Here is a 57,671-nt window from a genome sequence, read left to right on the forward strand (position 1 = left end):
ACACGGAGGTCGCCGATTGCGACGTCAGCAGGCAATAGGCGGCAAGCAATCCGGCACCTCCTGCCGCGCCCATCCACAGCCCCTTCTCCCCGAGCACAAACACGGCCGCGAAGGCGAAATAGATGCCGAGCGAGGCGTAGAAGCCCAACTGGTTCTTCGACGCGAATGCACCAACGAAGCTGTAGGTGCCGTCCAGCGGATCGTAATGATAGGTACCGAAGAGCAGCGAATAGAGGAGCACGATTGCGGCGCCCGCAATCATGCCGCGCGTCAGCGTGCGGATGTCGATCGTGCGCATTGCGATGAGCGCACAGACGACATGGCTCAGATACTGTATTCCGGTGCGCAGCGACAAGGACGGGGCCGCCGACCAGAAGATCGTAATGCAGGCGAAGATGGTGAAGGCGAATATCCATAGATAGCTGGCGTAGTTGCCGAGAACCTTGCGGTAGTCCACGAGGACGAGCGGCAGCCACAGGCCATAATAGGCGAGGATAGAAACCTGTCCGAAGCGCGCCGAATAGGCGAAGACGAAGAGCGACAAGGCCAGGGCGAAGATGCCGTAGACTTCATTCGCTCCAGGTCTGACAAGGCTCGCCTTGGATATCCTCATGCCTGCCTCACCGCATCGCCAGTGCAGTATTCACCTTGATGACATCGCCGGGCAGCACGGGTGTGTTCTCGTCGGCGGCGATCTCGGTCGGCTTGCCGTCCTTGTCGCGAATGATCGAATAGGTAATCTCGGCGGCCTGTTCTTCGAGCTGGGCCGCATCCGCCGACTGCAGCAGCGCCTCGGTCATGAGATCCCGACTGGTGCCGAGCTTCAACGTCAGCGTATCCAGCTCGGCTTCGGTGTTCTGCAGTTCCTGAGCAAGCTGAGCATCCCAGTCGTTGCGGAGGTTCGTTTCGTCCTGCGCCGCCTTGCTTGCATCCTGCTTTGCCTTGAGGGATGCGGTGTCGATGTCCAGCAGCGACGCCTGAACGTCCGCGACCCGCTGCTCGAGGGACAGTTTGCGCTGGCTCAGCGCCAGCCCTTTTTCGGCAAGGCTGTCGACCTTGTCGCGATCCTCCGTGGCAAGCTCGAGCTGGCGGGCCTGCGTTTCGGCTTTCTTTGCGAGTGCTTCAATCTCGCTCTGGAGAAGAGATCTCAGATCGGCGAGCGCATCGAGCTGACGCTTCTGGCGCTTGTCACGCGATTCCATAAGCGCAGTCTCGCTGTCGAGCAGCTTTTCGGCGTCCGGGACGTTCTTGAGCTCCTCGGGCATGGGGATTGTGTCGCGCTTGCCGATTTCGGCAAGCAGTCGCGCGCGGCGAATGAGCAGACGGCTGCGTTCCGCAACCTGCACCGCGGATTCCCCGCTGGCATTGATGTAGTCGCGCGCGAATCGCTGGCCGTTATCCGCCCGCCGAAGCCCTCCCCCGAGACTGACGGCCTTCAATACCGTCAAATTGGGAGCATAGGGGTATTCTCCGGGCGTCTGCACCTCGCCGGAGAGATAGACCGGACGATATTGCGCCATCTCCACCGACGCGGAGGGGCGATCCCTGAGACCGAAAAGCTTCTGCATCTTGACGCCGATCTCTTCGGCGACCTCCGACGTCGTCTTGCCGGAGGCAGGCAAATCGCCGACGAAGGGCAGGGAAAGACTGCCGGATGGACCCACCGTATAGTCGCCGCTGACGGCCGACCAGTCGCGGACCGCCCCTTCGGCGGTTTGCCACTCGGCCACGCGAACCCGGAGCTTGTCCATGACGCCGAGCCGGTACTCATCGGCCCGCGCCAGCGACGCCCCTGAGGCTGCGAGTGCAGCAAGGAGCGCCAGGCGGGTAAAACAGGAAACCGTACGGGAACCAGCGGATTTCCCTGATCGTCTATTCGATTGCATTTTTGGATATTTCCGTTGCTCGACGTTGCCCGTTCCGGGCCGGCGCCAAGATTTCAGTAGCTGCCGCGGGAGAGGCAGACGGCAGGGATCGTCTTGAAAACAATGACAAGGTCGGCGAAAAGCGACCAGTTCTGGACATATTGCGTGTCGAAAGCGACGCGCGTGGCGTAGGAGACGTCGTTGCGGCCGCTGATCTGCCAGAGCCCCGTCAGGCCGGGACGCGATTGCAGATAAAAGACGGCTGCCGAATCATAGAGTTCGAGTTCGTCTTCGACCACCGGACGGGGGCCGACGACGCTCATTTCACCGCGAATGATGTTGAGGAGCTGCGGCAACTCGTCGAGGCTGAGCTTACGCAGGACTGCCCCGACAACGGTCACGCGCGGATCGTTCTGAAGCTTGCGGGTCGCACGCCATTCTTCATAGGCGTCGGGGTTGATCCTGAAAAACTCTTCGAGGACCTCGTCGCCCTTTTCCATCATCGTACGGAATTTCAGGCACTTGAAGGATTGGCCATTGTGACCGATTCGGCGATGCCCATAAAACACACTGCCGCCGTCCGAGAACTTGACGAGGGCCATGATGAGCAAAAAGAGCGGGCTGAAGAGAAGGAGGGCCACGGAGGCGGCAAGAATGTCGAAACTGCGTTTTGCCATACCTCCGATCGGTCGGACTGCCCCGGTTTCTTCGGGGATAAAAAACGGCGAACTGGCCGAGCGAGTCGCGGACTTCATAGAGGTGACTCCATTTACGTTGGCGATTGTCGGTCCCGTGGGACGCGGGCTCATCTAACGTGAGTGTATGGTCAGAATTTGTTTTTTGAAGGCGGAATGATGGCAGCTCTGCGCCGCCCGTCCCGCAGACGGTTCAAGGTGGCGAAAGTCGCGAAATATTACGAAGAGTTAATTTCGGAGAGCGCAAATCAGGGATTAGGATAGTTCTCCGCTGCATCGCAAACCGGAAACATCGTCGCGGGCTAGTTATTTCGGATTATAAAGTATTGTTAATAGACGCATCATTCTGCACTGACGGACAGCGGACCCGCTGGTGCACGAAATTGACGCGCGGCAACTTTCCCTCACTTTTTTTGCATCGCAACATTTTATTGCGGCGCACAGTTGCTGAGGCTACCCGCTCAAACACGTGTAACAAAAGTTGATCGGGAAAAAAGGCCGGCCACACGCCCCAAGAGGCAGCACCCAAGGCAGCTTTCCGAAAGGCCGGGCAATTTTAGGGGAACGACGGCCGCGTTCCGCGCGCATCCATCTCACGCGGCAAACTGCCCCGGAGATGGGGAACTTATCCGCGATCACACCCGTTTGAATTGTGCGAAATGGAGCCGATGCTTAAAGGCGGCGGAAAGATTTCCGATGTATGCTCGACTGCAACAAAGTAGCGTTTCCCGGTTGAAGAGAAAAGCGGGCGCTAATATAGTGGCCAGGCAGGAGGAGAGGGCAACAACTCTTATGAGGTTCCCAATCGCAGACCCGAGGGTAGATTAGCGCCATGTTCGCACCGCGTGTTTTTCTGAGCATGATCGGCGCTTTGGCGGCTTTTGCCGTTGCAACTTATTACCTCAATGGATCGCTCGCCTCGACGGCGATCCAGACCCTGATCTGCGCGGTCCTCATTCAAGTCGGCTACTTCGTCGCCGTTCTTTTCCTCGTATGGAAAGAGGCGCGCGAGCGCCGCAGGCTTTCTTCGCAAAAGCAGTTCGTGACGGCCGAGGCCGCCAACGATGAGAAGCAACCGGCGAAGGTCTCGCTGCGCAGACTGAACCGGCCTCATCATCTCAATTCCTGAACCGCTGACGCTGCTCTCCTTCGCACTTGCAAAAAATTTTTCGCCTGACGCGTTTGCGACATGATCGCACGGCATGGTTCCGGTAACTTCGCGCCCTTGAGGCGCGACAGCCGATAACTCGCTGGAGGCCTCACATGACCGCAGCCGCGCCGACGGACGTCTGCATCATCATTGCCGCGAAGAATGCCGCCGACACCATAGCGCGCGCGGTCGCTTCGGCGCTTGCCGAACCGGAGGCGGCAGAAGTCGTCGTCATCGATGACGGCTCGACCGATGACAGCGCTTCGGTGGCACGCGCTGCGGATGACGGAACGGGGCGGCTGAATGTCGTTCGCTTCGAAGAAAACCGCGGCCCCGCGGCCGCGCGCAATCATGCGATCGCGATCTCGCATTCTCCGCTTATCGGCGTGCTCGACGCGGATGATTTCTTCTTTCCGGGACGCCTGGGCCAATTGCTTTCGCAGGACGGCTGGGACTTCATTGCGGACAACATCGCGTTCATCGATGCCGCGCAGGCGGCAACCGCGCATGGCAGGATCGACCGATTCGCCCCTACCCCCCGACTCATCGATCTCGTCGGCTTCGTCGAAGGAAACATCTCGCGACGCGGCGTGCGGCGCGGCGAAATAGGCTTTCTGAAGCCGCTGATGCGGCGCGCCTTCCTCGACCAGCATGGCCTGCGCTACAACGAGACGCTGCGCCTCGGCGAAGATTACGATCTCTACGCTCGCGCGCTCGCCAATGGCGCACGCTACAAGATCATCCACAGTTGCGGCTATGCCGCCGTCGTCCGCGGCAACTCGCTGAGCGGCAGTCACCGGACGATCGACCTCAAGCGTCTCTATGAGGCAGATCGTGCAATTCTCGCAGGGAGCCGACTGAGCAGCGACGCTGAAGCGGCGGTCCGCCGGCACGAGCGCCACATTCGCGACCGCTACGAACTACGGCATTTTCTCGATCTCAAGAACCAGCAGGGCTTTGGTCGTGCATTCGGCTACGCCCTGACCCACCCGGCGGCACTGCCGGCGATCATCGGCGGAATCCTTGCGGACAAGACCCAACGTTTTCGTCCGTCCGGTTCGCCGGCGCCCGTCGCTCTCGGTGGCAAGGGCGACGTGCGCTATCTGCTCGAGACTCTTGCCGTGGATCAGCCTCAAAAATAGTCCCGGCGTATGCCGTCGAGCACCGCGCGGAAACGCTCCTTGCGCTCTGCCAGCGCACTGTCCTTGCTCAATTGCGGCGCCGCCCGGCTTGCCTGCCACAGCGCCAGCGTCGCGGGCGCGGCGAGCGCTCGCTTGGCGGCAGCGCGCAATGAAGTCTGGCGTGGTTCACGCTCGGCGACCGCCAGGTCTCCGTCGATCTGTCGGCGGTTCGGGTCCTCCGGCTGCGGTTCCTTCGCCTGGAAATCCATGCCCCAGAAACGGGCACCCTTGATCATGGCCTCCGCCCGCGTCGACACCGGCACCCGCCGGGGGCGGTAGGTGACGCCGAGGGTCTGGGCCCAGTCGTTCCACTTGAAGCTGTTGATGCTGTGCGACGTGCTGACCGCGGTCCAGGGAACGCGGAACGCGTCGGCCAGGATGGCGCCGTGCATGGATTCGGCGACGATAAGCTCCGACTGGCCGATCTTTCGGATGACGTCCTTGGCCTCGCCACGCGGGTCGATATAGTTGAGCCCGACCGCGTCGCAGATCGTGGGCCACAATCCGGCGATCGCCGATTCCCAGTGGGGTACGAAGCTCCGCTTATATATCTTTCGAAGGTCCTGAAACTCCGGAAGGTCGGCGACCATCACCGCAGGATCGATGATACCGAGCTCGGGAGCCACGCCGACCTTCGCAGCCGTCAGCGGGCCGCGGACCGAGCGGATATCCCACTCCTTAGGGTCGCTCATGTCGGGAAGCGTGCCGTAGCCGAAACCGCTGCCGATGACGAGCTTATGCGTAGCCTCGGGCAGCAGAGCGCGGTTCAAGACCGTTCCGACCCCCACGAGCAGCGTCTCGGGGTGGACCTCGCGAAAACCGGGCAGCAGGAAATCCCAAAGCCACAGGTTGAGGTCGTCACCGAAATTTCCGTGCTGGGATTCCCAATAATACGGCTTCATGACCGTCTCCGTTTGCATTGTGAGGCGACCTGACATGCGCCGCGGCGATTGTCGTCGCTTGATTTCGGGTGTTGTCAGCGCAAGCAGCGCGTGCCCGATCGGGCCGAGGGAGGTTAGCGGGATAGCTTTCCAACCGCCAACTCGGCGGCGCTGCCGATCAATCGCGGGTCTCGCCAGAGCCAGCGGGCAAGAAGATCGAACTGCGGCAGTTTCCTACGCTTTATCCGGCGTGCCTGGCTCCATAGCGCCTGCCGCCGCGCGGTATGCTTGTAGGATCGGATCGCCTCCATCGCCTTCGGCCGGTTACGATATCGGCCTTCGAGCGTGTCGAGTGCAACCCAGGTATTGAACTGCTGCTTCAGGAACTGAGGCGAGTCGTTATCGATCGAATGAAAGATGTTGAGCCCTTCGCCACGCACCGCGCCCGCTGCATCGCAAAGCACCACGCGCTTGGATGCGAGCACGCAGTCGCAGAAGAAGAGCACATCCTCGGCCGCAAGCTTGAGCGTGGCCTCGAAACGCACCTTTTCGAAGAGCTTGCGCCCGATCACCATGCAGGACATGTGGAGAAAGCTCCAGTTCTTCAGCATGACGTCCTGAAGTTCGGGGAGCTCGACGACGAGCGGGTTTTCCGAGAGGCGCGTGACCGTCTCGCTCTTTTCGAGATCCGCGACCCCGAAATGATAGTAGAAGGCGTCGCCGCCCGTGATTGAGGCCCAATAGCAATCGGCGTCGAAACGCGTCATGCTTTGATAGGCGTTCAGGAGATGATCCGGAGTCCAGACGTCGTCGGAATCGAGGAAAGCGACGAAGTCGCTGTCGGCGGGAACATTATCGAGACCGGTATTGCGCGCGCCACCCGGCCCGCCGTTAGGCTGGCGGATGACGGTGATGCGCTCCCTTTCTTCCTGGGCGAGCCCGGCAAGCTCGTCCGCTATCGGATAGGGGGATTCGTCGTCGATCACGAGAACGTGGAAATCCTCGAGCGTCTGAGCAAAAACGGATGCCAGCGCGCGCCGGAGAATTCCGGGTTCCTTCTGGTAGTACGGAATGACAACTGTGAGCTTCGCCATCTTTTCGCCCCTGCGGTTTCTCTAAAAGAGTCTGCGTGGTCTCCTCCCACCGGGTCGCGGCCGTATATCTAGAGTTTGTCCTTTGCATTCCTCCTTCAAAGGACTTTCACGGAATCCTCGCCAATGACCCCAACCGTTAACGCAAAAACCGTAACGCGCAACGTCGGCTGGAGCGTTCTTTCCAAGACAGGGACATTCGGGCTTAAATTTGTCACGGTGCCGATTCTGGCCCGCATTCTGTCTCCCGAGGAATTCGGCGCCGTCGCGGTTGCGCTCACCGTGGTGCAGTTCCTCGCCATGATCGGCGGCGCCGGCCTCACCTCCGCACTCGTCATCCAGCAGGATGAGGAGATGGAAACCGTGCACTCGGTTTTCTGGGCAAACCTCGCCATCGCGCTCGTGATGGCGCTCGGACTGTTCGTTTTAGCCGAGCCCCTGGCCACGCTGCTCGGCGCGCCGGAGGCTGCCTACCTGCTAAGGATCATGAGTCTGCTGATCCCGCTGCAGCTCGGCGGCGACGTCGCCTATTCGCTGCTTGTCCGGAGGATGAATTTTCGCAAGGACGCCGTCTGGAGCATGATCTCCGAATCGCTCGGTGCCGTTGTTGCCGTTCTTCTGGCGCTGCTCGGTTTCGGCATATGGTCGCTGCTCGCTCAGCTTTTCGTCTCCGCGCTGGTGCGCCTGTCCGGGCTTTATGCCGTTTCCCGTTACGCACCGCGCTTCGTATTCTCGCTGCAACGCGTTCTGGCGCTCAGCCGCTTCAGTTTCGGCATGATGGGCTCGGAGATCGCGAACTTCATCACCTTCCAATCCCCGATGGTCGTCATATCCCGCTATCTCGGGCTGTCCGACGCAGGCGCCTATTCGGCGGCGAACCGCTTCGCGAGCATCCCGAACCAGGTCGTCCTCTCTGCCGTCATGGGGGTGCTATTCCCCACCTTCGGCCAGATGATGCATGATGGTGAGCGGCGTTCACAGGCGCTGATGCTCAGCACTCAGGTGACCACCATCCTGCTGGCGCCGATGATGTTCGGCCTCTGGGCACTTGCCGAGCCGGCTATGCTCGTCCTTTTCGGGAGCCAGTGGGCCTATGCCTGGCCGGTCCTCGGACTTCTCGCACTATCGAAAGGCATTCTCACCCCCTGCAGCACATTCATCCCCTATCTGAAGGGGGTCGGCCAGGGAGCCGTCCTGTTCTGGTGGGCGCTGATTCGCGCGGTTGCGACAACAGGCGCGGTCGCCTACGGTGCCATCGACGGCTCGCTGGTCGAGGCGATGATCTGGCTTTGCATCGTCAATGCCGTAACGCTTGTCGGATACTCCTGGGTGGTGTTCCGTGCCGACAGCACGCCCTTCCTCAAGGGTTTGTTCATATCCAGCCGGCCGATGATCGCGGCGCTGCTGATGGCGCTCGTCGTCCGTTTCCTGCTCGAGCATTTCGGCGCACATGTGCCGAACGCCGTCTTGCAATTGATCGCCGGAACGGCCATCGGCAGCGTGATCTACACGGTTCTGATCCTTCTGACGGAGCGATCGCTGTTGCGGAGGCTCCTGGACATGGCGCGGGCACGAAAGCCGAGGGCCGCTCCCGCGGGGGCCGCCGAATAGTCAGACGCGCCCGACCGTGGAAGAAAAAGGACGCGGCAATCTGCCCTTTTGTTGCCGCCGGGGCGCGGTCGCGGGAACGGTTTGCGGCACGCCGCGTTACAGTTCGACGGCAACAACATGGATGTTCGAGATGAAAGGCATTATCCTTTGGTTGATGGGCGTTCCCCTCATCGTCATTATCCTGCTCTATATGTTCGTCTTTTGACCCCGCGGCATCGCGATCATTCCGTCTGACGAGCAAACCTCGCGCGACTACACGCGCTCAGTCACGCCGATATGCACGCCGCGGTGGCATTCACCCATAGTTTTGAAGGATGTGAATGGCACCCACCTGGGTTAGCCTGTTCGGGTGTTTGGGCTGAACGGGGATGGGGTATGACCCGCATCAAAAGCGCTGTAGCTGCCGGCGGCAGGCGAGCGCCGCACTCGGCACGACTGGGCTCTGCCAGCACGCGGACGATCGGCGCCGTTCTGGCGACGCTTCTCATGACCCATGACGCCGGGGCCGCAGAGCCGATCATCGGTCAAGCCTCGGTGATCGACGGCGATACTATTGAAATCGCGGGCGAACGCATCCAACTTAACAGTGTGGACGCGCCGGAAGAGTGGCAGGTCTGCCTCGATGAAAGAGGAGCAGATTATCGGTGCGGCAAGGAATCGGCCTCGGCCCTGGATGCATTCTTGTCGGCATCCCGTCCGACTCGCTGCGAATTTGCCGGCCGCGATCGTTATGGCCGCTTCGTCGGAACGTGTTTCCGGGCCGATGGCAAGGACGTGAACCGCTGGCTGATCGAGTCCGGCAATGCAGTCGATCGCGACACGGACAACAAAGGCCTCTATGCATCGGCGCAGCAAACTGCCAAATCGAACGGTGCTGGAATCTGGCGCGCGCAGCCCGAGCATGCCTGCGCGGCGCGCGTCGGCCGGGTGAACCGAAAGCCGAGTTGTTGAAGGCTGCAAACGAGAGCCAATGATCTTAGAATTCTGGATCCTGTGCGCCATTGTTACCGCCGTAGTCGCGGCGGTCAGAGGCGGTCATAGTCTGCTCTGGCTGCTGATCGGCTGTCTTCTCGGGCCGATCGGTATTCTGGCGGCGATCTTCGTGCCCTCGCTCAAATCGAGGGACCCCTCGGTTGCGGCGAAACGCCAGAGCGAGATCGACGAGCTGGCGAAGCCGCTTCGCGAAGGCGACACCAAGACCGTCTCCGCAAAGCCAAAGGATCGCTGAATCACGATAATTTTAGGTCGCTATCGGAGGACTGCAATCTCTCCTCCGCCCTTCATCTCTCTCTCTCTCTCTCTCTCTCTCTCTCTCTCTCTCTCTCTCTCTCTCTCTCTCTCTCTCTCTCTCTCTCTCAGGCCAAGACATGGTCTGACTTGGTCCCTGTGACGAGCACAGGGTGAGGAAATCAAACAAGCCGGCGGGTATCCCGAATCTCAACAGGCCTCAGCCCCCAATATGCGCCCCAACCTTGCCGCATTTCGCCCGGAGCTTGCCTCAATCGCGGTCCATCCTCCAAGAAAACGCGCCCAACTTTGAAAATTCACAGTTGCGTCGTTCAACCGGCGATTGCCCCAAAATATTGCGGGGCGCAATTTCTGCAACATGCCGCGAAACCGGGATTTTTCAGGAAAGCGGACCCCTTCCCGCGGCCGTCGGTTTTTGCGGGAGCTCGCGGTTTAGGTGCAATGCAGCATGATTCTGTTCGCTTTTCTGCTGCAACGCCATATTTTTTCTTCGGGAGTGCCCTAGTTTCTCTTCCTGCGGGCTGAGGTCTGCTCTGTTGAAACGGCTGCCGCGAGGCGCTGCCCGATAGGGAGTGACTGAAATCGTGAGTATGGACGCGAATGTCTCGGCGCGCATCAACCTGATGCGTATTCTGCTGATCTCCGGCATCGTATTCGTGCACGTCCCGTACAATCCGCAGTGGAGTCCCTTTCTGGGCAACTACGGCATGTTGGACTGGCTTCGCGTCTTTCTCGGCGAAAGCCTGTTCCGGATCGGTGTGCCCTGCCTCAGCGCGATCTCCGGCTATCTTCTCTTTCGCAGAGGCCTTGCCGATTTCGACTATTGGAAGACGCTGAAGACCAAGGCGCGGACCGTTCTCCTGCCGTTCCTTATCTGGAGCGGCTCCTTCTTTGTGGTCGTCTACGCCATTCAGCGCCACGGCCTCGGCTTCGGCTATCTGCCCGACACGATCAATGCGACCCCGCGCCAGTGGCTGAGCATGGCCTTCGCGGTCGAGGCAACGCCCGTCAACCTGCCCCTGTATTTCCTGCGCGACCTCATGCTCTGTATCCTGCTGTCGCCGCTTCTGGCTTTGCTGGTGAGCCGTTATCCGCGCGTAACGCTCCTTGCACTGCTCGCCTATGCGATTCTGCCGCTGCCAAACGGAATCTTTCTCAAGAAGTCGATCCTGTTCGGCTTCTCGGCTGGAATCTATGCGAGCCTGCATGGCGTGAACATCAAAATGCTCGATCGCTTCGCGGCACCGATCGCGGCCGGGTTCCTCGCGATCGCAGTCGTGATCGCCGTCGGCCTCTATTACACCGGCCCGGATTTCCCGCTTTGGCTCGACATGGCACTTCGCCTGACGTCGATTGCGGGCATCATCGGCTCCTGGGCGATCTCGGAGCTGCTCGTGCGCACGCGCTTCGGTGAAAAATTGGGTCGCGGGAGCGGACTGAGCTTCTGGATCTTCTGCGGCCACTATCCGCTGCTCGTGTTGTTCTGGATGATCTGGAACCGCACCGGGCTCAGCTATTATCCGCTCTTTTATTTCACCGCGCCGTTCATCGCCATTGCGATCCTCGTCGCGTCCCACAATCTCGTACGGCGCTTGGCGCCGGACCTGCTCGCAGTGCTTACCGGCAGCCGAACAGGTGCGAAACGAATGGCCACGCAGCCGCCGCAAGGCGCGCAGGCAGGCTATTCGCCCCAGCAAAGGTAACGACAATGACAATCGATCGCTACAGACGCTTTGCCCGTCTCGCTTTCATCGCAACGCTCCCTCTCGCCGGCCTCGCGACCGCGGCGGCCGCGCAGGAAGGCGCCAACGGCAAGTCCTTCAAGGACGATTTCGACACCCTCGACACCCGCGTCTGGTTCGTCTCGGACGGATGGAACAATGGCGGGCATCAGAATTGCACCTGGTCGAAGAAGCAGGTGAAGACCGTCGATGGCATTCTGGAGCTGACCTTCGAGGAGAAGAAGGTAAAGGAGCGCAACTTCGCCTGCGGCGAAATCCAGACGCGCAAGCGCTTCGGCTACGGCACCTACGAGGCGCGGATAAAGGCGGCCGACGGTTCCGGCCTGAACTCGGCCTTCTTCACCTATATCGGCCCCGCCGACAAGAAACCGCATGACGAGATCGATTTCGAGGTTCTCGGAAAGAACACCGCGAAGGTCCAGATCAACCAGTATGTATCGGCAAAGGGCGGCAACGAATTTCTCGCCGACGTTCCGGGCGGCGCCAACCAGGGTTTCAACGATTACGCATTCGTCTGGGAAAAGAACCGCATCCGGTACTACGTCAACGGCGAACTGGTTCACGAAGTGACCGATCCGGCGAAGATCCCGGTAAACGCCCAGAAGATCTTCTTCAGCCTCTGGGGTACGGACACGCTCACCGACTGGATGGGCACCTTCTCCTACAAGGAGCCGACAAAGCTCCAGGTCGATCGAGTCGCCTTCACGGCTGCCGGCGACGAATGCCAGTTCGCCGAGTCGGTCGCCTGCCAGCTGGAGCGGGCGCAATCCGAGTGAATGGCCGGTAACTGAGTAATTTATCCATTTTGTTGCAGTGCACAAAGAATTGAACTAAGCTCAGCCCCGGGCTGGGCAGGAAAACGGACGTTTTCATGCTGCAGATACTCTATCTGGCACAGGATCTTGCCGATCCCGCAGTGCGCCGGAGAACCCTGACGCTCGTCGCGGGCGGCGCACGCGTGACGCTCGCCGGCTTCCGCCGCGGCGACAATCCGCTGGCGGCCATCGACGGCGTCGAGCCGATCGAACTCGGAACCACCGCCGACGGCCGTTTCGCCCAGCGAATCGGTGCCGTCGCCCGCGCGTGTCTGTCGCTGCAACGCCAGCTCGGCCATGTCCGCAAGCCCGATGTCATCATCGCCCGCAATCTGGAGATGCTTGCCGTGGCGAGGAGAGCGGTCGCGTTCTTCGGCGGCACGGTTCCCATCGTCTACGAATGCCTCGATATCCACCGCCTCATGCTGCGCAAGGATATCGTCGGGCGGATGCTGCGCGCGGCCGAAAGCCAACTCGGCAAGGATGCGCGCCTGTTGATCACCAGTTCCCCCGCTTTCATCGAGCACTATTTCCGGCCCCTTTCCGGCATCGGCGCTCCGCCGATGCTTCTGGAAAACAAGGTGCTCGAAATCGACGGCACGGTCGAGCGGCGTACGGCCTCACCGGCCGAGAGCCCGCCGCCCGGCGCACCCTGGAAGATCGGTTGGTTCGGAGCGCTTCGCTGCCGCAGATCGCTCGCCCTTCTCGCCGAATTCTCGCGCAAGATGGAGGGCCGCTTCGAGATCGTCCTGCGCGGCAGGCCCGCCTATTCCGAATTCGACGATTTCGACGGCTTCGTTCGCGACGAGCCCTTCATGCGGTTCGAAGGCGCCTATCGCAATCCTGAAGACCTGGCGGAAATATATGGCGAGGTCCACTTCACCTGGGCGATCGACTACTTCGAGGAGGGGCAGAATTCTGCCTGGCTGCTGCCGAACAGGCTTTACGAAGGCTGCCGCCACGGCCGAATCCCGATCGCCATGAAGGGGACGGAGACCGCTCGTTTCCTGTCCGTGCGGAGCATCGGCCTCGTTCTCGAGGGAGCCGACGTCGAGAGCCTCGCCACGGTTCTCGGTCCGCTGACGCCAAATTGCTATGCCGACGCCGCGGAGCGTATCAGCCGCTGCAATCCGGGATCCTGGGTGTTCGACCGGACGGATTGCGAAGCTCTGGTGCGGCAGCTGGCAACGCTCACGCTGCAGGCGCCGCAGACCGTTCCCGTAGTCGCGATGGCAGGTTCCAGCCACAAAGAAGGTGGATTTCTATGAGCTCAGATGAATTGACGTCCACGTCGAGCCTTATCGTCATACCCTGTCTCAACGAGGCCTCGCATATCGAGGCGCTGATCGAAAAGCTGCGCCCGTCACTCACACCGTTGAACGCGCGGGTCGTCATTGCCGACGGCGGCAGCACGGACGGAACACGGGAGATCGCCCGGCGCCTTGCCACTGAGGATCCACGGGTGCTCTTCCTCGACAATCCGAAGCGCATACAAAGCGCGGCGGTCAATCGTGCCGTCGCCGAACTCGGCGCCGGCAGCGACTACCTGATCCGCATCGACGCCCACGGCACCTATCCGGACGATTATTGCGAGCGGCTTGTCGAGGATGCCTTGGCGACCGGCGCGGACTCGGTCGTGGTCGCCATGCAGACCGTCGGTTTCAGCACCTTCCAGAAGGCAACGGCCTTCGCGCAGAACTCCAAGCTCGGCAATGGCGGTTCGAAGCACCGCACCGGTGCCGTCGGTCACTGGGCCGAGCACGGTCACCATGCATTGATGCGCATCGAAGCCTTCAAGGCTGTCGGGGGCTATGACGAGAGCTTCAGCCACAACGAGGACGCCGAACTCGACTATCGCCTCGGAAAGGCCGGCTACCGGATCTGGATGACCGACAAGACGAGCATGGTCTACTATCCGCGTGCCAAGCTTGTCCCGCTGTTCTGGCAATATTTCGGCTACGGCCGGGGCCGGGCAAAGAACTTCCTCAAGCATCGCGCAATGCCGGGGCTCAGGCAGATGCTGCCGCTTGCGGTGGCACCCATCGCTTTCGGCGCGCTTCTCGCGATCGTCAACTGGATGGCCGTGGTGCCAGTCGGGGTTTGGGCTGCCGCATGCCTCGGCTATGGCGTCTGGATGGCGCTCGGCCAGCGTAATCCTTATGGACCGCTCGCCGCCGTTGCAGCCATGGTCATGCACCTTGCCTGGTCCGCCGGGTTCTGGCGGGAACTCCTCGACTTCCGCCGCAGGGTGGCCTGATGCCGAACGAAACTCTTCACATCGACATCGGCGTCTGCACCTACCGCCGGCCGGAGCTTGCCGAAACGCTTCGCTCGCTGGCTGCGATGAACGTGCCGGAGCGCGCCAGGTTGCGCGTGATCGTGGCCGACAACGACGCGGAACCGAGCGCCAGGGCTCTGGTCGAAGGACTTCGGCCGGAGATGCCGTTCGACATCCTCTACGTTCACTGCCCTCACTCGAATATCTCGATCGCCCGCAATTGCTGCCTCGACAACAGCACCGGCGACTTCCTCGCCTTCCTGGATGACGACGAGACCGTTTCCGGCGACTGGTTGACCCGCCTTCTGGAAACGGCGCGCACCACGGGAGCCGCCGCCGTGCTCGGCCCGGTCAGGGCGCACTACGGGCCTACGGCCCCCGGCTGGATGCGCAGCGGCGATTTCCACTCGACGCTGCCGGTCTGGGTAAAGGGAGAGATCCGGACCGGATACACCTGCAATGCGCTGCTCAGGCGCGATGCGGCTTCGCTCCTTGGCCGGCGCTTCAAGCTTTCACTCGGCAAGAGCGGCGGCGAGGACACGGATTTCTTCACCGGGATGCACTGCGCCGGCGGAATGATCGCCTTTTCGCCGGAAGCCTGGGTGCATGAGCCGGTACCGGAAAACAGGGCCTCTCTTGCCTGGCTTGCGAAGCGTCGTTTCCGCTCCGGACAGACCCATGGACGCCTTCTCGCCGAGAAAGCCAATGGCTTGCGCCAGGCCTGGAATGTCTCCCTTGCCGGGGCAAAGTCCGGCTTTTGCGCAACCGCCGCGGTCCTCTGCTTTCCTTCGGCCGCAAGGCGGAACCGATTTGCGCTACGCGCCGTACTGCATGCCGGCGTCATCAGCGGCCTGCTGGGGCTTAAGGAAATCGAACAATATGGAGCCCGCGAGGTGACCTCGGCATGAACCCTCCGGCGATCGACAGGGTCCCCGACGTCACATTCGTCGTGGCCGCCTATAATTCCGCGGATACGATCGTGCGCGCGATCGAAAGCGCGCTGGCGCAGGAAGGCGTGACCGTCGAGGTCGTCGTCGTCGACGATTGCTCGGCAGATGCGACGCCCGCGCTCGCTGCGGCGATCCCGGATCCCCGGGTCCGCCTGATCGCCCTTGATCGCAACCGCGGTCCGGGCGGCGCACGCAATGCCGGCATCGGGGCGGCGCGCGGCCGGTGGATCGCGGTTCTCGATTCGGACGATACAGTCCGGCCGGACCGGCTCAGGCGGATGATCGAGCGAGCGGACGCGGCCGGGGCGCAGATCGCCGTCGACAATCTCGACGTCGTCTCGCTGGACGGACGCAGTCTCAGGATGTTCTCCGAAGCCGAACTCGCCCGGCTGCCGCAGCTCACGCTTCCCACCTTCATCGAGTCCAACGTGCTCTTTCGATCCGAGCACAATTTCGGCTACATGAAACCGATCTTCGAGCGCCGCTTCCTGGAAAACCAGCAGCTTCGCTTCGACGAGACGCTGCGCATCGGCGAGGACTACATCCTGCTGGCATCGGCCCTTGCCTGTGGCGGGCGCTGCGCGGTCGAGCCGTCCGCCGGCTACATCTATCATATCCGCGAGGGTTCCATCTCGCGTGTGTTGAGGCTCGATCACATAGACGCGATGATCGCCGCCGACGAGGCGTTCCTGCGCCGCTACGCGCTCGACGGCCTTGCGCAGAAAATGCAGCACAGGCGCATGCGCGGCTTCCGCGAAGCTCGCTCGTTCCTGGTCCTCGTCGATCAGTTGAAAAAGAGATCGTTGGCCGGCGCGCTCAAGACCGCGCTGGCCGACCCGCTTGCGCTCCGGCATCTCAGCATGCCGATCGCTGCCCGATTGCGCCGCCTTGCCGCGCGTTTCGTGCATCCCTCCTCCCATTCGGCCCCCCGTGCCGCCCCCGTGACGGCGGCGGCTGAAAGATCCCCGCTGGGCAACGACCCCCACACAAGCAAAGGATGATAAAATGGACCGTGTCAGGACCGTCAGAAAAGCAGTAATCCCAGTTGCCGGAAACGGAACGAGGTTCCTTCCGGCGACGAAGGCAGTGCCCAAGGAGATGTTGACGATCGTCGACCGGCCAGTCGTTCAGTATGCCGTGGACGAGGCCCGCCAGGCCGGCATCGAGCATATCGTCTTCGTCACCAGCCGGAACAAGCAGGTGATCGAGGACCATTTCGACGACGCGCCGGAGCTCATCTCGTCACTTTCACGTTCCGGCAAAAGCGCGCAGATTTCCGAACTCGAGGCCATGTTGCCGGCAGCCGGCTCGGTCAGCTTTACCCGTCAGCAGGCCCCCCTCGGCCTCGGGCACGCGGTATGGTGTGCGCGTGACCTGATCGGCGACGAGCCCTTCGCGCTTCTGCTGCCGGACATGGTCTCCTTCGGCGCGCGCGGTTGCGTGGCCGGTCTCATGGACCTCTATCACGAGGTTGGCGGCAACGTCGTCGGCGTCGAGCAATGCGCCCCCGAGGAAGCATCGAAATACGGCATCGTCGGCAAGGGCGAGACGGTCCGGCACGGTTTCTCCGTGACCGAGATGGTCGAAAAGCCCGCCGCCGGAAAGGCGCCGTCCAACTACTATCTCAACGGCCGCTACATCCTTCAGCCGGAAATCTTCTCGATTCTGGCCCATCAAACGCGCGGCGCCGGCAATGAGATACAGTTGACCGATGGCATGCTGACGCTTTCGCAATCCCAGTCCTTCCACGCGCATCCCTATGAGGGCCGCACCTTCGACTGCGGTTCGAAGCAGGGCTTCATCGAAGCCAATGTCGCCTTCGCCCTTGCTCGTGCGGACATCGGCGATATCGTTTTCGAATCCGTCCGCGACATGGTTCTGTCTCACGAAAGCCGCATCCGGGCGGCATAAGCGGCGGCTTCCGGCAGTCCTGCGGGACTGCCGGAACAAGGACCGGAGAAGAAGATGAACAGAACGGCCCCCATGAAACAAAGAAGCGTTCCATTGAGCAGCATCATGCCCAGCGAAGAACAGTCAGACGGCTTTATCGACCTTGACCGGCTTGTCGCCGCAGTCTTTCGTCGTGCCCGGCTTGTGGCCGCATTCGTCGTGCTCTTCATTGCGCTGGGGGCCGCTTATCTCCTGTTTGCCACGCCCTATTACACGTCGATGACGCAGATCCTTCTCGACGAAAACCTGTCCAAATACGCCGAGGAAGAGCCTACCCCGGTAAACAGCCAGATGCTCGATACCCAGATTGCGAGCGCGGTCGAGATCCTGAAGTCCGGCGAACTCGCGCTGCGCGTCGTAGACAAGCTCAAGCTTTCGGAAAACGATACCATCCTCAATCCGCCGCGCTCGCCGGTCGACATGGTCAAGGAATGGCTGAAGACGGCAACCGGGCTGTTTTCGGGCGGGCCGGATGTCACGGAGGAGGCTGCGCGCAACGGACGGCGGCAGAAGGCGGCCGCGATCATACAGCAATCGCTCGCGGTCGAGCGTGTCTCGCGCAGCTCGGTCGTGGCCGTTGCCTTTCGCTCGAGCGACCCCTTGCTCGCGGCGACCATCGCGCGCGGCTATGCAAGTGCCTATTTGACCGATCAGTTGAACGCCAATTTCGAGGCGACCGAGCGCGCATCCGTCTGGCTGCAGGAACGGCTTACGGACCTCCAGCAGCGCTCGCAGGCCGCCGCGCTCGAAGTCGCGCATTTCAGGGCCGAGAACGGTCTGACGGCTGCGCGGGGCGAGTTGATGTCCGAGCAGCAGATGGCCGACCTCAACAGCCAGCTCATCGTCGCCCAGGCCGATACGGCAAGTGCGTCGGCCCGTTACGACCAATACAAGTCGATCGTCGACCAGGGACCGGAGAACGCGGTCAAGAACGCCACCATTTCCTCCAAGGAGGGTGACAATTCGGTGATCCGTGACCTGAGGACGCGCTATCTCACCGTCGGCAAGCGCGAGCGGGAAGTCTCGGACAATTTCGGCGCCGACCACCCGCAGGCGGTATCGCTCCGCGCCGAGCAGGAGGATGTCGCGCGGCAGATCTACCAGGAACTGCAGCAACTCACCGCAAGCTACAAGAACGAATACGAGGTCGCTCAGTCGCGCGAGGAATCGCTCAGGAAGAGCATCCAAGGCATTGCCGGCAAGACCTCCGACGCCAGCGAGCAACTCGTGCAATTAAGGGAGCTCGAACAGAAGGCAGCGGCTCTGAAGACGCTCTACGAGTCCTATCTCGGGCGCTACGAACAGGCGACGCAGCAGCAATCCTTCCCGATCGCCAAGGCTCGCGTCATCTCCGAGGCCGGCGTGCCCGTGTCGCCGTCGAGCCCCAAGAAAACCATGACTCTCGCGCTCTCGGCCGTGCTCGGCATGATGGTCGGCGGCGCGTACGCGGCCTTCCTCGAATTCCGCGAACGGACTTTCCGCCTGGAGGGCGACATACGCTCGATCCTCGGCCATCGCTCGCTCGGCTACGTTCCGCTGCTCGGAACGCGCATGAAAAAGAAGGCACAACTGGTCCATGCGCATTTCGGTTCGGTGAAAAGACACGACGAAGCGGTGGACGATACGATGCCGTTCCAACGACTTTCACGTATCGTCGTCGACGCGCCGCGTTCGACCTTCGCGGAGACCTTCCGCAACGCCAAGCTTGCCTGCGACCAGATGCTGGCCGGCAGCGAAAGCCGCGTGATCGCCATTGCATCGGCCCTTCCGGACGAGGGAAAATCGATCATTGCCGCGAACTTCGCCGCACTACTGGCGGCGAGCGGCAAGCGCACCCTGCTCATCGATGCCGATATACGCAAGCCGGGACTGACGCAGATGATCACGCCCGCCCCGCGCACCGGGCTCGTCGAAACGCTGACCGGAGAAGCCACCTGGCCCGCCGGAATCAAGGTGGACCAGCGCACCAAGCTCGCAATCCTTCCGGCCGGCGGCGCCTCGCATCAGCGGCATCAGAGCAACGAACTGCTCGCCTCGCCGGCCATGGCGAACCTTATCGAGAACGCCCGCAACGCCTTCGATTATGTCGTCGTCGATCTTGCCGCACTCGCCCCTGTCGTCGACGCGAAGGCCTTCGCGCCGCTGGCCGACGGCATTCTCTTCGTGGTCGAATGGGGAAGGACGCCTTCGCGGCTCGTACGCGATCTGCTCCACTCGGAACCGTTGATCAATTCGAAGGTGCTGGGCGTCATCCTCAACAAGACGGATATGAACGAACTCGGCAAATACAGCGACTTCGACGGGGCGGAGAAATATCGCCATCGCTACGGCAAATATTACGTCGAGAATACGATCACGGAAAACACCGCCGCTTGAGGCGACCGCGGCCGCGCCACTTGTGTGCGCGGCCTTTCGCCGTCAGACCCTGCGGCGATCGACGATCCAAGCGGCTGCCATTAACGCAATGACCGCCGTAAGGGCAATCAGTGCCAGCGCGTAGAAGAGCGAATATTCTACCAGCGACGGCAGGATCGAAAGAGCACGCCGCGCCCTGCTTGGCGACCGCCGCCAATCCGGCAGGTCGTCACGGTTGAAAGCCTCCAGCCGGCGGGTAAGAAAGTGCATATCGCGAAAACCGATTGCCAATCGAAGCCATGGAGCGGTCATGCTGCTGAACAACCGTGGCGATAGCGAGGCACTTCAGCGCCCCGAGCCGTCACTCGGCAGTCAATCCTTCCACCACCGGTGGAAGTGATGAACCGGACCGCGCCCCTGACCTATCTCCAGGCGGTCGGCTGCTGAGATTGCGGCATGCAGATACGCCTTGGCTGCGCTCACCGCTTCGATCAGCGGCACGCCTTTCGCAAGGCCGGCGGCAATGGCTGCCGAAAGCGTGCAGCCGGTGCCGTGGTCGTTGCGCGTCTCGATCCGCCCGGCGGGAAGGCGGACAAGAGTGTCGCCGTCGAAGAAGAGGTCTGTGGCCTCCTGGCCCTTCAGGTGCCCGCCCTTGACCAGAACCGCATGTGCGCCCGTCCGCATGATCGCTTCCGCCTGGCGCGCCATCTCCGCCTCGTCCCCGGCGATTGCGCGCCCGGTCATGAGCGCGGCCTCGGCAAGATTGGGCGTGACGACGAGCGCCAGCGGCAACAGTTCTTCGATGAGCGCGGCAACGGCATCCGGACGAAGCAGCGCATCGCCGGAGGTCGCCACCATGACGGGATCCACGACGGCCCGTTTCCCGAACCGGCGCAATCCATCGGCAATGGCGGCGATCGTTTCCCGACGCGAGACCATGCCGATCTTGACGGCCTTCACGTCGAGGTCGGAGAAGACGGCGTCCATCTGCGCCGACACGATTTCAGCGGAAACATCCTCGACGGCCGTCACACCCCTGGTGTTCTGGGCCGTGATCGCAGTGATGACGCTGGCGCCGTAAACGCCGAGCGCTGAAAACGTCTTGAGGTCCGCCTGAATACCGGCGCCGCCGCCCGAGTCCGAGCCGGCGATGCTGAGCGCAATCGCCGTCATGCGCAGTCCTCCTTCGCACGAGCGCAGATGATGATTGCGAGTAGTACGGCAATGGACGTCATCGATCGATCTCCAGACGAAACATCACGGAGATCCAGGAAAAGGCGATGAAAAGGCGAACTTGCCGCTGGCGGCCATCTTTCCGTTCCTACGCCGGCATGACCCGGATCAGGTTCAAGGGTCCGGCTCAACGCCATCTCAGCACCGTCTGGTGCTCCCCTCGGAATGCGCTATCTATGCGGCTGTAGCAGAGCGATGTCAACGCGCCCGCGCAAAGGCTTGTAAGACCTATCTTTTAGGCCAGCCGGCAAAAATATACCCGCAGATTGGCAAGCTATGATGCAGTCATTCCTTCTGCCGCCGTCAATCGCTCGTTTCCTCCTCGAAAACGGCGGCGATTGCGTTATTCTTAGCGGAATTTCGTCGTACAGGAGGGAACACGCCATGAGTCTGCGCATCAACGATACCGCCCCTGATTTCACCGCCGAGACAACGCAGGGCACGATCAATTTCCATGAATGGATCGGCGACGGCTGGGCTGTCCTCTTCTCCCATCCGAAGAACTTCACCCCCGTCTGCACGACGGAACTCGGCGCCATGGCAGGGATCGAGCCGGAGTTCCGCAAGCGCGGCGTCAAGATCATAGGCATCTCGGTCGATCCGGTCGAGAGCCACTCCAAGTGGAAGAACGACATCAAGGTCGCGACCGGCTTCGAGGTCGACTACCCGCTGATCGGCGACCGCGATCTGAAGGTGGCAAAGCTTTACGACATGCTGCCGGCCGGCGCCGGAGAGACGTCCGAGGGCCGCACCCCGGCTGACAATGCCACGGTGCGCTCGGTCTACGTCATCGGGCCCGACAAGAAGATCAAGCTGATCCTCACCTATCCGATGACCACCGGCCGCAACTTCAACGAGATACTGCGCGCCATCGACTCGATCCAGCTCACTGCCAAGCATCAGGTGGCAACGCCCGCCAACTGGCAGCAGGGCGAGGACGTCATCATCACGGCCGCCGTCTCCAACGAGGACGCCGTGCAGCGTTTCGGCTCTTTCGACACCGTGCTTCCCTATCTCCGGAAGACGAAGCAGCCAACGGCATAGCAAAACCCGCTGGCCAACAGTCAGTCGTAAGGGCGCGTCAATTCATCAAGGGTTGACGCGCCCTACCGCTTCTTCCTAATATTCTTGTTTAATACCCACAGGGCAGAACCATCCTGCCTCAATCCGCTTTGGCGGTGGAGATGATCTCCGCCAGAACCCCGTGCAGGGCGTCGCGATAGCCGTTGCGTGCCGAGGGGCCGCTTTCATCCGACGTCATGACCACCGTCAGGTTCAGGGACGGCACTATGTAGAGCATCTGGCCGCCATAGCCCCAAGCGTAATACACATCCTCGTCGCCGATCCGGCGCGTGAACCAGCCATATCCATAGCCGTCGCCGGTAAAACGGGAGGCGGTGCGCGGCCGCCAGGAAAGCTCGACCCAATCGGCCGGGACGACCTGCCGTCCGTCCGCGGTGCGGCCGCGATTGCGATAGAGCTCGCCGAAGGCAAGCAGCGACCGCGCGCTCATCGCCATCTGGTTGCCGCCGAGATAGATGCCCTGGGGATCCCGCTCCCAGGCACCGATCCGGAAACCCTCGACCGGATCGAGCCATTCGCGCGCAAGCGCCAGTGTCGGCTTGCCGCCGACCTTGGTCAGTATTGCCGAGAGCAGATGGGTCGAGGCGGTCGAATAAAGCATCCGCCCTCCGGGCTCGTCGTCGAATGGCTGTGCCAGTGCGAAACGAACCCAATTGCGGCTAGACACCCAGCGGCCGTAGTTCGGTCCGGACATCCGCCCCAATCCCGCCTGCATCGAAAGCAGGTTGCCGATGGTGATGTCGTTGATCCGGGGGTCGGCCTGCGACGGGAGGTCTTCCTTCAGGAGCGGGGCGATCTTCTGCTCCGGGCCGTCGAGCAGACCCTTGTCGATCGCGATGCCCACAAGTGCGGACACGATCGACTTCGACGCCGACTTGATGTTGGTCGACTCCGAGGGCGTGTGGCCGCGATAACCCTTCTCGGCGATCGTCTCACCGTCCCTGGCAACGACCACAGTCTTCAGCGGTTTCAACTCCTCCCTGGTCTCCAGTCTCGTCAGCAAGGTGGTGACGGACTGATCCTGCGCGGCTGCCGCCGAGTGGAAACCGAGAAGTGCAAGGAGCGTAATAACGAGCATAGTCATGCGTTCGACCTAGGGCGAACGGCACGACAAGTCATCAAGTGCATTCCAAGCTCACGACGATGTGACCTCGCCGAAAGGTCGGCTACATCGATGTTCCGGGGTTCATTCCCTCCAGATCGCAACATCGACGGGTTTTAGCGTGCGGCCTCCCACGTAGAACTCGGCCGAGGCGCCCGCGGGAACCTCCGCGGGGATCCGGCCGAAATTGAAGGCGAAACGGAGATTGCCACGGCGCGTCACGCGAAGATCGCCGAGGTCGGGCAGGCTTTCCAACCCAGCCCAGCCGAGCGCGTCGCCGATCACCTTGTCGAGCAATGCGCCGTTGGCCGCAACCGCCAGGTAGCGTGCCTTGTCGCTGCCGACGAGCGCCGGCGCGCCGTTACGATACTCCCCGTCGAAGCTTGCGATGACAGTTTCGCTCGTCCTGACCGTCTCGCGCCAACCGCCCGCCTCATAGGCCTCGTTGCCATAGAGAACAGTCTCGCTGTGAAACTCCGGCAGCGACTCGACCCGCGAGACGCTGATATCGATGAGCTTCGCCAGCGGTCCTGGTGGTAGTCCCTCGGGGATGTGCATGTCCCTCGTCTTGCTGCCGCTGCGCGCGCCGAAGACCACCTTGGCATCCGCTCGCGTGAGCCGCTCGACGAAGGCCTCCTCGGCGATCACGAGATCCGGGGCAAGGATCAGCTTGTATCCGGCGATATCGGAGTGCTGTCCTATGAAATCCACATCGACGCCGAGGCGGGCCACCGTCGAATACCAGTCGAGCGCAACCGCCGAAGCGGAATAGCTCCGCCCCTGCGGCAAGACGCGTGTGGCCCAGCGCGATTCGTAGTCGAGAACAATCGCGACCTGCGCCTTGCCACGCACCTCTCCCTCGGGCAGGCGCTTCATTTCAGCGACGACTTCGGCGACTTCAAGATAGCCCTGGTCCGCCTCGCTGTTTGGAAGAAGGAGGCCCGCGTGAAACTGTTCCTGCGCGAAAGGCGCCTGCCGCCAGCGGAAATAGGAGACCATGTCGACCCCATGGGCATAGGCGAGCCACGTCCAGAGCCGCACCATGCCGTCGGCGGGGGACTGGTTGTGCGCCGCCCAGTTCACCGGCCCCGGCTGCTGCTCCATGACCCAGACGCGGCCGCGGCCGACGGCGCGGTAGAGATCGTGGTTGAAGGCCGGCTGGTCGGGATCCCCGACCCGGAGATAATGCTCCTTGTCCTTCGCTGCGAGCCGTCCGTTAAGCAGGCCGCCCATCGGATAGACGTCCCAGGAGGCGATGTCGATGTCCTCGCCCACCCTGTAATGATCGAAATCGGTGTTCTGCGACATGAAGTTGTGCGTCACCGGTCGCCCGGGCGAAAGCGCCCGGATGATGTCGACCTGCGCCTTGTTGAAGCTCTTCACCTGATCGGAAGAGAAGCGGATGAAATCCACCCCGTGGGTGGGGCTCGGCTCCTCCACGAGATTGTTCGGCAGGTCGATTTCCTCGAAGCTATCGTAGCGCATCGACCAAAATGAGGTGCCCCAGGCGCGGTTCAGCTCATCGATCGAGCCGTAGCGTTCGGCCAGCCACAAGCGGAACGCCCCGACCGCCTCGGCGGAATAGCTGTAGATCGTGTCGTGGTCGCCATATTCATTGTCCGTCTGCCAGGCATGGACATAGATGTGTTCGCCATAGCGGCGCGCCATCGCCTCGGTGATGCGCGCCGCCTCGGAGCGGTAACGCCGACTCGAGAAGCAATAGTGGCGTCGCGCGCCGAATTTGCGCACCGCTCCGGTCGCGTCCACCGGCAGAATCTCGGGATAGCGGTTCACGAGCCATTTCGGCGGGGCCGCCGTCGGCGTGCCGAGGATGACCTTGAGGCCGGCCTTGCCCAGAACATCGATCGCCTCGTCCAGCCATTCCCAATGAAATTCGCCCGACCGCGGCTCTATTTTCGCCCAGGCGAACTCACCGATGCGAACCCAGGAGAGGCCGAGCTCGACCATTCGCCGGGCGTCCTCCGCCCATTTCCCGCGCGGCCATTGTTCCGGGTAGTAGCACACGCCGAGCTCAAGCCTGCCAGGCGTCCGTGCGTCGGAGTTGAAGTGATTGGGGCTAGTCAGCGGCATGTGCAAGGTAAAGTCCTTTGTCGTATTTCGATTGTCGGCGGAGAAACCGTCGCGACAATTGCGATCCGGTCTGGCTGATGTAAACGTTTATATTGCGCGCCGGAGCGTTGCGGCATCTTGGCCGGTCATCGTTCCGGCCTCAGCCGGTCGTCCGAGCGCTCGATGAGATCCGGCATCAGGAGCGTCTGCAGGGCATCGGGCGGCTCTCCCTCCATCCGCCGCAGGATGAACTTGCCGAGCAGCGCGCTCGGCTCGCCGATCGGCAGGTAGTAGCTCGTGATCGGCGGCGCGAAATACTGGCTGACGTTCAGGTCGTCGGTCGCATTGATGACCGCGTCACGCCCATGCACCAGCCCGCGCGCGTGGAAGCCGGAAAAGGCCCCGAGCGCGGTGGCTTCGTTGGCACAGATATAGGCGGTGGGCGGATCGGCAAGCGCAGACATGGTCACCACATTTTCCCGGCCGAATGCGGGCGTCAGCCGACCATGAGCGACGAGGGCGGGATCGTAGGGCAGGCCTGCCTTTTCGAGCGCTTTGCGGTAGCTTTCCAGACGGACGACGCCATAGGCGAACTGCTCTTTCGGATTGAGCAGCGCGATCCGCCTGTGGCCGCGCTCGATCAACCGCGCCACGGACAGGCGGATCATCTGCTCGTTGTCGGCATCGACATAGGCATGCGGCGCATTGTGGATGCTCATGCCGTAGGTCACGAAGGGGAACTCCGCTTCCTGCATCAAGCGGATCCGCGGATCGTCGGCGCGCGTGCCCGAGATGATGATGCCGTCCGCCTTCTTCATCGAAACGATCTGACTGATCGTTTCCTGGCTTTCCTCGAAGTCGCGCACGGCGTAGAGCGAGACGCGATAGGGGCTTTCTTCCAGCGCCCAGGAAATACCGCTGAGGAGTTGCGCATATTCCACGCCCTCCCATTCGTTTTCCTTCGGGCCCGGCGCCGTCATGATGGCGGCAACCTGATAGGTCTTGCCGGTGCGCAGCTGCACGCCATGAAGATTGAGCTCGTAGCCCACGCGCTCGGCCGCATCGAGCACGACGGCCCTGGTCTCCGGGCGAACCTGCGGAGAATGCTTCAGGGCCTTGGAGACCGTCGCAATCGACAGTCCCGTTTCCCGCGCTATCGTCTTTATGGTCGGTCGCTGCATGACGGCTTCAACTCTTCACCGGTTTTTCGTCGCGGAGGGATTGCGCCAGCAGCAGATAGACTGCGGACGTCCAGGCGAATGCCCGGTCCCGAAGGCCCCTGCCCGAGCGCGCGTCGAAGTTTTCGGCCATACCGTGTGCGTTGGCAAGTGCACAGAACTTCTGCGCGATTTCCCGCGCCAATGCACCCTCGCCCTGGCGGCGCAGTCCATCCCACAGGAGATAGGTCGTCGGCGCCCAGATGGGTCCGCGCCAGTAACCATCGTCCTCGTAAAAGGGACTCCGGGGGCTCTCCGTCGCCGGGCCCCAATCGGTGATGAACGCACCTTCGACCAGCCGGGCGACGAGCTGGCGGCACATTGCTGCCGGCAAGCGGGAGCCCAGCAGCAGCGGCATGAACTGGATCAGGCTCTCGCCCGGAAGAATTCGTTCGGGATCGGCGGCAAGACGCGCGGCAAAAGTCTCGCCGGTCCAGAGCATGTCGACGAGGAGCGCTTGAAGTTCGTCGGCGATACGCAACCATCGGGCTGCTTTTCCCGGATCATCCTCCAGCAGGTTGGCAAGCGCCTCGCAGGCCAGGATGAGGAAGACCGGAAGGTCGGGTGACAGAACCGGGCCGCCTTCGGCAAAGAAGCTCGCATTATCCCAGCCGCTGTCATTGCCGTGGAAGTAGCTCGGCAACACATTGTCGCCGGCGCGGCCGTGGGTCAGCCAGTAGGAGACCTGCCTGCCGATCGCATCGCGCAGATAGGCTCGGCGTTCCGGCGTCAGGAAGGCGGGATTTTCGCGCGCCATGCAGGAGACGGCCCAGCCGTGAACGGGGGGCTTGGTGAAGGCGAAGAGCGCTTCGCGGTCGTTGACGTAGTCCGGCAGCAGGCCGGAAGCGTCCTGATGGTCGAAGATCGCTGCGAACTGGCCGAAGGCGAGCTCTTCGTCGAAGGCGGCGACGCCGAGTGCCGAGAAGGCATTGTCCCAGCTCCAGATGTTGATCATGCCGTTTTTCGACATGTAGATCGCCGGCCGCGTCAGCACGCCTTCGGCCGGCACGGTGTTCGCCCAAAGGAGATAGGCCGCGAGCCGTTGCGCTTCCTCCTGTCCGGGGACACCCGCCGGGATCGATCGATACCAGGCGCCGAACTCGGCTGTAACGGCTGCATGTGCCTCCTCGAAGCTGCCGGGTCCTTCCGGCGGCGGGAGGGCGCGAAAGAAATCGACATTGCCCTCGAATGTCCCCTCGCCCGAGAGCGTAAAGGAGACATCGGTGGACCGGTCCCTGTCCCACTTGCCGGAAACGGCGAGTTCACCAAGACGGCCCCGCGGAATGAATTTCATGTTCTCACCCGCTGCAACGAGGCACCATTCGCCGCCGGGCGTGCGGTAGACATAGTCGTAGCGCGATCCTTCGACATGGAAACGCACGCCGGCATTTTCGCCGCGAATGTGCAACCGCTCGCCGTCTCCAATGACGAAGCGGACGATGCCTTCGCCGGTCCGCGCCACAAGCTGATCCGGCGACAGTTGGAAGCGCGTCGCCGCCGGCCGGCCTTCCCCGTCCAGGAACTCGACACGACACAACCGTCCGAGCGAAGGACGCTCGTCGCCGCCGCTGACGCGTCTGAGGTAAAGCGCACGCTCGCCGTCACGACCGGGAACACGCATCGTCGACAGCGTCAGGAAGCGCCCCTTTCGGCTGAAGGGAACATGGTCGATATCGAACAGCATTGCCTATCCCTTCACCGAAGAGCCGACGGCTCCATCCATGATATAGCGCTGCGCCAGGAAGAAGAGGGCGAGCGGCGGCAGGCAGAGGATGACGGTGATCGCTGCGATCGAGGTGACGTCGATCTCATGCAGGCCCTTGAACATCGAAAGCCCGAGGGTGAGCGTGTACTTCGACTGATCGTTGAGGAAGATCAAGGGCCCCAGATAGTCGTTCCACGCATTCATGAAATGGAAGGTACCGACCAGCACCAGGGCCGGCAGCATCAGAGGCAGATGGATGCGCCAGTAGATGTCGAAGCTGTTCGCTCCGTCCATGCGGGCTGCTTCGTCGATCTCCATCGGTATCGTCATGATGTATTGGCGAAGCAGGAAAACGAAGAAGGCGTCGGCGAAATAGGCGGGCACGATCAGGGGTTTGAGCGTGTTGATCCAGCCCAGCATGTTGAACTCCATGTAGAGCGGAATCATCTTCACGTCCCAGGGTATCATCATGGTCGCGAGCAGCAGCACGAACAGGGCGTCGCGTCCAGGAAACCGGAAGCGGGCGAAGCCGAAGGCGACGAGCGAACTCGAAAGAAGCTGGCCGATCGTCGAAAGGACGACGACGATCAGCGAGTTCGAGAGATAGGTGCCGAAGGGCTGCTTGTTCCAGGCGGCTACAAAATTCTCCCAGTGCCACTCGGACGGCCAAAGGACCGGTGGGAACCGATATAGCTCCGCCGTGCTTTTGACCGCCGTCATGAAGGTCCAGTAGAACGGCGCGATGAACAGGGCCGACAGCAGGATCAGCGTCGCATAGAGGACGGTCTTACGCATCGCGGTCTCCATCGGCCGGCCGGACCTCGCCCTCGTAATAGACCCATGCGGCGGACCAGCGCATGACGACGAGGCTGAGCGTCAGCACGATGACGAACATCACCCAGGAGCCCGCGGCGGCATAGCCCATGTCGAAATATTTGAAGGCGTTGTCGTAGATGTACATGGCAAAGAAATAGGTGGAGCCGAGAGGGCCGCCCTTCGTCAGCAGAAGCGCTATCGTCAGCTGTTGGAATGCGGAGATGATCGAGGTGATGAAGGTGAAGATCAGCATCGGCCCGAGCATCGGCAGCGTGATGAACACCATCTGCGCCCAACCCGGAACCCCCGAGACGGTCGCGGCCTCGTAGAGCTCTTTCGGAATGGCCTTGAGACCGGTGAGAAGGATCAGCATCGTACCGCCGAGGCCCCAGAGGCTTGCGACGATGATGGCGACCAGCGCCAGGCTGGGATCGCCGAGCCAGTTCGGTCCATCGATGCCGACGAGCGAGAGCATGAAGTTCAACAGTCCGTATTCCCTGCTGTAGATCCAGCTCCAGATCGTCACAAGCGCAACGCCCGAGATCACGCTCGGCAAATAGAACACCGTGCGAAAGAAGCCGCTGGCGAAAGTCGCATGGTGCAGCAACAGCGCCAGCAGGAACGACATGACGATGTTGAACGGCACGTAGATCGCCGCGAACTTCACCGTGATCCAGAGGCTTTCCCGGAATTGCGGGTCCTCCATGAACATCGAGCGGTAGTTGTCGAGTCCGACGAAGGTGCGCTCGCCGACGACGGGCCAGTCGAAAAAGCTCATCGTCAGCGAGAAGCAGAGTGGGCCGAGGGTGAAGAAGAGGAACCCCAGTATCCATGGGGAGATGAACAGGAAGGGCGCAAGATGCCGCCCGGCATTCGCTCGTCTGCGCCGAACGACCTCCGCCTTCGGTCCCGTATGGGCAGCCATGTCCATCCCCCGCACTCCTTACTTCAGCAGGCGCTTGGAGCGCTTGACTGCATCGTCGAGATGGGCCTTGGCATTGCCCTGGTCGATCATCGTCGCCTCGATGGCGCGCGCCAGATTGTCCTGAATCTTGCCCCAGTTGGCGTTCTTCAGATAGGCGTGCCTTTCGGTGTTGGAGGTGGCGAGAATATCGAAGAAGGGCTTGTACACAGGCTCCTTCGTCATCCCTTTCGCCTCGGCCACGCTCTTGCGCACCGGCAGGTCGTTGACGCGCATCGCGACCGAGTCGGGCGAGGAGAAGAACTTCACGAATTCCCAGGCGAGGTCGGGATGGGCGGCGTCCTTGGCGATGGAGATCGCCGAAACGCCGAGTGCCGAATGGGCGGGACGGTCGCCGAATGTCGGCAGCGGCGCGACGCCATAGCTGAAGCCGGCGGCATCGATATCTGCCTTGTCCCACATGGCGCTCTGGAACATGGCGATCTTGCCGCCCTGGAACAGCGTGTCACCCCCCGTTTCGTCCCCGAGGTGCAGCGTCACGGCTTCCTCTTTCCTGGCCATGTCGGCGAACATGCCGAGCACGGCGGCGGCCACGTCGCTATTCATGTAGCCATCGATCTCCTTGCCGTCGTCAGAGATGTATTTCGTGCCGTTCGACCAGAGGAACTGCTCGAAATCATAGGGGTCCGGCTTGGCGTCGACGGCGAACCCGTAGACCTTGCCGGCCTCGTCGCGGAACTTGGCTGCCTTTGCGCGCAGATCGTCCCAGGTCCAGCCCTCCTTCGGCTCTTCGACACCCGCCTTTGCGAACATTTCCTTGTTGTAGAAGACCACCTGGGTGGTGAATCCCGAGGGCATGCCGTAGGTCTTGCCCTCGATACGCGTCGTGTTCATCAGGCCTTCCGGAAAATCGTCCGGCTTGATCTCGGCCGAATCGCGCGCGATCAGCTCATCGAGCGGCATCAGCGACGTGTAGTATTGCGGGAAGTTCCACATATACATGACATCGGGCGGATTGCCCGCTCCGAAGGCGGCGACGAGCTTCTGGTCGTAGCCCTCGGCATAGGGCTCGACCTGAACCTTCACGCCGGGGTGCTTCTCTTCGAATTTTTTGGCGATCGCCTGCTGGATGGCAAGGCTCTCGCCCGTGTCCCAGGTCGCGAAACGCAAGACCTCCTCTGCGCGCGCAGTCGCCGCGCCGGCAACCGACAGTGCCAAAAGCGCTCCGATGATCGTCGTTTTCATATCAGGCATGTCTCTCCTCCAAAACCGGCGCACGCGCGCCCCTTGCCTTCTCGTTATCGATAAGTGCCTTCGTCTCCGGATCGAGCCGCCTCGCGATCGCCGTGCCTTCGGCATCGAACAGATGGCAGTGCTCGGGGGGAAGGCGGAGATGAACCTGATCTCGGCTCGCGACCGGATGGGTGCCGCGCACCACGGCGGTCAGATCACCACCGCCCTCGACACGGATATGAACGTGACTTTCCGTGCCGAGCCGCTCGACGAGCCTCACCGTGCCGGCGAGATGCGCCTCCTCCGGCGAAGTCAATTCGAGCTTGTCGGGGCGAATTCCGAGGGTGACCGGACGATCCCGGTTGAGCGGCTCGGACGAACAGGTATCGAGCGTCACCGGCCGCGATAAGCCGCCTCCGGCAAGCGTCACGCGGGTCGCAACCTGCTCCGCGACACCCACCGGCAGGAAGTTCATCCGCGGTGAACCGATGAAGCCGGCGACGAAGAGATTTGCCGGACGATAGAACAGTTCGAGCGGCGTGCCGAACTGGCTGACGCGTCCCTTGTCGAGCACCACGACCCGATCGGAGAGGGTCATGGCCTCCACCTGATCATGCGTCACATAGATCATCGTCACGCCGAGGCGTTCGTGCAGCGCCGCCAGTTCGACGCGCATCGTCACTCTTAAACCGGCATCGAGATTGGAGAGCGGCTCGTCTAGCAGGAAGAGCTTCGGCTCGCGCACGATCGCCCTGCCGATCGCCACACGCTGACGCTGGCCGCCGGAAAGCTGGCGGGGCTTGCGGTCCAGGAGCTCCGTGATCCTCAGAATTTCGGCCGCATTGTTGACACGCCGGTCGATCTCGTTTCGCTTCATGCCGTTCAGCGCAAGGCCGAAGGAAAGGTTCTTGCGCACTTTCATGTGCGGATAGAGCGCGTAATTCTGGAAGACCATGGCGATGTCGCGCCTGGCGGACGGCAAATCGGTGATGTCGCGGTCGCCGAGTCGGATCGATCCCCCGTCGAGATTTTCAAGTCCGGCGATCGAGCGCAGGAGCGTGCTCTTGCCGCAGCCGGACGGCCCCAGAAAGCAGACGAACTCGCCGTCGGCGATCTCGAGATCGATGCCCTTCAAAATTTCATGGGTGCCGAAGGACTTGCGAAGATTGTCGATGCGGATTGTGGCCAAGCTCCCCTCCCGGCAGGCGGCTGATCAACCGCTTGCTCATCAGCATGTTAAACGTTTTTATGAGGAATAAAAACGTTTAACTTCGTTGTAAAGAGGAAATTTCCATCAGGCGGCCTTTACCTGCGCCAGCACCGCGTCGAGGGCCTCGAGGAAACGGTCGCAATCGTCTGCGCTGAAGGGCGCAGGCGGCTTGATTTTCAGCACGTTGTGCTGCGGTCCCTCGCTCGACAGCAGGATGCGGTGCCTCTCCTTCATTTCGGTAATGACGAAGTCGAGCTCCGCTGCGGCCGGCTCAAGGGTGTCGCGATCACGCACGAGCTCGATTCCGTTGAAGAGACCGTAACCGCGCACGTCGCCGATGATGGTATGGCGGCTGGCGAGTTCGCGCGCTCCATCCATCAGGCGGTTTCCGACGACCGCACAATGGTGCATGAGGCGCTCATCGCGGATGATGTCGAGCACGGCGAGGCCGATCTCGGCCGATACCGGGTTTCCGCCGAACGTGTTGAAATATTCCATTCCATTTGCAAAGGCCGCGGCAATCGCCTCGGTGGTCACCACCGCCGCCATCGGGTGGCCGTTGCCGATCGGCTTGCCCATGGTGACTATGTCGGGCACGACTCCTTGCGTTTCATGCGCCCACATATGACTGCCGACACGGCCGAACCCCACCTGGACCTCGTCAGCGAGGCACAACCCACCGGCCGCACGTACATGCGCATAGGCCCCTCTGAGATAGCCTTCCGGGAGCACCAGTTGACCGCCCGTGCCGAGGATGCCCTCGCTGAAGAAGAGCGCGGGTTTGCGCCCTTCCGCCGCCAGAGCATCGATCTGACGCTTCACGTCCTCGGCATATTTGCGCCCCGCGTCTGTATCGCCATAGCGATAGCGTCCACGATAGAGGTCCGGGATTTCGGCGACCCGCACATGCGCCGGCCGCCCTTCCCCGCCCTTGCCCGCGAATTTATAGGGACTGACATCGATCAGGCTTGTCAGATGGCCGTGATAGGCGTGATCGACGGTAATGACGTCGCGGTTGCCGGTATAGGCGCGCGCTAGCCGGATCGCGAGATCGTTGGCCTCGCTGCCGGAATTGACGAAGAAGCAGACGTTCAGCGGATCAGGGAAGAGCGCCGCAAGCCGGCGCGAATATTCCACCAGACTGTCATGCAGATAGCGCGAATTGGTATTGAGCCGCGCTATCTGCATCTGAGCCGCCTTGACGACGCGCGGATGGCAATGGCCGACGTGGCAGACATTGTTGACCATGTCGAGCCAGCGCGTGCCCTCGTCATCGATCAGGTAGGCGCCCTCGCCGGCAACGATCTTGAGAGGCGCCGAGCCGTAGGCGATGCTTAGGGAGCGACCGATGCGGCGCTGGCGTTCGCGCACCAGGAACGCCTTGTCGCGCTCGACGATCACCGACGCCGGAACGGAAAGGCCGAGCACGACGCTCGGATCGGGGCTGATCTCTCGCCAGACCTGCCACTGCTCTTTGACGCCGACGCCGTGCATGCGGCCCTCGAGGCCGAGATGATCGGTGACGATCTGGAAATGCAGATGCGGAACCCACCCGCCGTTTTCGGCGCGATTCCCCATGGCCGCGAAAGCTTCGCCCCTGGCGACCGGCTGGCCGATCGACAGCCGTGAGGCGCTTTCACGGGAGAGATGTCCGTAGAGCGTCCAGAACGCGTCGCCCTCGCCCGTCCTATGTTCGAGCAGAATGGTCGGTCCGAAACCGTAAGGGACCGCGTCGTCATGGTAAAATGCGACCTTGCCGGCGAAGGGTGCATGCACCGGCTCGTTGGCGGGAGCGAAGAGATCGATGCCAAGGTGAATCGTGCGGCGCAGGCTTGCAGTCGCCTGGTAAGCGTCACCCTTGTAGACCGCTCTGTCCTCTCCGTAGAGGCCAAGGCCGAAATCCGCCCCCTCCGCATGAATATGTGCTTCGATGCGCGCTTGCGCCACGTCCTTGTCGAGACCTGCCCAGGTCCCGGAGCTGTTCGCGGAAAAATCGAAGACGGCTGGCTTCGGTCTTGCGATGCGCGGCTTGATGACGCCCGAAAAATCATGAGCATTGCTCTCCAGCCACCGCACCACCCGCGCGGCCTTCGGGATCGGTGCAAAACCGCAGGCGTCGCGAAGGCGGGCGATGGCGAACGGCCGGTTCTCTTGCTCGAGGCGTCTCAGTTCCCGCCAGACGTCCTCCTGGCTGACGAGCAGATAGGTGTTTTCGGGGTTGTCGCGGATCTGCCTCGCCGCCATGCACATGCTGACGGCATAGCGGGTGCGCACGAGATCGAAGATCAGCTCGGCCTCCGTTTCGCCGAGCGGATTGACGCCGTGATAGCCGCCAGCCAGCCGCGCGATGGCGCCGATCGGATCCGGCGAACCGATCAGCGCATAGGCGGAAGCGACCGCCACTTCCACCACGCGATTGCTCTCGACCATATCGCCGAAGTCGAGCAGTCCGCTGACGCAGCCGTCGGCGCCGACGAGGACGTTATAGTCATTGGCATCATTATGGATGACCTGCCGGGGGCAAGCCTTAAGGCGCGGCAGCACCGTGGAGACGAAGTGCTCGAGGATCGCGCGAACCGCTCGCCGCTTCTCCATACCCTCGATCAGATCGACATTGGTGAGGTGCATCTCCGCCCGGGCTATATCCCAGGCGTACTCTCTCCTGGTCCCGGGATGAGAGAAACCGGCGAGGCTGCGGTCGAGCTTGCCGAGCAGCGCCCCAAGGGTCTCGACGCTGTTGCTCGAGCGGTTGGCGGCTCGTGCCCAGGTTTCCCCGGGCAGCCACGTCAGAAGACGTGCGACGCGCTCTCCATTGAATTCGACGCGGGTGAACGAGGCGCCGGAGCGGCTCGGCAGGGCCTTCGCGACAGGCAGTTCCGTCGCCTCGCGCGCGAGATGGTCGAGAACCGCGATCTGCATGTCGAGCTCCTCGGGCGCGCCGAGGGCATGCAGCTTCAGCAGGAACGCGCGACCGTCGCTCGCCTGAATGCGGAAATTGAGATCGTGCTCGCCGGGCAGCGCCAGGATTTTTCCCGCGATGCCGTATTCGGCGGCAAGCAGGGCCTCGATCGCTGCTATTCCCTGCACGTTCTTGATCTCGCTCGTCGTCATCGTTCCACTCGCTTCACCACGATACCGTTCTGCCGTCGAAGGCCCGGAAGCTGCCGCTCTCGGCGAGCCCGGTCCTGCCTACGATCGCCTTCAGGCCTGCGGCACTCTCCGCAACCGGCACACTCGCCTGAGGGCCGCCCATATCGGTTCTGACCCAGCCGGGGTGGAGCGACAGCACGGTGACACCGTGCGGGCGCAGATCCTGGGCGAGCTTGACCGTTGCCATGTTCAGCGCCGCTTTCGAACAACGATAGGCATAGTCTCCTTCGTCGTCGTCGAGCGTGCCCTCGGCAAGCGATCCTGCGCGGCTGCTGATATTGGCGACGATGCGATCGCCGCCAGCCAGGAGATTGCGGAGCAGCGCCCGCACGATCAGGATCGGCGCCAGGGCATTGACGCGCATCACCTCCAGGAAATCCTCGGGCTCCACGGTCGACAGTCCGCCTGTATCGCCGCGGATTGCGGCATTGTTGATGAGGACATCGATCGGCCGCTCGCCGAGGCTTTCGGCAAGCGCCGCCATCGAGCTGGCGTCCGTGACGTCGAGTATCCGACGTTCGATGCCGGTTTCCCCATTCCCCGCCGAAGGTTGACGGCCGCAGGCGATCACCCGCCAGCCGGCGGCTGCATATTGCCGTCCAAGTTCCTGACCAAGGCCCCGCGATGCGCCGGTGATCAGCACCGTGCGCGCACCCTCTTCCCCTCTCCTATCGATGCTTGATGTCATATTTCCGCTCGATCATGTTGATGAGGCTCGCCGCCGCGAGCGTCAGGAAGATGTAGAAGATGGCTGCCGAGTTATAGGGCGCAAAGGGCAGGAAACTCGCCGACTGGAACTCGCGCATGCGCTGGGTGATGTCGCGGATCGACAGAATCGACAGGAGCGACGTGTCCTTGAGGATCGCGATCAGCTCGTTGCCGAGCGGTGGAATGATGATCCGGAACGCCTGCGGCAGGACCACCAGCCGCGCCGTCTGCCACCGGTTGAGCCCGATGCTGCGCGCCGCTTCGATCTGGCCGATCGGGATCGCATTGATGCCGGAGCGGAAGATTTCCGCCAGATAGGCGGAATAGGCGAGCGCCATAGCGACGATGCCGCGCATCAGGTTCGGCGGATCGAGCACGCCTTGTGTCGCATCCTTCAGCGCCCCGCTTAAGGGCAGGCCGACATAGAGTACGATCACCAGCATCGGAATGCCGCGGATCGTGTCGACGACGAACTCCGAGCCGATCGCCAGGGGATGACGGCGGTGCAGATAGCCGCCGAAGGTGAGCAGACCGAGGATGATTGCCAGGACGGCGAAAGTGATGCCTGCGGCCCGGTCGCGATCGTTCAAGGCCGCCGTTTCCCAAAGGAGCGGCAAGCCCCCGGGTACGGCTGCCGACGGCAGAAGCGCCGCCGTCACCTCGTTCTTTTCCATCGCCGCGACTGCCTCCGCCGGGCCAAGGAAGGTTCGCACCGCCGCCTCTTCACCGGGCGCGCCCGGATATTGGCCGAAACGGACCGCGCCTATGAGGCCGGACGGCGTGTTGCTGACGATCGCGACCGTGCCGTCGAGCCGCCCCGCAAGCACATAGGCCGTGCGAGGCTGCAACAGGAACCAGGCGGCGACGAGCGTCAGGCCGAGGGTCGCGAGCGCGAAGATGATGCTGGTGCGCGCCGTATAATGCAACTGAAGCAATCCGACCCAGATGAGGCCGATGATCGCGGCGAGAAGATAGGCGGCAATGGCTGCGCGAACCGTCGTCGCCACGCCGGCGGCAAAGGCGATATGCGCAAAGAAGAGGATGAACAGGAGCCCCCCACTGCTGACGAGGCCGATGCTTAACGCTCCCAAGCGGCGCATGATGCTTTCCGGCGTGGATGCCTTGCCGGCACCGAAGAAAAGCATGAAGCCGAGCAGTGTCAGCGCGAAATAGGCCGGAAAAAGCACGGCCTCGATGCCGCGCAGGGTCATGTCCGCGGCGTCCGTGAGTTGCCGAGGGCTAAGCCCCTTCACAACGAGATCGGACGTGAAGGGATCGACGGCATTGGCGACGACCGACGCAAGGTAGGGGTGAACGGCGTCGCTCAGAAGCACGGAGGCCGCCGCAGCGAGATTGAGTACGGCGGCAGCGAGCGCCAGCCGCGGCCGCGGCGCCTTGGCTCGGGAAAAGACGAGAACGGCGACACCCGAGCCAAAGGCGACGAGCAGAGCAAGGAAACCCGGTACGAAGGCGGACGAGCCGTTCTCGACTCCGAGAATGGCTCTCAGCGAACGTTGGTAGTCTCCGGAGGAGGCGAAAAGATAGATGATGAACGGCAGCGCTGTCAGAATGATCAGATTGCTGGGCCGCACGCTTCTCAGGAACGACATTCATCCCTCCCGGGGATCCTGCGCAGAAATTCGGCCCCGGAGCGCAGACCGCTCCGGGGGTGCTCGGATGAGGTTACTTCACGCCCCAGTATTTGTTGACGAGCTGATCCAGCGTGCCGTCGTCGCGGATCATCTTCAGACCTTCGTTGAAGGCGGCGACATTGGCATCGCCCTTGCGGAAGACGAGGCCGAGCGGATCGGATTCGAGATCCCGGATCGCCACCACGAGTTCGCCGACGAACTCGCGTTCGTAAGCGGCAGCATTGGCCCCGTTGATGACGACGCCATCGACATCTTTGTTCTTGAGCGCGATGATCGCGGCGCTGAAGCTGTCATAGGCGACGACGTTTTCTTTGCCGACCACCCCCTCGGCGACCTGCGCATCCGTGGTGTTGGCCTGGGCGGAGAGCTTCTTGCCCTTCGACTTGAAGTCCTCCAGCGACACGCCCTGGTCCTCGACCCGCATCAGTACCGCCTGGCTGTTGACGATGTAGGGATCCGAGAAGTCCATGGCCTTCTTGCGCTCCTCGGTAATCGACACGCCCGAGGCAACGAGATCGAAGTTGCCCTGGTCGAGCGCTGCGAAGATGCCGTCCCAACCGGTGGTCACGAATTCCGCCTGACAATTGATCTTGGCGCAGATCGCATTCACCACATCGATATCGAAACCGACGATCTGGCCGGTCGCGGGATCGACGCTCTCCATCGGCGGCGAGGTCGTGTCCGAGCCGACCTTAAGCAGCTTCCCGCCGAGATCGGCGGCCGAGGCCCCGCCCGAGGCCAGAACCGCAACCGCAAGTGCGATCATCAATTTTTTCATGTTGTTCTCCTCCGTTGTAAAAGTCGTTTCTCAAACGCTGTGAGGTAGCCGCCCGCCGAGACTGTCGGGCTGCCTCTCGATCAGCCTTGGCCTGAAAACCTGTTTCAACGACCGCGCATCCTCCCCCGCCATGCGCCGCAGCAGGAACTCCCCGAGGGTTCGCCCGAGAACTTCGATGGGCTGATAGAAGGTCGTGATCGGCGGCGTGAAATAGGCGCTGACATTGATGTCGTCATAGGCGACCACGTCGACATCGACGCCGATCCGCCGTCCACGCGAGCCCAGGCCCGAAAGCACGCCGAGCGTGGTCGACTCGTTGCTGCAGACGAAGGCCGTCGGCGGCCGCGCCGCGTCGAGAAGCCCGAGCGCGCTCTCGCGGCCGAAATGGGTAGAAAGGTCGCCTTCGGCGATCAGATCGTCGGACGGCGATAGGCCCGCCTCGCGAAAAGCCCGCAAGAAGCCGTCCACCCTGTCCTCGGCGTAGGAGAGATGCCGGAGCGGATTGACGAGCGCGATCCGCCGGTGTCCGCCGGCAATCAGCCGGGCGGTCGCCGCATGGGCCGCCCATTCGTTGTCGATGTCGACATGCGCGTAGTCGAGGGGCTTCCGACAGCGACCAAGAGAGACGAAGGGAAACCGGCTCTCGACCAGAAGATCGATGCGCGGGTCGTCCGCGCGTATGCCTGAGAATATCAGTCCGTCCGCCAGACCCTCATCGATGATCCGGCGCGCCACCTCGCAGCCGTCCTCCACATTGCGCACGACGTGGACCGACATGCGATAGTCGCTGCCTTCCAGCGCCTGACTGATGCCGCTGAGGATCTGGGTATATTCGACGCCGTCCCATTCATAGTCGCGCGCAGCCGTTACCGGCATGAGCACGGCAGCCTGGCAGGTCCGGCCGGTCCTCAGCGCCATGCCGCGGGCGTTGGCACGATAGCCGATCTCTGCAGCGGCGCGATGGATGAGCGCCTTCGTGGCCGGCGCAACCATGGGAGAGCCGTTGAGCGCCTTCGACACGGTCGCAATGGAATAGCCCGTAGCCTCGGCCAAAGCCTTGATCCCCGGCCGTGCGCGCGGCGACTGCGTGTTTTCCATGATCGGCCTCCCGACGAAAGCCGTATCAGTTGATAAAAACGATTTCAACGAAAAATATAAACGTTTTTATTCCGTGTTCGCATGAGTATATGCGATTGGTGGATATGTCGGCGAACGATTGAGGATAATGCCTGCGCCACGAGAAACGGCGCGCAACAGGATGCCGAGAAACGAGCATGTCGATTACGACGACGCCGGCAAACGGAAGCTCGTTTTCTTCGGTCTCTGTTCTCTACTTCTCGGTATTGCCGGCAAAATCCGCCGGGTTCTTGTATTTCACCGTTTGCAGATGCTCGCAGTAGAGCACCAGCTCGCCCTCGGTCTTGAAGACCTGGTAGCTGGCGCGGATGAGCCCAAGGTCTTTGTAGCGGGGCGTTTTTTCCATGTTGGTGCGGATCGTGTAGATCGTGTCGCCTATGAAGACCGGCTTGATGAACCGCAGTTTGTCGTAGCCATAGGAAAAGGCGTTGACGCAGTTGGTAGCGACGAGGCCGAGACCGGCCGAGAACACGAAGGCGCCGGCAACGAGGCGACGGCCGAAGATGCCTTCCCGCTCCGCAAACATCTGGTCCTGGACATAAGGATGGATGTCGACGACCAGGGTATTGAAGAGATGGCTATCGCTCTCGCCGATCGTCCGGCGTAACGACCGGATGCGCTGACCGACGGGCCAATCCTCGTAGAACCAGTTTTCGGCGTTCCAGACCGGCAAAGCGGAATGGTCTTCCGGCATGTCGGCGGGACGTGTCGAAGAAACTCCGACGGTGGGCGTGAACTCATCCATGATCAGTACCTGCGTAAGAAGGCCGGGATTACCAGGGCCGTTTCCGACCTCTGCGCCACCGTGGCGCAGAGGTCGTATTTCGTCGCGCTATTGGACCGCCGTCGTCCCATAGACCAGGTTCGGCAGCCAAAGCGACAGCTGCGGGAACATGCTCAGCATGACGAGAATGACCATCATCATCGCCAGGTAAGGCAGCACTTCGCGGGCATAGGCCATCATCGGCACTTTCAGCACCATGGACGAGATGTACATCAATCCCCCGACCGGCGGCGTGATGCCGGCGATGGTCAGGTTCGTGATGAAGACGACGCCGAAATGCACGCGATCGATGCCCACGCCGTCGATGATCGGGATCAGCATGGGCGTCAGGATGATCAGCGCCGCCGACCCCTCGATCGCCGTGCCGATGACGATCAGCAGGACGTTGATGAGGAGCAGCATCAGGAGCGGATTATCGGTGGCTTCGCCGAGCCAGCCGGACATGGCCTGCGGCACCTGCTCCCAGGCGAGATAGAAACCGAAGGCTGCCGCCGCGCAGATCATGATCATGACCACGGCCGAATCGCGCACGGCCTCGGCAAGAACCTCCGGGATCTGGCGGAAGGTGAATTCGCGGTAGCCGAACACGGCGACGAAGAGCACGTAGACGACCACCACCGCACCGGCTTCCGTGGTGGTGAAAAGACCGTATCGCGTACCGGCGAAGATCACTACCGGGATCGACAGCGCCCAGAGCCCGTCGATCAGCGCCCGGACGCCCTCCGCGCGGGTGGCACGCTCCTTGCGCAACGGCTTGTAACCACGCTTGCGGGCGATGAAATAGGTGGTGACCATGAGCCCGGTCGCCAGCACGAGGCCAGGTATGACACCCGCTGCGAAGAGCCGGCCGATGGACGTCTCCGCCAGAAAACCATAGACGATAAGGCCGATCGACGGCGGAATGAGGCTCGTGATAATGGCCGCCGACGATGTGATGACCGCGGCGAAGGCCCGGCTGTAGCCCCGTTGCGACATCTCGACGCCGAGCGTCTTGGCGAGCATCGCCGCATCGGCATTGGCAGATGCGGTAAGTCCGCCGAGCAAGGTGCCGAGCACAGTGCACATCTGCGCCAGCGCGCCCGTCATGTGGCCGACGAGCACGTCCGCAAGCGCCAACAGACGCCGCGTGATGCCCGAGGCGTTCATGATGCAGCCGGCAAGAACGAACAGCGGCAGCGCCAACAAGGACACGGATTGACTGCCCTCAGCCATTTCCTGCGCGAAATTGGCGAGCGGGATCATGTCCATATTGATGAGGAAGAAGGCGAACGCTCCGATCGCCATGGCCCAGGTGATCGGCGTCGACAGCAAAAACAGGACGACGACGAGAAGCGAGGGGCCGGCCAGATGGAACAGCGTCATATCAGCGATTCCAAATTGCGGTGCTGACGGGCGACCCAGGGCCTCTCGACGATCAGATGCTGGACGAACATCCCGGCGGAGGCGAGCGCCAGAGGCGCATAGGACAGGCTGCGCGACAGATCGAGTGCGATCGTATGCACATTGCGTGAGGTCCAGGCCTGCCAGGTGAAGAGGATGGTCATGACGATGAAGAAGAGCGCCAGCAGCAGATAGTTGAACCAGGCGACGGCTTTCCGCCAGCTGTCCGGGAGGGCCGCGACAAGCACGTCGATCGCCGCATGCGTGCCGAGACGGACGCCCGCGACGGCACCGAAGAAGACGAGATAGGCGAAGACCATCATCGCGAGTTCATAGGTCCAGGCGGCCGGCTGCGGAAAGACATAACGGCTGACGACCCCCCAGAGAATCGAGAAGACGATGACGAGGAGCGCCGCGACGCCGATTGCCTCATCGGCGCGGCGCAGGCTGAAGAGAGGAATTGTCTCCTCCGGCGAGCGTGAGCTTTCCATGATGCCTCGATTGTTAAGGGGCAATCCGAACTGGCGTCGATGCAGGCCCGTTTGGCATTCGGGGCGCGATCACGCCGGCGAAGACGCGGCCCCGCGGCAGCTGTGTCCAAGAGCGGGGTGAAGAAAAGTGTGTGCGGTCTTCCGCCCACATCCCGCTCTAATTCTTTGGAACCGGCGTCTCCTACTCTGCCATCGCCTTCTGCACCTGATCATAGATGCCGGGCGTGATGTTCGGCACCTTGTCATAGGCAGCACGCGAGGCCTCGATGAATGACGGAATGTCGACATCGGTCACGATCTCGACGCCGGAGGCGGCGAGCTGTTTTGCATAGGCGTCGTCCGTCTCCAGCGTCATCTGCGTCAGTTCCTTGGCAATCGTCTGCCCTTCCTCCAGCAGGATCGTCTGCAGGTCCTCGGGCAGGCTGTTGAAGAACTGGCTGGAGGCCACCCAGGCCGTAAACATGATCTGGTGACCGGTTTTCGAAATGACCTTGCGGGTCTCGTTCAGCTTCGCCCCGGCGATCGAGCCGAAGGGGCCTTCGGCCGCGTCGACGACTCCGGTCTGCAACGCATTGTAGACGTCTCCCCACGGCAATTCCGTCGGCCTTGCGCCGTAGTTGCCGAAGGTCGCCATCATGATCGGCGACGAGGGGACGCGAATGGTGACGCCGGCCAGGTCCGCGGGTGAGCGAACCGGCTTGTTGGCGATGATGTGACGGTAGCCGAACAGGCCGTTCGGCATGATGATCTTGATGCCCCGCGCCTCCAGCGTGCCGGAAAGGTCCTTGTAGAGATCCGAAGCGAAGAGACGGTCCGTCGCCGCCAGATCCGGATAGACATAGGGGCCGGCGAGGATCGACAGATCCGGCACGAACTGGCCTAGCTGACCATAATCGGTGGCGCTGAGCAGGCTTGCGCCGCTCATCACCATCTCATTGACCTTTTTTTGCGCGCCGAGCTGATCGCCCGTCATGACGGTAATGGCGATGCGTCCGCCGGAGCGCTCACCGACACGCTCGGCATAGGTTTTCATGGCCTTGATGATCGGCTCGTTCGGATTCACCTGCGAGGTCGAGAAGCGCAGGCTGTATTCCTGCGCGTTGGCAATGCCGCAGAACGACAATGCAGCCATCGCGGCCGCAGCGATCAAGGTTTTCATGCTGTCCTCCCTATTCCCGGACTCCGCCTCCGGACTCTCACAAGTTTGAATAATATATTCACAAATGAACGAATGGCGTCAAGCGATGAATCGTCCCTCGATGGCCTTCAAAACAGAGAAAACGTCGACGGTTTTCACATCGCGACGGCTCAATTCGCGCGAACAATCTATTCCTAAATAAATTTTCGGACCGTCCGGATCTCGGAGGGCCCGGCAGTCGATCCATCCTCGGCCCGCGATCCTGCGCTCCTCCGAGCGTCATCCTTGACCAGGGTCACGCCGAGGATGACGGCGCTGGCACCAGAAAGGGCGCGGCAAGACCGGTGCACCAATCGGCTGATCTTCGCGAACGGCACAAAATTTCATCACCGAGTGCAAACGGCTTACTTTTAAAGCAAACGGCTTACTTCGCGACAAGGGGCGTTTTCCGCCTTTTGCAGAGTTTTCAAGGCAATAGCCGAAGGGCAGAGATCTGGCACAGCATTTGCATTCCTACAGCTGCTTCGGTCAATGGCGATTGAAGCGAGCTCAGGCGCCGCATACGCCTGCCGAAGACACCGACGTCGCAAGGTCTTTGCCTCCGTAAGGGTTTCCTCCCGGTCCCGGAGCGCAATTTCCGAGCGGCGTTTTTTTATGCCGGTTTCGGCCGGCCAAATCGAACCGACCTGAACTGCCGCGAAGCACTGCTCGAATTTTTCTATGAGCGCCCGCTTCGCAGAAGCTGCGGAGTGACCACATGACTGAAACTGCACGCGAGAAACTCGTCATCGTCGGCAACGGCATGGCTCCGGGCCGGATGCTGGAAGAGCTCTTCGAAAAGGCGCCCGGGCGTTATGCCGTAACGATCTTCAACGCTGAGCCGCGCGTCAATTACGACCGCATCATGCTCTCGCCGGTGCTATCCGGCGAGAAGGAGTATGAGGAGATCATCATCCATGGCGACGGATGGTACATCAAGCACGGCATCACCCTCTACAAGGGCCACAAGATCATTGCGATCGATCGCGACGCCAAGACCGTCACCTCCGACCACGGCGTCACGGAAGGCTATGACAAGCTGGTGATCGCCACCGGTTCGGTGCCCTTCATCATCCCCGTGCCGGGCAAGGAACTGCGCGGCGTCATCACCTATCGCGATCTGGACGATGTGCAGGCGATGCTGCTCGCGGCGCAATCTCGCGAAAAGGCCGTCGTCATCGGTGGCGGCCTGCTCGGGCTGGAGGCGGCAGCAGGTCTTCAGGCACGCGGCATGGACGTCACCGTTCTGCATGTCATGCCGACACTGATGGAGCGCCAGCTCGATCCGGCCGCAGGCTACCTCCTGCAGAAGGCCGTCGAAGAGCGCGGCATCAAGGTCGTCACAAAGGCGAACACGAAGCGCATCCTCGGCGAGGAGAAGGTCGAGGGCATCGAACTCGACGATGGCCGGATCATTCCGGCGACGCTGGTCGTGATGGCCGTCGGTATCCGGCCGAATGCCGGTCTTGCCAAGGAAGCCGGGCTGGCCGTCAATCGCGGCATCGTCGTCGACGCCGGAATGCAGACGTCCGACGGGGACATCATGGCACTCGGCGAGTGTGCCGAAGTCGGTGGCATGGTCTACGGCCTCGTCGCGCCCCTTTACGAAATGGCGCGCGTCGCCGCCTCCCACCTCGCCGGCGACCGTCGCGCCGCCTTCGCGCATTCCGACACGCCGACGAAACTGAAGGTGACGGGCATCAACCTCTATTCGGTCGGCGACTTCGCCGATGCCGACGGACGCGAGGAGATCGTGCTGCGTGATGCCACTGCCGGCATCTACAAGCGGCTCGTACTGAAAGACAACCGCATCATCGGTACCGTGCTCTATGGGGACACCGCCGACGGTGCCTGGTTCAACGACCTTTTGAAGCGCGGGACGGACATCTCCGAAATGCGCGACACCCTTATCTTCGGCCAGGCCTATCAGGGGGGATCTCCGCTGGACCCTACGGCGGCCGTTGCAGCCTTGCCGGATGATGCGGAAATCTGCGGCTGCAACGGCGTGTGCAAGGGCAAGATCGTCGGAGCGATCACCTCCAAGGGCCTGACCTCGCTCGACGACGTGCGCGCCCACACCAAGGCTTCCGCCTCCTGCGGTTCCTGCACCGGCCTGGTCGAGCAGATCATGTCGCTGACGCTCGGCGACACCTACAATCCGGCTGCGGTGCAGCCGATGTGCAACTGCACCGATCTCGGCCATGACGACGTGCGGCGCCTGATCAAGGCGAAGAAGCTGAAATCCATTCCCGCCGTCATGCAGGAACTGGAATGGAAGACCTCCTGCGGCTGCGCGAAGTGTCGCCCCGCCCTCAATTATTACCTCGTCTGCGATTGGCCGGATGAATATGCCGACGATTACCAGTCGCGCTTCATCAACGAGCGTGTCCACGCCAATATCCAGAAGGACGGCACCTATTCCGTCGTACCCCGCATGTGGGGCGGCGTCACCAATTCGAAGGAACTTCGCGCCATCGCCGATGTCGTCGACAAGTTCAACGTGCCGCTGGTGAAGGTGACCGGCGGTCAGCGCATCGACCTGCTCGGCATCGAGAAGGAGGACCTGCCCGCCGTCTGGGCCGATCTCGGCCAGGCGGGCTTCGTTTCGGGTCAGGCCTACGCCAAGGGGCTCAGAACGGTGAAGACCTGCGTCGGCTCCGATTGGTGCCGCTTCGGCACACAGGATTCGACCGGCCTCGGCATCCGCATCGAGAAATTCATGTGGGGTTCCTGGACGCCGGCCAAGCTGAAGATGGCCGTCTCCGGCTGCCCGCGCAATTGCGCCGAGGCGACCTGCAAGGACGTCGGGGTCATCTGCGTCGACTCCGGCTTCGAGATCCATTTCGCAGGTGCCGCCGGCCTCGACATCAAGGGCACCGAGGTTCTGGGTCTGGTCAGGACGGAGGACGAGGCGCTCGAACATATCGTCGCGCTGACGCAGATGTATCGCGAGCAGGCCCGCTACCTCGAGCGCATTTACAAATGGGCAAAGCGCGTCGGCCTCGCCGAGATCCGCCGGCAGATCATGGACGATGGGGAAAAGCGCAAGGCCTATTTCGACCGCTTCGTCTTCAGCCAGAAATTCGCCCAGGTCGACCCTTGGTCGGAACGGGTCTCCGGCAAGGACAAGCACGAGTTCCGGCCGATGGCGACGGTCGGCTTCAATCAGGCAGCGGAGTAATCGATGACGATGAACTGGATTGCAATTGGCGATATCAACGACATCCCGCTGCGCGGCGCCCGCTGCGTCAGGACGCCCACAGGCAAGATCGCGGTCTTCCGGACCGCCGATGACGAGGTCTTCGCTATCGAGGACCATTGCCCGCACAAGGGCGGCCCCCTTTCCCAGGGGATCGTGCACGGCACGGCCGTCACCTGCCCGCTGCACAATTGGGTGATCTCGCTCGAGACCGGCAAGGCGCTCGGTGCCGACGAAGGCGAAGTGCGCACGATCCCCATCCGCAACGACAATGGCGCGCTGTTCGTCGCGCTTGAGAGCCTCGCACTGGCAGCGGCGGAATAAGCATGGCGCACGAGGTGAAGACCACCTGTCCCTATTGCGGCGTCGGCTGCGGCGTCATTGCGCGCGTGAGGGATGACGGCGCAGTGAGCGTCAAGGGCGATCCGGAACATCCCGCCAATTTCGGCAGGCTCTGTTCGAAAGGGTCGGCGCTCGCCGAGACGCTCGATCTCGACGGCCGCCTCCTTCACGCGGAAATCGGCGGCCGTCGCGCAGGCTGGAGCGAGGCGCTCGACCTCGTTGCCGAACGCTTTTCGCGCAGTATCGCCGAGCACGGTCCCGATTCGGTTGCCTTCTACGTCTCGGGACAATTGCTGACGGAGGACTATTACATCGCCAATAAGTTGATGAAGGGTTTCATCGGCTCGGCGAATATCGACACCAATTCCCGGCTCTGCATGTCCTCCTCCGTCGCGGGCCACCGCCGGGCCTTCGGTTCCGACACGGTGCCGGGCGCTTACGAGGACCTGGAGCTCGCCGAACTCGTGGCGCTGACGGGCTCCAATCTGGCCTGGTGCCATCCGGTGCTCTATCAGCGTCTCTCCGCAGCCAAGGCAAACCGCCCGGAGATGAAGATCGTCGCCATCGACCCCCGGCGCACGATGACCGCGGACATCGCCGACATGCATCTGGCAATCGCGCCCGACGGAGACGTCGCCCTCTTCAACGGCCTGCTTGCCCATCTCGCCGCAAGCGGTGCGGTCGACCGGAACTATATCTCGAATTACACGAGCGGCTTCGACGAAGCCGTCGCGGCCGCATCCAGGTTCGAGCTTCCCGCGCTTTCCAAGGCGACCGGGCTGACAGTGGCGCAGCTTCGCGCCTTCTTCCGGCTCTTCGAGGCGACCGAAAAGGTCGTGACCTGTTACAGCCAGGGGGTAAACCAGTCTGCCGCCGGGACGGACAAGGTCAATGCCATCATCAACTGCCATCTTGCGACCGGCCGCATCGGCCGGCCGGGAATGGGACCCTTCTCGCTGACCGGGCAACCCAATGCGATGGGTGGGCGGGAGGTCGGGGGGCTGGCAAATATGCTTGCCGCCCATATGGACATCGAGAAATCGCTCCACCGGGATCAGGTACGGCGCTTCTGGAGCGCGCCGGCAGTGGCGAGCAAGCCCGGCCTCAAGGCGGTGGACATGTTCCGCGCGGTCGCAGACGGACGCATCAAGGCGCTGTGGATCATGGCGACGAACCCGGTCGTCTCGATGCCCGACGCCGATGCCGTCGAAGCGGCGATCAAAGCCTGCCCCTTCGTGGTCGTCTCCGACATCGTGAGAGAGACCGACACGGCCCGCCACGCCCACGTGCTCCTGCCCTCGCTCGGCTGGGGCGAGAAGGACGGTACGGTCACCAATTCCGAGCGCCGCATCTCGCGCCAGCGCCCCTTTCTCGCAGCCCCCGGCGAAGCGCGGCCCGACTGGTGGCAACTCGCCGAAGTCGGAAGGCGCATGGGCTTCGCCGCGGCCTTCACCCATGGTTCACCAGCCGAGATCTTCGCCGAGCACGCCGCGCTTTCGGGGTTCGAAAACGAAGGACGCCGCGATTTCAACATCAGCGCCCATGCGGAGATCGACGGCCCAGCCTATGACGGACTGAGGCCGTTTCAGTGGCCGCAGCCCCAGGGCAGCGCGCCGCAGAGGAAGCGGTTCTTTGCCGAGGGCGCATTCTATCATCCGGATGGCCGCGCGCGCCTCGTCGCGGTCGAGGTGCCACGGCCAAGAAGTGCTAACGATGCTTTCCCCTTCACGCTCAACACCGGCCGGGTGCGCGACCACTGGCATACCATGACGCGCACGGGCAAGAGCGCCCGGCTGTCGGGCCATCTCGCCGAGCCCTTCGTCGAGATTCATCCGCGTGACGCACAGGGGGCCGGCATCAGCGACGCTGACCTCGTCACCCTGGAAAGTCCGAACGGGGCGGCGATCGTCCGGGCGCTGGTCACCGACCGGCAGGCGGAAGGCAATCTCTTCGTGCCCATGCACTGGAACGACCAGTTCGCCTCCAAGGCCCGGATCGATGCGCTGGTTGCGCCGGTCACCGACCCGGTCTCCGGCCAGCCGGCGTCGAAGAACATGCCGGTCCGTGCGAGCCGCTTTGCGGCCGCCGCCTATGGCTTCGCGGTTTCGGCGCGTAAACCTCAGGAACTCGACGCCGCCTATTGGGCGCTCGCCAGGGCCGAGGGCGGGTGGCGGGTGGAACTCGCCTTCGCCGAAACGAATGCCGACTGGCTCGACTGGTGCCGGAAGACCTTTGCGATCGCCGCCGGGATCGAACCGATCGGCTATACGGACCGCACCTCCGGCGAGCTTCGCCTGGCCTTTTTCGAAGGGGACCGGCTGCTCGCTACCCTGTTCCTTTCTTCGCGGCCGGTCGCCGTCGCGCGCAGCTGGGCGGTATCGCAGCTCGGCGCTTCGCACCACAATCTCGCCAAGCGCTTCGCGGTAACCGCCGGCCGCCCGGGCGCCAACACGCCCGATCCGGGCGCGACCGTCTGCTCGTGCTTCAGCGTCGGCGTCAACCAGATCACTGCCGCCGTCCGCGACGGTTGCCACAGCGTCGAAGCGGTGGGCGAGAGGCTCAGCGCCGGCACCAATTGCGGCTCCTGCCGCGCGGAGATCAAGGGAATCATAAATGGCTGCCTCACCCTCGCTGCGGAGTAATCTGGCCCAAAAGCCTCAACGCGTGGCCGCACTCGCGACGCTGCCGCTCTTCTGGCCCCTGAACGGCAAACAGGCCGTCGTCGCCGGCGCCAGCGATGCGGCCGCCTGGAAGGCCGAGCTGCTGGCGGCCTGCGGCGCCGAAGTTCACGTCTACGCGCCACATGCGTCGCTGAGCGATCTCTTCCTCGACCTCCTCGCCCGTGGGCCCGCACATGATCGCGGCCGGCTCATTCACCACGACCAGGCGTGGCATGTCGGTGTTTTTCGCGACGCGGCAATCGCCGTTGCCGATTGCGACGAGCAATCCGATGCGGAAGCATTCTTCCTGGCCGGGCGGAGCGCCGGCGTGCCTGTCAACGTCATCGACAGACCGGCCTTCTGTGCGTTCCAGTTCGGATCGATCGTGAACCGCTCGCCCGTGGTCGTCGCGATCTCGACGGACGGCGCGGCACCGATCCTGGCGCAGGCGCTCCGCCGGCGGATCGAAGCCCTGCTGCCGCCGGCACTCAAACAGTGGGCGACGGTGGCGCAGGCGATCCGCGACCGCGTGAACGCGCGGCTGAAACCAGGCGCCGCGCGCCGCGCCTTCTGGGAGCGCTTCGTCGACCGGGTCTTTCTGGATGCACCGGAGGAGGGTGTAGAGACGCGGCTGATGGCGGAGGTGGATCGTCTGGTCACGCGCCCCTCCGCCATCGGCCGCGTCACCATCGTCGGCGCCGGACCCGGCGACGCGGAACTCCTTACCTTGAAGGCGGTTCGCGCCCTGCAAGCCGCCGACGTGATCCTCTTTGACGAATGGATCCCTGACGACGTCCTGGAACTGGCGCGCCGGGAGGCAAGGCGCGTCCCCGTCGCGCCGAGCGCCAAGGGTCGAAGCAGAGACATCGCGGCTCTCGTCGGGGAAGGGAAGCGCGTTGTGCGCCTTCGGTCCGGGAACCCGATGGCGCTTGCCGGTACCGTCGAGGAGATCGCAGCGCTTGAAGGCCTTGGAGTTCCTGTCGAGATCGTGCCGGGTGTCGAGGCGGCACCTTGCCGTTCCGGCGTGATCCAGGTGGCCTTCCGCCGGAGGGAGGTCTCGCAACCGGGCCTGCGCGCTGCCCATTGATGCAGACCGGGTGAACGCAACCGCTCAGGAGGCGGAGCCCGCGGAGCGGTTGGCGTTCCGCGATGCCTCCAGCCGATCGATGAACGGCCGTTGCGCAACATTTATCTTGCTGCGCGCCTCCTCGAGCGTGAACCATCCGGCGCGGTCGACCTCCGGGAAGACCTGCATCCTGCCGCTCCGCGGCGGCCACTCTGTCTCGAACACGTTGCTGCGCAGGCTGGCTACGTCGAATTCACTCTCATGCGCATAGGCCGTGACGAGCTTGCCGCCCTTCTGGCGCTCCTCGCCGAGAAACTCCAAGGGGCCCGTTATCGCGATGCCGGTCTCCTCGAGGAACTCCCGGCGCGCAGCGGCTTCCGGCTCTTCATCGGCATCATACTCACCCTTCGGGATCGACCAGGCGCCGAGGTCCCTGTTCATCCAGAAAGGCCCGCCCGGATGGACGAGCAGAACGAGGAGGTTGCCCGCCTCGTATCGATAAAGCAGAACGCCCGCACTTTTCTTCGGCATTTCGACCTATCCGTTTGAAACTGCGCACCTCCGACGGAACCACACTCAGTTTGCTCATCCCGCTCTAGATCACGATGCTTTTAGGTCGGGTCGACCTAAACATGAACGTGATCGTTTCCAAAAAGTTAGAGCGGGATGCGGGCGGAAAACCGCACACACTTTTCCTCATCCCGCTCTAGGAGGAACCCTCCTTCTTCGTCGCCAGCATGTCGGCGATCTCCATCGGGAACGGGAAGATTATCGTCGAGTTCTTTTCGCCGGCGATGACATTCAAGGTGCTGAGATAGCGCAATTGCATCGCCTGCGGTTTCCGGGCGAGAATTTCGGCCGCTTCCAGCAGTTTCGCCGCGGCCTGCTGCTCGCCCTCGGCATTGATGACCTTGGCGCGCCTTTCGCGTTCGGCCTCGGCCTGGCGCGCTATCGCCCGGATCATCGATTCGTTGATGTCGACATGCTTGATCTCGACGGTAGCGACCTTGATGCCCCATGCATCGGTCTGCACGTCGAGGATCTTCTGAATGTCCTCGTTCAGACGGTCGCGCTCCGCCAGCATCTCGTCCAGATCGTGCTTGCCAAGTACTGATCTCAGCGTCGTCTGGGCGAGCTGGCTCGTCGCGGCCATGAAATCCTCGACCTGGATCGTCGATTTCTCCGCGTCGATGACCCGGAAATAGATCACAGCACTGACCCGCACCGAAACATTGTCGCGCGAGATCACGTCCTGGCTCGGCACGTCGAGAACACGGGTCCTGAGATCGACGCGCACCATCTGCTGCACATAGGGAAGGAGCAGGATCAGCCCCGGTCCCTTCACGCCGGTGAAACGGCCGAGCGTGAAGATCACGCCGCGTTCATATTCCCTGAGGATCCTGATCGCATAGGCGACGACGATCAGCAGGAACAGGAGCGCGGCGGCAAAGGGCGCAAGATTTCCAAGCCAGGTCATGAGCGGTCTCCATCTCCTCCGGGCGCAGCGTTGCGCGCCACCTTGAGCGTGAGGCCCTCACGGCCGACGACCATCACGTCCTCTCCCGGGCCAAGCGATTCACTGCTGACGGCCCTCCACCGCTCGCCATGCGCGATCACGTAGCCGTCCGCTCCCGCCCAACTGTCGACCTTGCCGGAAATGCCGATCATCTCTTCCGCGCCGGTGGCGACCTTGTGCCGGCGGGACACAAGGGCGAGACGGGCGACCAGCAGACTGAAAGCCAGGCTGGCTATCGCAATACCGCTCAGTGCAGGCCAGGACACCTGCAGTCCGGGCATATCCGTATCGAAGAGAATGGCAGCGCCCAGCACCAGGGCAACGGTGCCGCCGAGGCCGAGCACGCCGAAAGACGGCGCATGCGCCTCCGCCACCAGCAGCCCCGCCCCGAGGAGGATGAGGCCGACGCCGGCATAGCTGACCGGCAGCACCGCAAGCGCGTAGAGACCGAGCAGGAGGCTTATGCCGCCGATTGTACCCGGCACCACTGTGCCGGGCGCGAGAAACTCGAAGATGAGCCCGTAGAGTCCCACCATCATCAGGAGGAGTGCGACGTTCGGATTGGTGATCACCGACAGCAGGCGCGTCCGCCAGTCCGGCGGCAGATCCTCTATGGCGAGCCCGGACGTATCGAGCCGGACATCGGATTGGCCGATGCGGACGGCGCGGCCGTGGGCCTGCTTCAAGAGGTCGTCGACGCTGACGGCGGTGAAGTCGATGACCTGCTCGCGCGTGGCTGCGGCGGAGGAAAGGCTCGCGGCCTCGCGCACGGCCCGCTCCGCCCAGTCGACGTTGCGGTTGCGCAACTCCGCGAGGCCGCGGATATAGGCGACCGCATCGTTGATGAGTTTCGCTTCGCCGGCATTGGCCGGTTTGCGAGGCTCCGGCTTGTCCGGATCGCCAGGCTTTTCCTCGCCTTCCTGCTCGTCATTGCCAAACAATCCTCCGCCGATGGCGATCGGCGTCGCGGCGCCCAGATTCGTCCCCGGCGCCATGGCCGCAATGTGGCTCGCATAGAGGATATAGGTGCCGGCGCTTGCCGCCCGCGCTCCGCTGGGAGATACGAAACTCGCGACCGGCACGGGAGAATCGAGGATGGCGCGTATGATGTCGCGCATCGACGTATCCAGTCCGCCGGGCGTGTCCATCTGCAGGACCACCAGCGCGGCGCCGCGATCCCTGGCCTGCTGAAGGCCGCGCGTCACATATTCTGCCGCGGCGGGGCTTATGGCGCCGTTGACGTGCAGGACGAGCGCCGTGCGCTCGGCTCCGGGCACCGGCGTGACAGGAAATGCGAAGGCCGACAGGAGACTGAACAACAGGATGAGGATGCGAGCCATTCGCCGTCGATACCTCACGGCTTCTCGTCTGCGGGCGCAGGCGGATAGCTGCAAACCACCTCGCCCGCTCCACCTTTCGTCGAAAATCAACGCATCCCAATATAGTGCAGAATCGCGGAAAGCGTAAGCGATGCCGCAGGCATGCTGCCGCAGAAGTTGCATCGGCGTTGCCGGGACGGGCGTCAGCCGGCCGGTGCCGCGGCCGAGTGCGGACGCGCGCCCCGGTGCACCCGGCGCGCCTGTGCCAGCGCGGCTATCTGCGCCGCCACGAAAATGGCGTGGTCGTTGACCTGCGGCAGGCCCATGAGTTCGCCAAAGGTGCCGCGGGCGAGAGGACCGGCGACGAAGAGGTCGTCCACCTCCCTGCCTTCGCTGTCGAGCGCCCTGCTGGTTTCGCTGCAGGCGAGGCCCAGTCCGACCGTGTCGGGGCGCAGATAGCCTGCGGCTCCGAGCGACTCCAGCCAGGACTGGCTTTGCAGGATCGACCGGTGCGCCGGGCCGGTGGTGATCACCACGGCGTCGAATTCCCCTTCTTCCGTTCCGCCGGCCCGCCGCCTCCGGAAAGTAACCGCGACATTCTTGCCGACGCGCGCAATATGAGCGATCGAACCGGCGAGGACGCGTATATCGCCGTCCCTCAGCCCCGCGCTCACGACCGCATCGATTTGCGGAGCCACACGAAAACGGTGCACATCCCAGAAAGGCCGCACGTGACGGACAAGCCGCCGCCGCTCGGTCATGGGCAGATTGCGCCAGATCTCACCGCCTTGTGCTCTGAGCGCATCGAGGACCGCATGCCATGTAAAGCCTTCCGCTTCCGCATCGAGGATCGTCCGGCGCACCTGGGAGAGCAACTTCGCTGCCGATCTCCAAGGCCGCGAGACGAAGTCGCCATAGGGGTCCTGCGCCCGGTCGGCATGTCCACGCGAACGCAGACCCCTGCGGGAAAAGGCGGTGATCGGCCCTTTGTGCCCGCGCCTGCGCAGAGTGGCGATCACGTCGGCGGAAGTCAGTCCCGTGCCGATGATCAGCACGCGGTCACCGGACCGGATCCTGTCGAGCGCATCCGGCTCGGTCGAATCCGGTACGTACCGTGGGTGCCCGGCGAGGACAGCGCCGATGCCCGCGGGCGCCTGCGGGGCCGGGTGCGTCGTCGCCACCACCAGCACGTCGGCGCGCCTTAGCGTCCCGCCCGCCCCGCGAACTGCCCAGGCCGCTCCCTGACGCTCGACGGCGATCACCCTCTCCCGATGGTGTGCGATGCGCCCGTGTTCCAGGAACGGCGCGATCGTCTCGGCGACATAGCGACCGAAGAGCTGCCGGGCGGGATAGAGATGGCCGTCGCGGGCAAGCGCCTCGGGATCGTCGCGCGGTTCGCCCCGAAGCTCGAGCCAGCGCATGAAATGGTCGGGATCGTCCGGATCGATGCTCATGCGCGCGGCCGGGACATTGACGCGATGCGCGGGCTCCGCGGTATCGTATGCAAGGCCGCATCCCAGCCGCTCCCGCGGCTCGAACAGGGCAATCTGCCAGCCATCCATGGCGCGATCCCGCGCCAGGTGCGTCGCGACCACGGCACCGGTGAAGCCGCCGCCGATGATTGCGACGGTCGGGCGCGTGCTGTAATGGTCGACGGCATCCATCATATCGAAGACCTGCTGCGCAGCGACGACCGTGCCGTCGTTGAGTCAACCGTGTGAATTTGCCTGGCCGCTACTGCCCACAGCGGTCCGGGTGATCGGCATTCGTCGACCACCAATCCGGCCGCCGAGGTAGCGTCTATCCGGCTTTCAGCGCCAGTCGCTTGCCTGTCGCGATAAGCCTTGCTGCCGCATAGGTCTGGGTGACGATCTCAGGTACGAGGTCGATGTCGGGCAGGCTCCCCAATCCGAGCGGACCGATCGCGAAGAGGTTCGGCGTGCGTCCACACGGGCTCAAGACTTCTCCCGTCGGACTGACCGCTATGCCGAGCTCGAGTTCATCGGGTTCGGCAAGCCCGCCCGCAAAAAGACTCCGGAGCAACGGCGTACCAAGGTCCGGGGCGGAACAGCGGCATTCGATCACCTGATCGGCCCTGAGCAGTTCCTCGGCATGCTGGCCCGCCCAGCGCACCATGATGCCTTCCGGCAGTCGCCGCCCCGCCCGCCCGCGGCGAAGCACGGTCCGCCCCTCGGCAAGTTCCTGCTGCAGCCGCGCGTGGACAGCCGCCGGGAGGCGGTTTCTGTGGCTGTCGTAGATGGCCCGCAGGTGACGGTTGAACTGCCGCTTTTCCTGCGCCGAGAGCGATTGCCAGAGCGAGCGCGCCCGCCGGCGCAGGCCGTTCATGGCAGACTGCCAGCTTTGCCCCTTCGCTTCGGCTTCGGCGCAGGCCTGACGCACGAACCGAACGATCCGGCGCAGGCCCTGCGGCATCGGATCGACGGGGAAACTCGGGGCTGCTGCGAGCTGCGTATGCGCCTGCGGCAGGAAGCCGTGGCGCGAAACGAGCGTGACTTTTCCCGCATAACCGTTATCGCGCATCTGGAAAAGCTGGTCGACCACGCGAATGCCGCTGCCGAGCAGGACCGCGTGGCGCGGGTCGACGAGGCGGCGCGTCCGCATAAGCGGTCGCTCCTCGTCAGAAACCTCGAGGTCGCGTGGATGCACGCCGAAGCCCGTTGCAAGAATGACGATGTCGCATGCGTCATGTCCGCCGTCGCGCACAAGGCTGAAGCGACCACTTGCGAGTTTCCGCAAGCCTGTGACCTGCTCGTGGGAGAACCTCACGGTGATGTCGGAACGTCGGGCAAGCGCCTCGGAAAAGCGCTGATGCACGTAGTCGCTGAAGATGCCTTTCGGCACGAAAATCTGCCGAAAGCCCGGGATTGCCGCCGGAACGGCTGTTCGGAACTCATCATTGGCGCAAAGCCAGTCGTTGAAATCGTCGGGCTGGCCGGCCGCGACCGAGAGGTCGCGCACCCGGCTGTTGAGAATCTCGCAGCGCTGCGCCGCGGAAAAGGCCTGGCCGCCGTTGATCGATGGATGCGGGTCGTACATGGTGAGGTGGAACGATCCCCGCATCGACTTCATTAGCGCGATCGCCATCATGATGCCGGAAAATCCACGGCCGACGATCGCAATCAACGGCTTCGAGGACGAGGCGGCCGTCGCTGACCTGTCGGCAAACAATCCAAGAACGGTCATGTGAGCTCCTTTCGCGAGCTGGCTGTCGCTCCGTGATCTGGGCAACTCTTAAGCAGGACTTCGAGACACACAAAAGCTCTGGTGAATTTCACGGGGTCGTATACCGCTCGCCCGTCGGGATTTTCCGGATCGACGCGCCAGCCAAAGAACGCCTTGCGCCGCCTCCTTCCCGCTTCAAGCGAAATAATTCTCCGGCCGAATACCGCCTAGCGCGCGCAATGGCCGCTGCAGGACTTCCAGTTCTTGCATGTTGTACCCTCAAATCGACTCCGACGTAAGAAACATGCGGCAACGTTTCGGCCTATGGTGGTCATCCTTTTCGGAGTAATCTATAATTTTTATATTCTATTGCAAAGTTGGCCAACGGCAAGCTATTTTGTCGAGGGGACGGCAACGGCACGCCGTCGACACGCATACCCCGCTGTTTTGCAAGGGAATTTTCTTACTCCAAGCAATCACCCCTACCGAGCGCCCACCTGCGCGACCGCTTCCGGGAGGGGCTGGAAGAAAATAGCGTCTGCTCCATACTAGAGGGCGGCGGCAATGCTCCACGGAGGGACAAGGATGGGGAACATCTCGCAATTCGCCGGAAAGACCAAGCCGACGCCGCACCGCATCGAGAGCGAGGAAGAGGCCCTGGCGATTGCAAGGGAGTTGGCGCTCCGGTTCTCCGATCGCGCCAGCGAGCGCGACCTGGAGCGCGTC

General features: G+C 62.7%; 49 protein-coding genes and 1 riboswitch (2 of these 50 cut by a window edge). Of the genes, 20 read left to right on the forward strand and 29 right to left on the reverse strand.

What is annotated here, in order from left to right:
* The 3 genes in view from JOH52_RS20225 to exoY are tightly spaced (at most 53 nt apart) and all read right to left on the reverse strand, a layout consistent with a single transcriptional unit that may run on beyond the window.
* Window positions 1-613, reverse strand: partial view of an O-antigen ligase family protein gene (locus tag JOH52_RS20225; RefSeq protein WP_014530338.1) — the 5' end (the start) only. The gene continues 695 nt to the left of window position 1, outside the view; the window shows 613 of its 1,308 coding nt (coding positions 1-613); its start codon is at window positions 611-613; its stop codon lies off the left edge, out of view.
* Between the two features lie 7 nt (window positions 614-620).
* A complete protein-coding gene (gene exoF, locus JOH52_RS20230) occupies window positions 621-1,886 on the reverse strand; it encodes an exopolysaccharide production protein ExoF (RefSeq protein WP_014530337.1) in 1,266 nt (421 codons plus the stop codon).
* Between the two features lie 53 nt (window positions 1,887-1,939).
* On the reverse strand, window positions 1,940-2,620 hold the full coding sequence (gene exoY, locus JOH52_RS20235; protein WP_014530336.1) for an exopolysaccharide production protein ExoY: 681 nt from the start codon (window positions 2,618-2,620) through the stop codon (window positions 1,940-1,942).
* Between the two features lie 772 nt (window positions 2,621-3,392).
* On the opposite strand from exoY, the gene exoX reads away from it, so the two are divergent.
* Both exoX and exoU read left to right on the forward strand, forming a co-directional pair.
* Window positions 3,393-3,689: an exopolysaccharide production repressor ExoX gene (exoX, locus tag JOH52_RS20240; RefSeq protein WP_014530335.1), complete on the forward strand. Its 297-nt coding sequence runs from the start codon at window positions 3,393-3,395 to the stop codon at window positions 3,687-3,689.
* 134 nt (window positions 3,690-3,823) lie between these two features.
* Window positions 3,824-4,852: a succinoglycan biosynthesis glycosyltransferase ExoU gene (gene exoU / locus JOH52_RS20245; protein WP_014530334.1), complete on the forward strand. Its 1,029-nt coding sequence runs from the start codon at window positions 3,824-3,826 to the stop codon at window positions 4,850-4,852.
* Here exoU and exoV read toward each other — a convergent pair.
* Window positions 4,843-5,793: a succinoglycan biosynthesis protein ExoV gene (exoV, locus tag JOH52_RS20250; RefSeq protein ID WP_015008227.1), complete on the reverse strand. Its 951-nt coding sequence runs from the start codon at window positions 5,791-5,793 to the stop codon at window positions 4,843-4,845. The two genes, exoU and exoV, sit on opposite strands and share 10 nt — an antisense overlap.
* A 113-nt stretch (window positions 5,794-5,906) precedes the next feature.
* Window positions 5,907-6,866: a succinoglycan biosynthesis glycosyltransferase ExoW gene (gene exoW / locus JOH52_RS20255; RefSeq protein WP_014530332.1), complete on the reverse strand. Its 960-nt coding sequence runs from the start codon at window positions 6,864-6,866 to the stop codon at window positions 5,907-5,909.
* A gap of 123 nt (window positions 6,867-6,989) precedes the next feature.
* Between exoW and exoT the strand changes: the two genes are divergently transcribed.
* The 12 genes from exoT (at window position 6,990) to exoP (ending at window position 19,833) form a co-directional block, all read left to right on the forward strand.
* A complete protein-coding gene (gene exoT, locus JOH52_RS20260) occupies window positions 6,990-8,474 on the forward strand; it encodes a succinoglycan biosynthesis transport protein ExoT (RefSeq protein WP_014530331.1) in 1,485 nt (494 codons plus the stop codon).
* A gap of 16 nt (window positions 8,475-8,490) precedes the next feature.
* Window positions 8,491-8,679 (forward strand): hypothetical protein, encoded by a 189-nt coding sequence (locus JOH52_RS20265; RefSeq protein ID WP_162198847.1) that lies wholly within the window; start codon window positions 8,491-8,493, stop codon window positions 8,677-8,679.
* Window positions 8,680-8,849: 170 nt separating this feature from the next.
* The gene (exoI, locus tag JOH52_RS20270; RefSeq protein ID WP_014530329.1) at window positions 8,850-9,425 is read left to right on the forward strand and encodes a succinoglycan biosynthesis protein ExoI; all 576 of its coding nucleotides are present in this window, start codon (window positions 8,850-8,852) and stop codon (window positions 9,423-9,425) included.
* 19 nt (window positions 9,426-9,444) lie between these two features.
* Entirely contained in the window at window positions 9,445-9,702 is a 258-nt protein-coding gene (locus JOH52_RS20275; RefSeq protein ID WP_014530328.1) for a hypothetical protein, read from the forward strand.
* A 610-nt stretch (window positions 9,703-10,312) separates the two neighbouring features.
* Window positions 10,313-11,425, forward strand: coding sequence for a succinoglycan biosynthesis protein ExoH (exoH, locus tag JOH52_RS20280; RefSeq protein ID WP_015008224.1), 1,113 nt, complete (start codon window positions 10,313-10,315; stop codon window positions 11,423-11,425).
* 5 nt (window positions 11,426-11,430) lie between these two features.
* A complete protein-coding gene (gene exoK / locus JOH52_RS20285; RefSeq protein ID WP_010975917.1) occupies window positions 11,431-12,240 on the forward strand; it encodes an endo-1,3-1,4-beta-glycanase ExoK in 810 nt (269 codons plus the stop codon).
* Between the two features lie 95 nt (window positions 12,241-12,335).
* Window positions 12,336-13,547 carry a succinoglycan biosynthesis glycosyltransferase ExoL gene (gene exoL / locus JOH52_RS20290; RefSeq protein ID WP_014530325.1) on the forward strand — a complete coding sequence of 404 codons (1,212 nt, stop codon included), beginning with the start codon at window positions 12,336-12,338 and terminating at the stop codon, window positions 13,545-13,547.
* A complete protein-coding gene (gene exoA, locus JOH52_RS20295; protein ID WP_004434899.1) occupies window positions 13,544-14,536 on the forward strand; it encodes a succinoglycan biosynthesis glycosyltransferase ExoA in 993 nt (330 codons plus the stop codon). Before exoL ends, exoA begins: the two co-directional genes overlap by 4 nt.
* Window positions 14,536-15,465, forward strand: a complete 930-nt coding sequence (gene exoM / locus JOH52_RS20300) for a succinoglycan biosynthesis glycosyltransferase ExoM (RefSeq protein ID WP_014530324.1) — start codon at window positions 14,536-14,538, stop codon at window positions 15,463-15,465. Before exoA ends, exoM begins: the two co-directional genes overlap by 1 nt.
* Complete coding sequence (gene exoO / locus JOH52_RS20305; protein WP_014530323.1) at window positions 15,462-16,508, forward strand: succinoglycan biosynthesis glycosyltransferase ExoO; 1,047 nt, start codon at window positions 15,462-15,464, stop codon at window positions 16,506-16,508. The genes exoM and exoO overlap by 4 nt, the downstream gene beginning before the upstream one ends.
* Window positions 16,509-16,512: 4 nt before the next feature.
* Window positions 16,513-17,418 carry a UTP--glucose-1-phosphate uridylyltransferase gene (locus JOH52_RS20310; RefSeq protein WP_010975921.1) on the forward strand — a complete coding sequence of 302 codons (906 nt, stop codon included), beginning with the start codon at window positions 16,513-16,515 and terminating at the stop codon, window positions 17,416-17,418.
* Between the two features lie 54 nt (window positions 17,419-17,472).
* Window positions 17,473-19,833, forward strand: coding sequence for a succinoglycan biosynthesis transport protein ExoP (gene exoP, locus JOH52_RS20315; protein WP_014530322.1), 2,361 nt, complete (start codon window positions 17,473-17,475; stop codon window positions 19,831-19,833).
* Between the two features lie 42 nt (window positions 19,834-19,875).
* Here exoP and JOH52_RS20320 read toward each other — a convergent pair whose 3' ends face one another.
* Both JOH52_RS20320 and thiD read right to left on the reverse strand, forming a co-directional pair.
* The gene (locus JOH52_RS20320) at window positions 19,876-20,124 is read right to left on the reverse strand and encodes a hypothetical protein (protein WP_033048577.1); all 249 of its coding nucleotides are present in this window, start codon (window positions 20,122-20,124) and stop codon (window positions 19,876-19,878) included.
* Between the two features lie 60 nt (window positions 20,125-20,184).
* Complete coding sequence (gene thiD / locus JOH52_RS20325) at window positions 20,185-20,985, reverse strand: bifunctional hydroxymethylpyrimidine kinase/phosphomethylpyrimidine kinase (protein WP_010975923.1); 801 nt, start codon at window positions 20,983-20,985, stop codon at window positions 20,185-20,187.
* Window positions 20,986-21,113: 128 nt separating this feature from the next.
* Window positions 21,114-21,216: riboswitch (TPP riboswitch) on the reverse strand.
* A 213-nt stretch (window positions 21,217-21,429) separates the two neighbouring features.
* Here thiD and JOH52_RS20330 point away from each other — a divergent pair.
* Window positions 21,430-22,089 (forward strand): peroxiredoxin, encoded by a 660-nt coding sequence (locus tag JOH52_RS20330; RefSeq protein ID WP_004434881.1) that lies wholly within the window; start codon window positions 21,430-21,432, stop codon window positions 22,087-22,089.
* Window positions 22,090-22,207: 118 nt separating this feature from the next.
* Here the strand turns inward: JOH52_RS20330 and JOH52_RS20335 are convergent, their stop codons facing one another.
* The 17 genes from JOH52_RS20335 to JOH52_RS20415 form a co-directional block, all read right to left on the reverse strand.
* Window positions 22,208-23,212, reverse strand: a complete 1,005-nt coding sequence (locus JOH52_RS20335; protein ID WP_013850559.1) for a serine hydrolase domain-containing protein — start codon at window positions 23,210-23,212, stop codon at window positions 22,208-22,210.
* A 102-nt stretch (window positions 23,213-23,314) separates the two neighbouring features.
* Window positions 23,315-25,327 carry a beta-galactosidase gene (locus JOH52_RS20340; RefSeq protein ID WP_017271841.1) on the reverse strand — a complete coding sequence of 671 codons (2,013 nt, stop codon included), beginning with the start codon at window positions 25,325-25,327 and terminating at the stop codon, window positions 23,315-23,317.
* A 119-nt stretch (window positions 25,328-25,446) separates the two neighbouring features.
* Complete coding sequence (locus JOH52_RS20345) at window positions 25,447-26,481, reverse strand: LacI family DNA-binding transcriptional regulator (protein ID WP_010975927.1); 1,035 nt, start codon at window positions 26,479-26,481, stop codon at window positions 25,447-25,449.
* 7 nt (window positions 26,482-26,488) lie between these two features.
* Complete coding sequence (locus tag JOH52_RS20350) at window positions 26,489-28,201, reverse strand: amylo-alpha-1,6-glucosidase (RefSeq protein WP_014530319.1); 1,713 nt, start codon at window positions 28,199-28,201, stop codon at window positions 26,489-26,491.
* 3 nt (window positions 28,202-28,204) lie between these two features.
* A complete protein-coding gene (locus tag JOH52_RS20355; RefSeq protein ID WP_041862647.1) occupies window positions 28,205-29,017 on the reverse strand; it encodes a carbohydrate ABC transporter permease in 813 nt (270 codons plus the stop codon).
* Window positions 29,010-29,969: a carbohydrate ABC transporter permease gene (locus JOH52_RS20360; RefSeq protein ID WP_004434865.1), complete on the reverse strand. Its 960-nt coding sequence runs from the start codon at window positions 29,967-29,969 to the stop codon at window positions 29,010-29,012. The genes JOH52_RS20355 and JOH52_RS20360 overlap by 8 nt, the downstream gene beginning before the upstream one ends.
* Before the next feature lie 12 nt (window positions 29,970-29,981).
* The gene (locus tag JOH52_RS20365; RefSeq protein WP_014530317.1) at window positions 29,982-31,214 is read right to left on the reverse strand and encodes an ABC transporter substrate-binding protein; all 1,233 of its coding nucleotides are present in this window, start codon (window positions 31,212-31,214) and stop codon (window positions 29,982-29,984) included.
* Window positions 31,207-32,382: an ABC transporter ATP-binding protein gene (locus JOH52_RS20370; RefSeq protein ID WP_014530316.1), complete on the reverse strand. Its 1,176-nt coding sequence runs from the start codon at window positions 32,380-32,382 to the stop codon at window positions 31,207-31,209. Before JOH52_RS20370 ends, JOH52_RS20365 begins: the two co-directional genes overlap by 8 nt.
* 105 nt (window positions 32,383-32,487) lie before the next feature.
* Window positions 32,488-35,514: an aminotransferase class III-fold pyridoxal phosphate-dependent enzyme gene (locus JOH52_RS20375; RefSeq protein ID WP_014530315.1), complete on the reverse strand. Its 3,027-nt coding sequence runs from the start codon at window positions 35,512-35,514 to the stop codon at window positions 32,488-32,490.
* Between the two features lie 13 nt (window positions 35,515-35,527).
* Entirely contained in the window at window positions 35,528-36,196 is a 669-nt protein-coding gene (locus JOH52_RS20380) for an SDR family oxidoreductase (protein ID WP_010975933.1), read from the reverse strand.
* A 25-nt stretch (window positions 36,197-36,221) separates the two neighbouring features.
* Window positions 36,222-37,871 (reverse strand): amino acid ABC transporter permease, encoded by a 1,650-nt coding sequence (locus tag JOH52_RS20385; RefSeq protein WP_010975934.1) that lies wholly within the window; start codon window positions 37,869-37,871, stop codon window positions 36,222-36,224.
* 73 nt (window positions 37,872-37,944) lie between these two features.
* The gene (locus JOH52_RS20390; protein WP_010975935.1) at window positions 37,945-38,691 is read right to left on the reverse strand and encodes a transporter substrate-binding domain-containing protein; all 747 of its coding nucleotides are present in this window, start codon (window positions 38,689-38,691) and stop codon (window positions 37,945-37,947) included.
* Between the two features lie 30 nt (window positions 38,692-38,721).
* Window positions 38,722-39,789 carry a LacI family DNA-binding transcriptional regulator gene (locus tag JOH52_RS20395; protein ID WP_014530314.1) on the reverse strand — a complete coding sequence of 356 codons (1,068 nt, stop codon included), beginning with the start codon at window positions 39,787-39,789 and terminating at the stop codon, window positions 38,722-38,724.
* 232 nt (window positions 39,790-40,021) lie between these two features.
* The gene (locus JOH52_RS20400) at window positions 40,022-40,573 is read right to left on the reverse strand and encodes a MaoC family dehydratase (protein ID WP_014530313.1); all 552 of its coding nucleotides are present in this window, start codon (window positions 40,571-40,573) and stop codon (window positions 40,022-40,024) included.
* An 87-nt stretch (window positions 40,574-40,660) separates the two neighbouring features.
* Window positions 40,661-41,974 (reverse strand): TRAP transporter large permease, encoded by a 1,314-nt coding sequence (locus tag JOH52_RS20405; protein ID WP_010975938.1) that lies wholly within the window; start codon window positions 41,972-41,974, stop codon window positions 40,661-40,663.
* On the reverse strand, window positions 41,971-42,483 hold the full coding sequence (locus JOH52_RS20410) for a TRAP transporter small permease (RefSeq protein ID WP_014530312.1): 513 nt from the start codon (window positions 42,481-42,483) through the stop codon (window positions 41,971-41,973). The genes JOH52_RS20405 and JOH52_RS20410 overlap by 4 nt, the downstream gene beginning before the upstream one ends.
* A 181-nt stretch (window positions 42,484-42,664) precedes the next feature.
* Complete coding sequence (locus JOH52_RS20415) at window positions 42,665-43,642, reverse strand: C4-dicarboxylate TRAP transporter substrate-binding protein (protein WP_014530311.1); 978 nt, start codon at window positions 43,640-43,642, stop codon at window positions 42,665-42,667.
* 736 nt (window positions 43,643-44,378) lie between these two features.
* Here JOH52_RS20415 and nirB point away from each other — a divergent pair.
* From nirB to JOH52_RS20435, 4 genes are read left to right on the forward strand one after another with little or no spacing between them, the layout of a single operon-like run.
* Window positions 44,379-46,841: a nitrite reductase large subunit NirB gene (gene nirB, locus JOH52_RS20420; protein ID WP_095919548.1), complete on the forward strand. Its 2,463-nt coding sequence runs from the start codon at window positions 44,379-44,381 to the stop codon at window positions 46,839-46,841.
* A gap of 3 nt (window positions 46,842-46,844) precedes the next feature.
* Window positions 46,845-47,183, forward strand: a complete 339-nt coding sequence (gene nirD, locus JOH52_RS20425) for a nitrite reductase small subunit NirD (RefSeq protein WP_013850550.1) — start codon at window positions 46,845-46,847, stop codon at window positions 47,181-47,183.
* 2 nt (window positions 47,184-47,185) lie between these two features.
* Window positions 47,186-49,843: a nitrate reductase gene (locus JOH52_RS20430; protein WP_141333320.1), complete on the forward strand. Its 2,658-nt coding sequence runs from the start codon at window positions 47,186-47,188 to the stop codon at window positions 49,841-49,843.
* A complete protein-coding gene (locus JOH52_RS20435) occupies window positions 49,815-50,948 on the forward strand; it encodes a siroheme synthase family protein (protein ID WP_014530307.1) in 1,134 nt (377 codons plus the stop codon). The genes JOH52_RS20430 and JOH52_RS20435 overlap by 29 nt, the downstream gene beginning before the upstream one ends.
* Before the next feature lie 24 nt (window positions 50,949-50,972).
* Here the strand turns inward: JOH52_RS20435 and JOH52_RS20440 are convergent, their stop codons facing one another.
* From JOH52_RS20440 to JOH52_RS20460, 5 genes are all read right to left on the reverse strand, one after another.
* Window positions 50,973-51,458: an NUDIX hydrolase gene (locus JOH52_RS20440; protein WP_014530306.1), complete on the reverse strand. Its 486-nt coding sequence runs from the start codon at window positions 51,456-51,458 to the stop codon at window positions 50,973-50,975.
* Window positions 51,459-51,633: 175 nt separating this feature from the next.
* The gene (locus JOH52_RS20445; protein WP_004434817.1) at window positions 51,634-52,404 is read right to left on the reverse strand and encodes a slipin family protein; all 771 of its coding nucleotides are present in this window, start codon (window positions 52,402-52,404) and stop codon (window positions 51,634-51,636) included.
* Window positions 52,401-53,783 (reverse strand): NfeD family protein, encoded by a 1,383-nt coding sequence (locus tag JOH52_RS20450; RefSeq protein ID WP_014530305.1) that lies wholly within the window; start codon window positions 53,781-53,783, stop codon window positions 52,401-52,403. The genes JOH52_RS20445 and JOH52_RS20450 overlap by 4 nt, the downstream gene beginning before the upstream one ends.
* 182 nt (window positions 53,784-53,965) lie before the next feature.
* Window positions 53,966-55,429: an FAD/NAD(P)-binding protein gene (locus tag JOH52_RS20455; protein ID WP_014530304.1), complete on the reverse strand. Its 1,464-nt coding sequence runs from the start codon at window positions 55,427-55,429 to the stop codon at window positions 53,966-53,968.
* 133 nt (window positions 55,430-55,562) lie between these two features.
* On the reverse strand, window positions 55,563-56,966 hold the full coding sequence (locus tag JOH52_RS20460) for an FAD/NAD(P)-binding protein (RefSeq protein WP_014530303.1): 1,404 nt from the start codon (window positions 56,964-56,966) through the stop codon (window positions 55,563-55,565).
* Between the two features lie 564 nt (window positions 56,967-57,530).
* Between JOH52_RS20460 and JOH52_RS20465 the strand changes: the two genes are divergently transcribed.
* Window positions 57,531-57,671: the 5' end (the start) of an SfnB family sulfur acquisition oxidoreductase gene (locus JOH52_RS20465; protein ID WP_014530302.1), read on the forward strand. Its footprint extends 1,071 nt past the window's final position; only the first 141 of its 1,212 coding nucleotides appear in the window; the start codon lies at window positions 57,531-57,533; its stop codon lies off the right edge, out of view.

The sequence above is a fragment of the Sinorhizobium meliloti genome, assembly GCF_017876815.1.
In the GTDB taxonomy this organism is placed as follows: domain Bacteria; phylum Pseudomonadota; class Alphaproteobacteria; order Rhizobiales; family Rhizobiaceae; genus Sinorhizobium; species Sinorhizobium meliloti.

Bases quoted from the DNA above. Each gene is read 5' to 3' on its own strand.
- nirD (WP_013850550.1), top strand. From the start codon at position 46,845: ATGACGATGAACTGGATTGCAATTGGCGATATCAACGACATCCCGCTG.
- JOH52_RS20330 (WP_004434881.1), top strand. From the start codon at position 21,430: ATGAGTCTGCGCATCAACGATACCGCCCCTGATTTCACCGCCGAGACA.
- exoH (WP_015008224.1), top strand. From the start codon at position 10,313: ATGGACGCGAATGTCTCGGCGCGCATCAACCTGATGCGTATTCTGCTG.
- JOH52_RS20360 (WP_004434865.1), bottom strand. From the start codon at position 29,969: ATGGACATGGCTGCCCATACGGGACCGAAGGCGGAGGTCGTTCGGCGC.
- exoV (WP_015008227.1), bottom strand. From the start codon at position 5,793: ATGAAGCCGTATTATTGGGAATCCCAGCACGGAAATTTCGGTGACGAC.
- JOH52_RS20350 (WP_014530319.1), bottom strand. From the start codon at position 28,201: ATGCTGTTCGATATCGACCATGTTCCCTTCAGCCGAAAGGGGCGCTTC.
- exoI (WP_014530329.1), top strand. From the start codon at position 8,850: ATGACCCGCATCAAAAGCGCTGTAGCTGCCGGCGGCAGGCGAGCGCCG.
- JOH52_RS20390 (WP_010975935.1), bottom strand. From the start codon at position 38,691: ATGAAAAAATTGATGATCGCACTTGCGGTTGCGGTTCTGGCCTCGGGC.
- JOH52_RS20400 (WP_014530313.1), bottom strand. From the start codon at position 40,573: ATGGATGAGTTCACGCCCACCGTCGGAGTTTCTTCGACACGTCCCGCC.
- exoF (WP_014530337.1), bottom strand. From the start codon at position 1,886: ATGCAATCGAATAGACGATCAGGGAAATCCGCTGGTTCCCGTACGGTT.
- thiD (WP_010975923.1), bottom strand. From the start codon at position 20,985: ATGACGGCGATTGCGCTCAGCATCGCCGGCTCGGACTCGGGCGGCGGC.
- JOH52_RS20445 (WP_004434817.1), bottom strand. From the start codon at position 52,404: ATGACCTGGCTTGGAAATCTTGCGCCCTTTGCCGCCGCGCTCCTGTTC.
- JOH52_RS20430 (WP_141333320.1), top strand. From the start codon at position 47,186: ATGGCGCACGAGGTGAAGACCACCTGTCCCTATTGCGGCGTCGGCTGC.
- JOH52_RS20355 (WP_041862647.1), bottom strand. From the start codon at position 29,017: ATGCGTAAGACCGTCCTCTATGCGACGCTGATCCTGCTGTCGGCCCTG.
- JOH52_RS20365 (WP_014530317.1), bottom strand. From the start codon at position 31,214: ATGCCTGATATGAAAACGACGATCATCGGAGCGCTTTTGGCACTGTCG.
- JOH52_RS20405 (WP_010975938.1), bottom strand. From the start codon at position 41,974: ATGACGCTGTTCCATCTGGCCGGCCCCTCGCTTCTCGTCGTCGTCCTG.
- exoK (WP_010975917.1), top strand. From the start codon at position 11,431: ATGACAATCGATCGCTACAGACGCTTTGCCCGTCTCGCTTTCATCGCA.
- JOH52_RS20275 (WP_014530328.1), top strand. From the start codon at position 9,445: ATGATCTTAGAATTCTGGATCCTGTGCGCCATTGTTACCGCCGTAGTC.
- JOH52_RS20410 (WP_014530312.1), bottom strand. From the start codon at position 42,483: ATGGAAAGCTCACGCTCGCCGGAGGAGACAATTCCTCTCTTCAGCCTG.
- exoX (WP_014530335.1), top strand. From the start codon at position 3,393: ATGTTCGCACCGCGTGTTTTTCTGAGCATGATCGGCGCTTTGGCGGCT.
- JOH52_RS20435 (WP_014530307.1), top strand. From the start codon at position 49,815: ATGGCTGCCTCACCCTCGCTGCGGAGTAATCTGGCCCAAAAGCCTCAA.
- exoA (WP_004434899.1), top strand. From the start codon at position 13,544: ATGAGCTCAGATGAATTGACGTCCACGTCGAGCCTTATCGTCATACCC.
- JOH52_RS20310 (WP_010975921.1), top strand. From the start codon at position 16,513: ATGGACCGTGTCAGGACCGTCAGAAAAGCAGTAATCCCAGTTGCCGGA.
- JOH52_RS20320 (WP_033048577.1), bottom strand. From the start codon at position 20,124: ATGACCGCTCCATGGCTTCGATTGGCAATCGGTTTTCGCGATATGCAC.
- exoU (WP_014530334.1), top strand. From the start codon at position 3,824: ATGACCGCAGCCGCGCCGACGGACGTCTGCATCATCATTGCCGCGAAG.
- exoY (WP_014530336.1), bottom strand. From the start codon at position 2,620: ATGAAGTCCGCGACTCGCTCGGCCAGTTCGCCGTTTTTTATCCCCGAA.
- nirB (WP_095919548.1), top strand. From the start codon at position 44,379: ATGACTGAAACTGCACGCGAGAAACTCGTCATCGTCGGCAACGGCATG.
- JOH52_RS20385 (WP_010975934.1), bottom strand. From the start codon at position 37,871: ATGTCGTTCCTGAGAAGCGTGCGGCCCAGCAATCTGATCATTCTGACA.
- JOH52_RS20460 (WP_014530303.1), bottom strand. From the start codon at position 56,966: ATGACCGTTCTTGGATTGTTTGCCGACAGGTCAGCGACGGCCGCCTCG.
- JOH52_RS20440 (WP_014530306.1), bottom strand. From the start codon at position 51,458: ATGCCGAAGAAAAGTGCGGGCGTTCTGCTTTATCGATACGAGGCGGGC.
- exoW (WP_014530332.1), bottom strand. From the start codon at position 6,866: ATGGCGAAGCTCACAGTTGTCATTCCGTACTACCAGAAGGAACCCGGA.
- JOH52_RS20415 (WP_014530311.1), bottom strand. From the start codon at position 43,642: ATGAAAACCTTGATCGCTGCGGCCGCGATGGCTGCATTGTCGTTCTGC.
- JOH52_RS20455 (WP_014530304.1), bottom strand. From the start codon at position 55,429: ATGATGGATGCCGTCGACCATTACAGCACGCGCCCGACCGTCGCAATC.
- exoP (WP_014530322.1), top strand. From the start codon at position 17,473: ATGAACAGAACGGCCCCCATGAAACAAAGAAGCGTTCCATTGAGCAGC.
- JOH52_RS20375 (WP_014530315.1), bottom strand. From the start codon at position 35,514: ATGACGACGAGCGAGATCAAGAACGTGCAGGGAATAGCAGCGATCGAG.
- JOH52_RS20395 (WP_014530314.1), bottom strand. From the start codon at position 39,789: ATGGAAAACACGCAGTCGCCGCGCGCACGGCCGGGGATCAAGGCTTTG.
- JOH52_RS20335 (WP_013850559.1), bottom strand. From the start codon at position 23,212: ATGACTATGCTCGTTATTACGCTCCTTGCACTTCTCGGTTTCCACTCG.
- JOH52_RS20345 (WP_010975927.1), bottom strand. From the start codon at position 26,481: ATGCAGCGACCGACCATAAAGACGATAGCGCGGGAAACGGGACTGTCG.
- exoO (WP_014530323.1), top strand. From the start codon at position 15,462: ATGAACCCTCCGGCGATCGACAGGGTCCCCGACGTCACATTCGTCGTG.
- exoM (WP_014530324.1), top strand. From the start codon at position 14,536: ATGCCGAACGAAACTCTTCACATCGACATCGGCGTCTGCACCTACCGC.
- exoT (WP_014530331.1), top strand. From the start codon at position 6,990: ATGACCCCAACCGTTAACGCAAAAACCGTAACGCGCAACGTCGGCTGG.
- JOH52_RS20450 (WP_014530305.1), bottom strand. From the start codon at position 53,783: ATGGCTCGCATCCTCATCCTGTTGTTCAGTCTCCTGTCGGCCTTCGCA.
- exoL (WP_014530325.1), top strand. From the start codon at position 12,336: ATGCTGCAGATACTCTATCTGGCACAGGATCTTGCCGATCCCGCAGTG.